Source organism: Vibrio sp. T20, assembly GCF_007858795.1.
Taxonomy (GTDB): Bacteria; Pseudomonadota; Gammaproteobacteria; order Enterobacterales; family Vibrionaceae; genus Vibrio; species Vibrio satsumensis.
On record NZ_VFEB01000058.1, the window covers coordinates 57,672 to 115,342 of the forward strand.

Annotated in this window: 49 protein-coding genes and 1 pseudogene (1 of these 50 only partly in view); 30 read left to right on the top strand and 20 right to left on the bottom strand. The window is 44.3% G+C overall.

Annotated features, from left to right (window positions below; genetic code table 11):
• Window positions 1-685: the 5' portion of a mannose-1-phosphate guanylyltransferase/mannose-6-phosphate isomerase gene (locus FTW16_RS03555; protein ID WP_146490203.1), read on the bottom strand. It extends 800 nt beyond the left edge of the window; the window shows 685 of its 1,485 coding nt (coding positions 1-685); it begins with the start codon at window positions 683-685; the stop codon falls past the left edge of the window.
• A 105-nt stretch (window positions 686-790) separates the two neighbouring features.
• On the bottom strand, window positions 791-1,906 hold the full coding sequence (locus FTW16_RS03560) for a mechanosensitive ion channel family protein (RefSeq protein WP_146490069.1): 1,116 nt from the start codon (window positions 1,904-1,906) through the stop codon (window positions 791-793).
• A 186-nt stretch (window positions 1,907-2,092) separates the two neighbouring features.
• Between FTW16_RS03560 and FTW16_RS03565 the strand changes: the two genes are divergently transcribed.
• On the top strand, window positions 2,093-2,749 hold the full coding sequence (locus FTW16_RS03565) for a potassium channel family protein (protein WP_146490070.1): 657 nt from the start codon (window positions 2,093-2,095) through the stop codon (window positions 2,747-2,749).
• Window positions 2,750-2,774: 25 nt separating this feature from the next.
• Window positions 2,775-4,142: a TrkH family potassium uptake protein gene (locus FTW16_RS03570; protein ID WP_146490071.1), complete on the top strand. Its 1,368-nt coding sequence runs from the start codon at window positions 2,775-2,777 to the stop codon at window positions 4,140-4,142.
• A 113-nt stretch (window positions 4,143-4,255) separates the two neighbouring features.
• Here the strand turns inward: FTW16_RS03570 and msrB are convergent, their stop codons facing one another.
• Window positions 4,256-5,398 (bottom strand): peptide-methionine (R)-S-oxide reductase MsrB, encoded by a 1,143-nt coding sequence (gene msrB, locus FTW16_RS03575; RefSeq protein ID WP_146490072.1) that lies wholly within the window; start codon window positions 5,396-5,398, stop codon window positions 4,256-4,258.
• 199 nt (window positions 5,399-5,597) lie between these two features.
• Between msrB and FTW16_RS03580 the strand changes: the two genes are divergently transcribed.
• The gene (locus tag FTW16_RS03580) at window positions 5,598-5,996 is read left to right on the top strand and encodes an OsmC family protein (RefSeq protein ID WP_017068628.1); all 399 of its coding nucleotides are present in this window, start codon (window positions 5,598-5,600) and stop codon (window positions 5,994-5,996) included.
• 109 nt (window positions 5,997-6,105) lie between these two features.
• Here the strand turns inward: FTW16_RS03580 and FTW16_RS03585 are convergent, their stop codons facing one another.
• The 4 genes from FTW16_RS03585 to phnW form a co-directional block, all read right to left on the bottom strand.
• Window positions 6,106-7,176 (bottom strand): OmpA family protein, encoded by a 1,071-nt coding sequence (locus tag FTW16_RS03585; RefSeq protein ID WP_146490073.1) that lies wholly within the window; start codon window positions 7,174-7,176, stop codon window positions 6,106-6,108.
• A gap of 343 nt (window positions 7,177-7,519) precedes the next feature.
• Window positions 7,520-8,338, bottom strand: coding sequence for a phosphonoacetaldehyde hydrolase (phnX, locus tag FTW16_RS03590; RefSeq protein ID WP_146490074.1), 819 nt, complete (start codon window positions 8,336-8,338; stop codon window positions 7,520-7,522).
• 97 nt (window positions 8,339-8,435) lie between these two features.
• Entirely contained in the window at window positions 8,436-9,857 is a 1,422-nt protein-coding gene (locus FTW16_RS03595) for an aspartate aminotransferase family protein (RefSeq protein ID WP_146490075.1), read from the bottom strand.
• Complete coding sequence (gene phnW, locus FTW16_RS03600) at window positions 9,857-10,960, bottom strand: 2-aminoethylphosphonate--pyruvate transaminase (protein WP_146490076.1); 1,104 nt, start codon at window positions 10,958-10,960, stop codon at window positions 9,857-9,859. Before phnW ends, FTW16_RS03595 begins: the two co-directional genes overlap by 1 nt.
• Before the next feature lie 326 nt (window positions 10,961-11,286).
• On the opposite strand from phnW, the gene FTW16_RS03605 reads away from it, so the two are divergent.
• The 12 genes from FTW16_RS03605 to gntR all read left to right on the top strand — a co-directional run bounded on the left by FTW16_RS03605 (window position 11,287) and on the right by gntR (window position 25,130).
• Entirely contained in the window at window positions 11,287-12,297 is a 1,011-nt protein-coding gene (locus tag FTW16_RS03605) for a putative 2-aminoethylphosphonate ABC transporter substrate-binding protein (protein WP_146490077.1), read from the top strand.
• A 120-nt stretch (window positions 12,298-12,417) separates the two neighbouring features.
• Window positions 12,418-13,839 (top strand): FAD-dependent oxidoreductase, encoded by a 1,422-nt coding sequence (locus FTW16_RS03610; RefSeq protein ID WP_146490078.1) that lies wholly within the window; start codon window positions 12,418-12,420, stop codon window positions 13,837-13,839.
• Window positions 13,840-14,055: 216 nt separating this feature from the next.
• Window positions 14,056-15,165, top strand: a complete 1,110-nt coding sequence (locus FTW16_RS03615; RefSeq protein WP_102307070.1) for a putative 2-aminoethylphosphonate ABC transporter ATP-binding protein — start codon at window positions 14,056-14,058, stop codon at window positions 15,163-15,165.
• A gap of 20 nt (window positions 15,166-15,185) precedes the next feature.
• Window positions 15,186-16,895 (top strand): putative 2-aminoethylphosphonate ABC transporter permease subunit, encoded by a 1,710-nt coding sequence (locus tag FTW16_RS03620; RefSeq protein WP_186728022.1) that lies wholly within the window; start codon window positions 15,186-15,188, stop codon window positions 16,893-16,895.
• A gap of 68 nt (window positions 16,896-16,963) precedes the next feature.
• Window positions 16,964-17,668: a phosphonate utilization transcriptional regulator PhnR gene (gene phnR / locus FTW16_RS03625; protein ID WP_146490080.1), complete on the top strand. Its 705-nt coding sequence runs from the start codon at window positions 16,964-16,966 to the stop codon at window positions 17,666-17,668.
• Window positions 17,669-17,803: 135 nt separating this feature from the next.
• A complete protein-coding gene (locus tag FTW16_RS03630) occupies window positions 17,804-18,706 on the top strand; it encodes an EamA family transporter (RefSeq protein ID WP_146490081.1) in 903 nt (300 codons plus the stop codon).
• Between the two features lie 200 nt (window positions 18,707-18,906).
• Window positions 18,907-19,923 carry a TRAP transporter substrate-binding protein gene (locus FTW16_RS03635; RefSeq protein WP_019820432.1) on the top strand — a complete coding sequence of 339 codons (1,017 nt, stop codon included), beginning with the start codon at window positions 18,907-18,909 and terminating at the stop codon, window positions 19,921-19,923.
• A 65-nt stretch (window positions 19,924-19,988) separates the two neighbouring features.
• On the top strand, window positions 19,989-20,546 hold the full coding sequence (locus FTW16_RS03640; protein WP_146490082.1) for a TRAP transporter small permease subunit: 558 nt from the start codon (window positions 19,989-19,991) through the stop codon (window positions 20,544-20,546).
• Window positions 20,539-21,861, top strand: a complete 1,323-nt coding sequence (locus tag FTW16_RS03645) for a TRAP transporter large permease subunit (protein ID WP_012600364.1) — start codon at window positions 20,539-20,541, stop codon at window positions 21,859-21,861. The genes FTW16_RS03640 and FTW16_RS03645 overlap by 8 nt, the downstream gene beginning before the upstream one ends.
• A gap of 118 nt (window positions 21,862-21,979) precedes the next feature.
• On the top strand, window positions 21,980-22,477 hold the full coding sequence (locus FTW16_RS03650; protein WP_146490083.1) for a gluconokinase: 498 nt from the start codon (window positions 21,980-21,982) through the stop codon (window positions 22,475-22,477).
• 3 nt (window positions 22,478-22,480) lie between these two features.
• Window positions 22,481-23,989, top strand: a complete 1,509-nt coding sequence (gndA, locus tag FTW16_RS03655) for an NADP-dependent phosphogluconate dehydrogenase (RefSeq protein WP_146490084.1) — start codon at window positions 22,481-22,483, stop codon at window positions 23,987-23,989.
• Window positions 23,990-24,128: 139 nt separating this feature from the next.
• The gene (gntR, locus tag FTW16_RS03660) at window positions 24,129-25,130 is read left to right on the top strand and encodes a gluconate operon transcriptional repressor GntR (RefSeq protein WP_146490085.1); all 1,002 of its coding nucleotides are present in this window, start codon (window positions 24,129-24,131) and stop codon (window positions 25,128-25,130) included.
• A 119-nt stretch (window positions 25,131-25,249) separates the two neighbouring features.
• Here gntR and FTW16_RS03665 read toward each other — a convergent pair whose 3' ends face one another.
• From FTW16_RS03665 to FTW16_RS03675, 3 genes are all read right to left on the bottom strand, one after another.
• Window positions 25,250-26,032, bottom strand: coding sequence for a siderophore-interacting protein (locus FTW16_RS03665; RefSeq protein WP_146490086.1), 783 nt, complete (start codon window positions 26,030-26,032; stop codon window positions 25,250-25,252).
• Between the two features lie 199 nt (window positions 26,033-26,231).
• Window positions 26,232-27,710: a peptide MFS transporter gene (locus tag FTW16_RS03670; protein WP_146490087.1), complete on the bottom strand. Its 1,479-nt coding sequence runs from the start codon at window positions 27,708-27,710 to the stop codon at window positions 26,232-26,234.
• Between the two features lie 415 nt (window positions 27,711-28,125).
• On the bottom strand, window positions 28,126-29,496 hold the full coding sequence (locus FTW16_RS03675; RefSeq protein ID WP_146490088.1) for an L-serine ammonia-lyase: 1,371 nt from the start codon (window positions 29,494-29,496) through the stop codon (window positions 28,126-28,128).
• 338 nt (window positions 29,497-29,834) lie between these two features.
• Between FTW16_RS03675 and FTW16_RS03680 the strand changes: the two genes are divergently transcribed.
• On the top strand, window positions 29,835-30,713 hold the full coding sequence (locus tag FTW16_RS03680; RefSeq protein WP_146490089.1) for a YdcF family protein: 879 nt from the start codon (window positions 29,835-29,837) through the stop codon (window positions 30,711-30,713).
• Between the two features lie 4 nt (window positions 30,714-30,717).
• On the opposite strand, the gene FTW16_RS03685 is transcribed toward FTW16_RS03680, so the two are convergent.
• On the bottom strand, window positions 30,718-31,395 hold the full coding sequence (locus FTW16_RS03685) for a hypothetical protein (RefSeq protein WP_146490090.1): 678 nt from the start codon (window positions 31,393-31,395) through the stop codon (window positions 30,718-30,720).
• A gap of 211 nt (window positions 31,396-31,606) precedes the next feature.
• Window positions 31,607-31,861 carry a DUF333 domain-containing protein gene (locus FTW16_RS03690; protein ID WP_146490091.1) on the bottom strand — a complete coding sequence of 85 codons (255 nt, stop codon included), beginning with the start codon at window positions 31,859-31,861 and terminating at the stop codon, window positions 31,607-31,609.
• A 302-nt stretch (window positions 31,862-32,163) separates the two neighbouring features.
• On the opposite strand from FTW16_RS03690, the gene FTW16_RS03695 reads away from it, so the two are divergent.
• From FTW16_RS03695 to FTW16_RS03715, 5 genes are all read left to right on the top strand, one after another.
• On the top strand, window positions 32,164-32,682 hold the full coding sequence (locus tag FTW16_RS03695; protein ID WP_060981568.1) for an NUDIX hydrolase: 519 nt from the start codon (window positions 32,164-32,166) through the stop codon (window positions 32,680-32,682).
• Between the two features lie 227 nt (window positions 32,683-32,909).
• A complete protein-coding gene (locus FTW16_RS03700; RefSeq protein WP_146490092.1) occupies window positions 32,910-34,673 on the top strand; it encodes an ABC transporter ATP-binding protein in 1,764 nt (587 codons plus the stop codon).
• Window positions 34,667-36,451: an ABC transporter ATP-binding protein gene (locus tag FTW16_RS03705; protein WP_146490093.1), complete on the top strand. Its 1,785-nt coding sequence runs from the start codon at window positions 34,667-34,669 to the stop codon at window positions 36,449-36,451. The genes FTW16_RS03700 and FTW16_RS03705 overlap by 7 nt, the downstream gene beginning before the upstream one ends.
• A gap of 220 nt (window positions 36,452-36,671) precedes the next feature.
• Window positions 36,672-36,938, top strand: coding sequence for a hypothetical protein (locus FTW16_RS03710; protein WP_061017461.1), 267 nt, complete (start codon window positions 36,672-36,674; stop codon window positions 36,936-36,938).
• 47 nt (window positions 36,939-36,985) lie between these two features.
• Entirely contained in the window at window positions 36,986-37,420 is a 435-nt protein-coding gene (locus FTW16_RS03715) for a hypothetical protein (protein ID WP_146490094.1), read from the top strand.
• A 139-nt stretch (window positions 37,421-37,559) separates the two neighbouring features.
• Here the strand turns inward: FTW16_RS03715 and FTW16_RS03720 are convergent, their stop codons facing one another.
• A complete protein-coding gene (locus FTW16_RS03720) occupies window positions 37,560-38,075 on the bottom strand; it encodes a cytochrome b (protein WP_146490095.1) in 516 nt (171 codons plus the stop codon).
• 277 nt (window positions 38,076-38,352) lie between these two features.
• Here FTW16_RS03720 and FTW16_RS03725 point away from each other — a divergent pair, with 277 nt between their 5' ends.
• A complete protein-coding gene (locus FTW16_RS03725; protein ID WP_146490096.1) occupies window positions 38,353-39,192 on the top strand; it encodes a tetratricopeptide repeat protein in 840 nt (279 codons plus the stop codon).
• A gap of 161 nt (window positions 39,193-39,353) precedes the next feature.
• The gene (locus FTW16_RS03730; protein WP_146490097.1) at window positions 39,354-40,610 is read left to right on the top strand and encodes a peptidoglycan DD-metalloendopeptidase family protein; all 1,257 of its coding nucleotides are present in this window, start codon (window positions 39,354-39,356) and stop codon (window positions 40,608-40,610) included.
• Between the two features lie 145 nt (window positions 40,611-40,755).
• On the opposite strand, the gene FTW16_RS03735 is transcribed toward FTW16_RS03730, so the two are convergent.
• From FTW16_RS03735 to FTW16_RS03745, 3 genes and pseudogenes are all read right to left on the bottom strand, one after another.
• The gene (locus tag FTW16_RS03735) at window positions 40,756-41,076 is read right to left on the bottom strand and encodes a heavy metal-binding domain-containing protein (RefSeq protein WP_146490098.1); all 321 of its coding nucleotides are present in this window, start codon (window positions 41,074-41,076) and stop codon (window positions 40,756-40,758) included.
• 36 nt (window positions 41,077-41,112) lie between these two features.
• Window positions 41,113-41,367 (bottom strand): annotated as a pseudogene (locus FTW16_RS03740) (LysR family transcriptional regulator); the annotation flags it as partial.
• A 19-nt stretch (window positions 41,368-41,386) separates the two neighbouring features.
• Window positions 41,387-44,410 (bottom strand): HD domain-containing phosphohydrolase, encoded by a 3,024-nt coding sequence (locus FTW16_RS03745; protein ID WP_146490099.1) that lies wholly within the window; start codon window positions 44,408-44,410, stop codon window positions 41,387-41,389.
• Window positions 44,411-44,716: 306 nt separating this feature from the next.
• Here FTW16_RS03745 and FTW16_RS03750 point away from each other — a divergent pair, with 306 nt between their 5' ends.
• The 4 genes from FTW16_RS03750 (at window position 44,717) to FTW16_RS03765 (ending at window position 48,325) form a co-directional block, all read left to right on the top strand.
• Complete coding sequence (locus tag FTW16_RS03750; protein ID WP_146490100.1) at window positions 44,717-45,463, top strand: phosphatase; 747 nt, start codon at window positions 44,717-44,719, stop codon at window positions 45,461-45,463.
• Window positions 45,464-45,619: 156 nt separating this feature from the next.
• Complete coding sequence (locus FTW16_RS03755; protein WP_146490101.1) at window positions 45,620-46,015, top strand: cytochrome b562; 396 nt, start codon at window positions 45,620-45,622, stop codon at window positions 46,013-46,015.
• Window positions 46,016-46,351: 336 nt separating this feature from the next.
• Window positions 46,352-46,702, top strand: coding sequence for a hypothetical protein (locus tag FTW16_RS03760; protein WP_146490102.1), 351 nt, complete (start codon window positions 46,352-46,354; stop codon window positions 46,700-46,702).
• A 111-nt stretch (window positions 46,703-46,813) separates the two neighbouring features.
• The gene (locus tag FTW16_RS03765) at window positions 46,814-48,325 is read left to right on the top strand and encodes a PepSY-associated TM helix domain-containing protein (protein WP_146490103.1); all 1,512 of its coding nucleotides are present in this window, start codon (window positions 46,814-46,816) and stop codon (window positions 48,323-48,325) included.
• Between the two features lie 83 nt (window positions 48,326-48,408).
• Here FTW16_RS03765 and FTW16_RS03770 read toward each other — a convergent pair whose 3' ends face one another.
• Window positions 48,409-49,341 (bottom strand): LysR family transcriptional regulator, encoded by a 933-nt coding sequence (locus FTW16_RS03770; RefSeq protein WP_146490104.1) that lies wholly within the window; start codon window positions 49,339-49,341, stop codon window positions 48,409-48,411.
• Between the two features lie 481 nt (window positions 49,342-49,822).
• Between FTW16_RS03770 and FTW16_RS03775 the strand changes: the two genes are divergently transcribed.
• The 3 genes from FTW16_RS03775 (at window position 49,823) to FTW16_RS03785 (ending at window position 53,210) form a co-directional block, all read left to right on the top strand.
• Window positions 49,823-51,016 (top strand): glycine C-acetyltransferase, encoded by a 1,194-nt coding sequence (locus FTW16_RS03775; RefSeq protein WP_060981554.1) that lies wholly within the window; start codon window positions 49,823-49,825, stop codon window positions 51,014-51,016.
• Between the two features lie 109 nt (window positions 51,017-51,125).
• Window positions 51,126-52,157, top strand: coding sequence for an L-threonine 3-dehydrogenase (gene tdh, locus FTW16_RS03780; RefSeq protein ID WP_123301518.1), 1,032 nt, complete (start codon window positions 51,126-51,128; stop codon window positions 52,155-52,157).
• Window positions 52,158-52,349: 192 nt separating this feature from the next.
• A complete protein-coding gene (locus tag FTW16_RS03785) occupies window positions 52,350-53,210 on the top strand; it encodes a transporter (RefSeq protein WP_146490105.1) in 861 nt (286 codons plus the stop codon).
• An 80-nt stretch (window positions 53,211-53,290) separates the two neighbouring features.
• On the opposite strand, the gene FTW16_RS03790 is transcribed toward FTW16_RS03785, so the two are convergent.
• From FTW16_RS03790 to FTW16_RS03800, 3 genes are all read right to left on the bottom strand, one after another.
• Window positions 53,291-54,514, bottom strand: a complete 1,224-nt coding sequence (locus FTW16_RS03790; protein WP_146490106.1) for a DUF819 domain-containing protein — start codon at window positions 54,512-54,514, stop codon at window positions 53,291-53,293.
• A 541-nt stretch (window positions 54,515-55,055) separates the two neighbouring features.
• Complete coding sequence (locus tag FTW16_RS03795) at window positions 55,056-56,981, bottom strand: monovalent cation:proton antiporter-2 (CPA2) family protein (RefSeq protein WP_146490107.1); 1,926 nt, start codon at window positions 56,979-56,981, stop codon at window positions 55,056-55,058.
• Window positions 56,981-57,598: an NAD(P)H-dependent oxidoreductase gene (locus tag FTW16_RS03800; protein ID WP_146490108.1), complete on the bottom strand. Its 618-nt coding sequence runs from the start codon at window positions 57,596-57,598 to the stop codon at window positions 56,981-56,983. Before FTW16_RS03800 ends, FTW16_RS03795 begins: the two co-directional genes overlap by 1 nt.
• Window positions 57,599-57,671 lie beyond the last annotated feature (73 nt).

Here is a 57,671-nt window from a genome sequence, read left to right on the forward strand (position 1 = left end):
AGATCTCTGGACGATGTTCAGCAAGTTCTTCAAGGTAGCGTGATGCTCTAAACATGAACATACCGCTGTTCCAGAGGTATTGCCCTGAATTAACGTATTGTTCTGCGGTTGCTAGATCTGGTTTTTCAACGAAACATTCAATGGCAAAAGCATGATGGGAGAGTGGTTCTCCTTGTTTTATATAACCATAGCCAGTTTCTGGTACGTTTGGAGTAATACCAAAAGTAACCAGTTTACCTTGTTTTGCGTATTCAACGCCTCTTGCCACCGTTTGCTGAAATGCAGCTGTTTTTGCGATGTGATGATCTGCAGCCAGCACTAATAATATTGGGTCAGATTTATGTTGTTGGCTGCTGTTCGAGTGACCTAAAGCCTGTAACGCAGCTAGTGCGATGGCTGGGGCTGTATTTCTACCTACAGGTTCTAACAATATTCCACTGTGTTGGATATTGGATGCTCGAGCTTGTTCTGCGGCAATGAAGCGATGCTCTTCATTACAGATGATGAGCGGGGCATCGCAGTTACTATCCGTTAAGTACTCATCAAGACCTTGCAGTCGTTGAAGTGTTTGCTGAAGCATGGACTGCTTGCCGGCAATATTGAGAAATTGCTTAGGGTAAAGCTCGCGAGATAGTGGCCAGAGACGACTTCCGGAGCCGCCAGCTAGAATGACAGGTACAATCATAGAGTGGTAATTGGGTGCATTGGAAGACTGGCACCATGTTACCACGCTTCACCTTTTTTGCTTATCGCTAAGAAATTTACTTAACGATAAGCAATATAGGTGTGCTTATTGATGCGCTTCTGGATTGGACATGATCATAGCTTGAGCTTCGCTAAAACCTTGAGGATCAATTTTGAGTGTTTGTGTTGGGAATGCGATATCCGCATTGTGTTTATGGATGATCGCTAGCACCTGTAACAGAACATCTTGCTTAACTTCATGGTATCTCACCCAGTTGACCGTTTTTGTAAAGGTGTAGATAAAGAAATTAAGCGTTGATGGCCCAAATTTATCAAAGTTAACGATCAGCGTCTGTTTGGCATCAATATCTGGGTGCGTTTCAAGCATGGCTTTTACGTCATCCACAATAACAGCCAACTTGCTTGCGTCTTCGTAACGAAGCCCGAAGGTTTCATTAATTCGGCGGTTTAGCATTCGCGATGGATTCTCCACCACAATGTTACTGAATACCGAGTTTGGTACGTACAAAGGGCGTTTATCGAAGGTGCGAATGATGGTCATACGCCAGCCTATACGTTCGACTGTACCTTCAATTTGGCGGTCAGGTGAGCGAATCCAGTCTCCGACTTTAAAAGGGCGGTCGAAGTAGATCATCATGCCACCAAAGAAGTTCGATAGTAGATCTTTTGCTGCCAAACCAACGATTAAACCACCCACACCACCAAAGGTGAGTAAGCCTGACAGGCTGAGCCCAAATGCCTGCATGATCGTCAGGCCGCCCATAACCATAAAGAACAGACGAGCTACTTTTGCAATTGCTTGTACTGTGGTTTCATCTCTGTTTTTCTGCTCTAAGATGTACGCTTCAGCATTGGTGATCATTCGTAAGGTGAACCAAACGAAGGTACATATGATCAATATGTGCTTGAGCGTTTTTAACCAGTTGATTTCGTTGCCAAACTGGCCTTGAAGGATCAACCCGATAGATACGGTCGCGGGCCAACACCAAAGTAACGTACTGACAGGGGTTTTCAGTGCCTCTAGTAGCAGGTCATCCCAGTGAAAGTGGGTTCTCTGTGCCAGAACTTCCAAGCGATTATGGATAATTCGCCAAGCTACCCAAGCGAGAAAACTTGCAATAGTGATGAATAGGACGCTGTTTGCCCAATCACTATGGCTCTGGTTGATGTAGGTTTGTACTTGGGTTATGAATTCATTCATTGTGTGTGCTGCCGCAGAAATTATGAATTGGAAATTAGCAGAAACTCGAGTTGTTCTCTACCTTTATAAATCAAGCGATTATGACAATAGTATAACCTTATTATTACAGAACTAACTTTTTTTGAGATAGAAACTAATGTAGGTTTGGCTATCCAGTGTAATTAAAATTTCTAAACAGGATTTCAAATGAGCGACAAACAATATGCAGTTATCGGTTTAGGGCGTTTTGGTCTGTCAGTTTGCAAAGAGCTGCAAGGTTCAGGGGCGCAGGTATTAGCCGTCGATATTGATGAAGAGCGAGTGAAAGAAGCAGCGGCTTTCGTTTCACAAGCTATTGTTGCGAACTGTACGAGCGAAGAGACGGTTACAGAGCTAAGGCTCGATGATTACGACATGGTCATGGTGTCGATTGGCTCTGATGTTAACTCCAGTATTCTAACCACTCTGGTGGTGAAAGAGTCAGGCGCAAAAGCCGTCTGGGTGAAGGCGAACGATAAATTCCACGGCAAGATCCTCTCTAAGATTGGGGCTGACCATATCATCATGCCAGAGCGCGATATGGGTATTCGTGTTGCACGTAAGATGTTAGACAGGCGCGTTCTGGAGTTTATTGACCTTGGCAGTGATTTGGCCATGACTGAAATTGTTATTGGTTCAAAACTCTTGGGTAAGCAACTTCGTGACTTGAAGCTTTGCAAAGAGGTAGGTGTCGAAGTTCTTGGATTTAAGCGCGGACCTAATCTCACTAAAGCACCTGAACTGGATATTAGTTTAGAAATCGGAGATGTGGTGATCATCGCTGGGCCTAAAGAGACCCTATCTAGAAAGCTACGTAATTGGTAATGGGAACTTGTAATAGGGTAACAGTATGAATTCGTTTCAGCGAAAAGGTACTTTCTACACACTCACAAGAGATGAAAAGCCGCGTAAAGGCTCTGAACCTAAGATAATCCTGACCAGCTTTTTGGCGGTTCTTATTCCCTCGGCCATCTTACTTACGATGCCCGTATTTTCTGTCACAGGGCTCAGTTTCACAGATGCATTGTTTACTGCGACTTCTGCAATCAGCGTAACAGGGTTAGGAGTCGTTGATACGGGCGAACACTTTACTTTGGCCGGGAAAATCTTGCTGATGTTCTTGATGCAAGTGGGCGGGTTAGGGCAGATGACCTTATCTGCGGTTCTTCTGTACATGTTCGGTGTTCGGTTAAGTTTAAAGCAACAAGCATTGGCGAAAGAAGCATTAGGGCAAGATCGTAAGATTAACCTGCGTAAGCTAGTAAAGAAGATCATCATCTTTGCGTTAGTGGCGGAATTTATCGGCTTTGTATTGCTTTGTTTCCGCTGGGTTCCTGAAATGGGATGGGCAACAGGCAGCTTCTACGCACTGTTTCATGCGATATCAGCATTCAATAACGCGGGTTTCGCTCTGTTCTCAGATAGTATGATGAGCTTTGTTGACGATCCACTGGTGATTCTTACCTTAGCAGGCTTGTTTATTTTCGGCGGGCTAGGCTTTACAGTGGTCGGCGATTTGTCGAGTAACTGGCGTAAAGGCTTTCGACATCTGCATCTACACACCAAGATTATGCTAACAGCGACACCGACTCTATTGTTGGTCGGCACGGTGATGTTTTGGCTTTTGGAGAGGAATAACTCAGCAACCATGGAGGGGTTATCGACTCAAGGGCAGTGGCTGGCAGCGTTTTTCCAGTCGGCGAGTGCTCGTACTGCTGGCTTTAATAGTGTGGATTTGTCTCAATACACTCAGCCTGCATTGCTGGTGATGATTGTTTTGATGTTGATTGGTGCAGGTTCTACCTCAACGGGTGGTGGTATTAAGGTTTCGACCTTTGCGGTTGCCTTTGTCGCGACGTGGACGTTTTTACGTCAGAAAAAACATGTAGTGATGTTTAAGCGCACTGTCACATGGCAAGCGGTAACAAAGTCATTGGCCATTATTGTGGTAAGTGGGGCGTTATTAACCACCGCGATGTTTCTGTTAATGCTTACTGAAAAGGCTGCGTTTGATCGAGTGATGTTTGAGGTGATTTCAGCCTTTGCAACGGTAGGACTGACGGCTGGATTAACTGCGAATCTGACTGAGCCAGGTAAATACATCATGATTGTTGTTATGGTGATCGGGCGTATCGGTCCTTTAACGTTAGCTTATATGTTAGCTCGGCCAGAACCTTCTTTGTTGAAATACCCAGAAGATACGGTGTTAACGGGTTAATAATGCTAAGAGGCTAGAGTTAATCCTTCTTGTTAGAGCGTTAGAAAAACGAAAGCCAGCGATATGCTGGCTTTGTTGTTTATGAATAGAATTCTGTGGAATTGAGTCTTTAGCTAGCCCTCAAACATCTCAACGTATTCTTCGTAGCCTTCTTCCGCTAATTTATCCGCTGGGATAAAGCGCATCGCAGCTGAGTTCATGCAGTAACGCAAACCTGTCGGTTTAGGACCATCTTTAAATACATGACCTAGATGAGAATCTCCAAATTTACTACGGACCTCTGTTCTTGGGTAAAGCAGTTTGTAGTCAGTAGTGGTTACTACATAAGCTTCGCTGATTGGCTGTGTGAAGCTCGGCCAGCCTGTACCTGATTTGTATTTGTCTTTTGACGAGAACAAAGGCTCACCGGTGACGATATCAACGTAAATACCTTCTTGCTTGTTATCCCAGTATTTGTTGTCAAACGGGCGCTCTGTTGCATCGTCTTGTGTTACATCGTACTGCAGTGAGGTTAGTTTCGCCTTAATCTCAGCATCAGACGGTTTAACGTAGGTCTTAGCGTTTGCTGTCGCATTTTTGCTGTCGATGATCTGGCGGATAGTTTGTGGGTTTTCCTTTCTATCATCACCGAAGATTTTATCTAAATATTGATCACGACCGGAAGCGTAACGGTAATAGTTATAACGAACCTTGCTCTTTTTGTAATAATCTTGGTGGTAACCTTCGGCAGGCCAGAACTTTTCAAACTTAATCAGTTCTGTTTTTAGTGGTTCACCGAAGATCTGAGCCTTGTCGATCTCCATCATGAAGTTTTGAGCGACGTCTTTTTGGTCTTGGTTATGATAGAAGATAGCAGGTCGATATTGTGGACCACGGTCTACAAAAGACCCTTTGTCATCGGTTGGATCGATATGTCGGAAGAATTGGTCAAGAACCTGTTCATAGCTAACCACATCAGGATTATAGGTCACGTTGATTACTTCTATGTGACCAGATTTGCCCGAAGAGACCTGTTTGTAGGTTGGGTTTTCCAGTTCACCACCAGAGTATCCAGAGATAACGTCGGTCACGCCTTTTAGTTTCTCTAGATCGGACTCCGTACACCAAAAACAACCACCAGCCAGTGTCGCGATTTCACTTTTACCTGAATTAGCCGTTTTATCCATTGTATTGGCAGTGCCAGTCTGGCTTACAAACAGCGAAATCAGTGGTAGCGCAACCACGAGTGATACCAATATTTTAGATAATTTATTCATAGATACCTCATCTTGACGTTCTTCTCATTCGATTTTGAATGTACGAATAGAGACAGGTTTTAGATGAAAAAAATTGCATCGTTCACAAAAAATATGTCGCCGAGAACATCTTGCTCATAAATGCCGCCAGTAGTAGGGTGTCAGTATTGATATCCAATAATAGATACTGATGGCGGTTATCGTACATCTAAGGAACAACATGCAAGCAGAAGTTAAATGGGTCGAAGGCTTTAAATTCCTAGGTCAATCTCAATCAGGTCACTCTGTCGTGATGGATGGAAGTGGCGGTGCTACTGCGCCAAGCCCGATGGAAATGGTGTTAATGGCTGCCGGTGGTTGTAGCTCTGTTGATGTGGTTGATGGTTTGAAATCTGCTGGCCAAAATATCACAGGCTGCAATGCAAAACTTGAAACCACACGTCGTGAAACCGCACCAAAAATCTTTACCGTGATTAACATTCATTTTGAAGTGTCTGGTGACAACCTAGATCCTGAGTTGGTGGCTAAAGTGTGTGCTGACTCTTTAGAAAAGTACTGCTCAGTGTGCTTAATGCTGGGTGCTGGCGTTGAAATGACGCACAGCTGGGAAATCGTTTAGTTTTCTGATTGTTGAGCTTGGCTCACAGCTTAGAGCAACAGCAGACAAAGAAAGGGGCGGAGCACTTTGAGTGCTCCGCCCTTATTATTTCGGCTAAGGTAGAGTGCTATTATTCAGTCGTTTCTACAATAACTTCTTCAATTTGAGCTTCTTCTTGGTATTCAAAGCTTGGGATCGTTGCGTCAACACGACGGTTTTGCGCACGGCCTTCAGCGGTAGCGTTTGATGCGATTGGGTTTTCTTCCCCTTCACCAGAAGCCGTAATACGCTCAGCTTCAATTCCTTGCTCTTCGATGTATGCAGCTACAGCGGCAGCACGTTTCTTAGAAATCATCATGTTGTATTCTGCCGCACCAGTTGAGTCAGTGTGGCCAACAATGTTAACGGTCGATTGAGGGTGCGCTTGTAAGACTTCAACAATTGGCTGTACAGCTGTTTTACCTTCTTCTGAAAGCTCTGTGCTGTTAGTCGCAAATGTACCTTGAGAGAAGCTCTCGGTTTGCGCTTTAGTAACAACTACCGCTGCTTCTTCTTCAATAACCACAGTTTCTGGCTCGGTGATTGGCTCAGAAGGTGCTTGAGTCACTGCCGCCGCAGAAGCTGCAGCCGCTGCTGATGCGGTTGTGTTACCTGTACCGAAGTTGTAGCTAAGGCCAACAGTCACAAGGTTGGAGTTAAGGTTTTGAATGATCTTATCATCAAAATCATCGAAGTATTGGTATTCAACTCTCAGCATCCAATCGTCTGAAAACTGTTTCTCAGCGCCGATACCTAAGGCTAATACAACGTCGTCTTCGTCGTCATGCATGATGTAAGCAGGACCTGCTTTGAAGAAGATATCAAACTCTTGTTTAATCGCTAGTCGATACATCGGGCTCAAAGAAATGGCTACGATAGAATCGCTATATGTTTTAGGCGTTCCGTTGTTGTTAAAGCTGGTATCATAATCACCTAAGTAATCTGCATTCAATTCAAGAGTAATGTTATCGGTAAAGTTGTAACCACCGTAAATACCACCCGCAACAGAATCATCTTCACACTTTTCACCGCTTACACAAGCGCTATCTAGCCAACCCATGCCAACTTTTGCGCCTACGTATGTCGTTGCGGCAATGGATGGAGCAGCAGCGAAACCTGAAGCTGCAATCACAGCACACATGATTTTTGAAAGTTTTTTCATAATCTTATCCTTGGATTAATTTTTATTGTTATCTGAACTGGCCATTAAATCGAAAACTTACCGTGTGGGACACTGCAACGGTAAGTAAATCAAGGCTTTAATTCAGTCAGGGCCTTTTCAGGAACTGTTAACACATTGTTAGTCTGATTGCTTATGAGAGTCAATGTGATTGTTGGGATTTATATTTTTCAAGGTGCCTATTTATAGCTTTTTTGTCGAAAAATTGTTGTCTCAAATGTTGGAAACGAAGAAACCTCGCATCATTTTTACGTGATACGAGGTTTCATTTTGCATGTGTGCGGATTATTGGGCTACAGACCCTGATTTGCAGAAGTGGCAGGAGTTATGGACGCTCACCTGCTAGTAAGCGCTTCTCGATATCAGCAATGATACCTGGCAGATCTGCAATAGTATCGATCAGGTAGTGTGGGTTTGATTTGTTTAGCTTCACGCTGGCTTTTTCACGTGCATCGGCGAGTGTTGCTTCATCTGCGTCTAAGTATTCTTGGTAGGTGAAGCCAGCTTCGTTGCCTGATAGTACAAGGCCTACTGTCCACATGCCTGCGTTGTGGCCTTCATCGATACCCGGCGCAGCGTCATCTACTTTCACACATGCAGCGACGTTTGTTACACCTAGATCTATCACGTTTTTAAGAGCCATAAATGGAGCTGGGCGGCCACCTTGAGGTAAGTCATCCGTTGCAACTACGTTGTCTGGTCGGTAACCGTAATCTGCCGCAGCAGGGATTAGCACATCCATCACTTCACGTGGGTAACCAGAACAAGAGCCAATTTTTACATTCTTTTCTTTTAGGTTATTTACAACTTCAATTGCGTTTAAAATTGGTGCTGCGTGGTCTGCTACTTTTGCTTTCTGAAGAGGCATGAATGCCGCGTAGATCGCATCAACGTCTTCACTTGTCATCGAGCGTCCGAACTGAGCCTTCCAACGAGCGTCAACAGCAGGAATTCGACCCACTGCTTGGATGTGGTCCCATTTGCCGATCCCCATAGGTTCACGCGCTTCTGCTAAGTCGATGTCAAAGTCGAAACCTTGTTTGAATGCTTCAACGAAGATGCTAGTCGGAGCAAACGATCCAAAATCAACGATAGTGCCAGCCCAGTCAAAGATAACCGCTTGGATAGGTGATGTTGTGTTCATAATAGTGTCCTATTTTTGTGTCACTCCCAGTTCAAAGTACTGGGAGAACAAATGATTGTTTGAGGTTATTGGTTTAAATGTTGATTTAGATAACGAATCAAAGGTATTCAAAGTCTTTGCAGACTTTTGCTATTGCGTTTTCGAAGACAGACATAGCGACTGCTAGTTCGCTGCGGCTGATGATCAATGGTGGGCTCAATTGAATCACGTTACCTTGTGATACCTTAAAGCTCAGACCATCGTTCAGACATTGGTAAAGTACTGCTTCTGCTTCATCGAACGCTCGGGTTTTGGTGATATGGTCGGTGACCAACTCCACGCCCCAGAGCAGGCCAATGCCGCGAATGTCACCAATGACTGGGTACTTCTCTTTCATTTGAAGTAGCTGTTCACGTACGAATGTGCTGTCTGCTTGTACTTTTTCAAGTAGGTTTTCTTGCTCAATCACTTCCATGGTGGCCAGTGCTGCCGCGCAGCCAATAGGGCTTTTCTCATGGGTGTAGTGACCCAGTGAAACTTGCGCTGCTGTGTTGTATTTGTCTTTGGTTACCATGGCTGCAATTGGAACCAAGCCGCCGCCAAAACCTTTACCAATACAGAGAATGTCAGGTTCGATATCAAACGCTTGGTGTGTGAACCATTCACCGCTACGACCCATGCCATTTGGGATGTCATCAATGATCAACATGACGTTGTGTTTGTCACAGATCTCACGGATGCGTTTCCAATAAGCCTTACTTGGGACTTGAACGTCAGTGTTACGCACTGCTTCTGCAATGAAGGCTCCAATACCTCCCTCTTTTTCAATGACATACTCTAAATAGTCGGCATAGTGAACGTCGCATGCAGTTTCGTTTGCATTGATTGCGCTATTCTCGTTAAGCGGGAAAGCACCACGATAAGAGACGGCTGGTGGGATACGTTCTACGCCAGCCATTAACGGGCCCATACCTTCGCGGAAACAAGCTTCACCACCCACTGAAATTGCATCCAGTGACGCGCCATGGAATGAGTCCCACAATGAAACGACTTTGAAGTTGTTGGTGACATGTCGAGCCAGTTTGAGTGCCATGCCGATAACAGAAGTACCACCTGGAGCAAACAACACGCGGTTCAATTCACCACCGCAGATCTGTGTCAGCTTTTCAGCACACTGAACGGCTGTTTCATTGGTAAAGCGACGCGGTGAAAACGGCAATGACGCCATTTGTTGAGTCACTTTATTAATGATGTGTGGGTGGCCATAACCTAGCTGATGAACATTGTTACCATGAAAGTCCATGTACTTCTTGCCAGTCGCATCTTGAATGTAGATGCCTTCTGCGGCTTCAAGTGTGTCTAGGCAAGGCGTTGACATCGCTTGATGAAGAAATACATCAGAGTCACGTTTTAACATCGCTTGAGTTGCATCATCGTTTAGCGACTCGTTCCATTTCTCACGCGCTAATGTGGTGTTCACATCGCCTTCGCTTCGAAAGTGTGTCGCCTTTAGAACTGGCTCTTGATTGGTCATAGTCATTATTTTATGTCCCAGTACATAGCGTTTTTCACAGCGCCAATGAGGGCTTCAATGTCAGAAGGGTAAACCTCACCGATGTTACCGATGCGGAAGCAGTCTGCGTTTGAAACTTTGCCCGGATAAATCACAAACCCTTGCTCTTTCAAACGGTCATAGAATTCCTTGAATTGGTAATCGCTATGAGCTGGAGAATAGAAAGAGGTGATGATCGGTGAATGAAGGTCATCATTTAACAGAGGTTCAAAACCAAGAGAGCGCATACCAGCAACCAATGTAGTTTGGTTGGTTCGGTAACGATTATGACGAGCTTCGATGCCGCCTTCCTGTTCCAGTTCAAGCAGAGCTTGGTAGAAAGCACGCACTGTGTGAGTCGGAGAGGTGAATCGCCATTTACCGTGATTGCTTTCCATGCAGTGCCATTGGTCAAACAGATCAAGGCTTAATGAGCGAGCTTGGCCTTTACACTTTTCAAGTTCCGATTGCTTGGCAATAACAAAGCCGAACCCCGGTACGCCTTGGATACATTTATTTGCCGAGCTGATCATGTAGTCGATGCCTAAGTCAGCAATATCCATCGGGATGCCACCAAAGCTCGACATTGCATCAAGAATGACGATTTTGTTGTGCTGCTTTGCCAATTTGGCAATGTCTTCAATTGGATTCAGCATGCCAGTCGTGGTTTCACAGTGCACAATCGCAACGTGAGTAATGTCTGAATCCATGGCCAATGCCGTTTCCATTTCGTTCAAGTCAGGCTGTGATGTTTCACCTGGGGAAACGACATGGCATGGAATGTTTAAATAGTCTGCGATTTGAGCAATACGAGCACCATACGCACCGTTATCAACAACCAGAAGCTTACCGCTGTTAGAGATAACACTGCCAATCGTAGCTTCAACTGAAGCGGTGCCGCTACCTTGCATTAATACGCTTGTGTATCCCGCTTGCTTAGTCGCCAAAGCCACTAGCTTGCTACGAATCACTTCAACAACGTCTTTGTTGTATTCATCATCCCAAGTACACCAGTCTTTTAGCATCGCTTGGCGAACGGTTTCAGAAGTAGATAGAGGACCTGGTGTCAGTAATAAGTATTCGTTTCTCATGTTCAATTCTCGTGATTTCTATTTTGGACTATACCAATTGTTGCGATTACTTTAACAACCAATTTAAACGGTCGTAAATAGCCCAAACGTTATTTTCACAAAAGCTTCATATTCAAATTTGTCACTTGTGTTGAGAAATTTTCCGATCTTTAAATTGCCATTTTTTGTTCATTTAATCGTCATAAAAGCCAATTAGCCTAACACTCGAAATCTGGTACATACCAATACGAAGGTGTGTGTTAACAACCTAACTGAATTTATGGATATAGAAGCATCTTGATGGGGCTTCTAACTTCTAACCTTGGCATCGGGCCTGACTGGAGAAAATGATGAAAAACCGTTTTATGAAAGGATCACTTGCAGCGTTAGTCACTCTACTCGCTGGTAATGCTTATGCAGCACAGGAAGTGACGGTTTACACCGCTTTTGAAACTGACATTTTAGCGAAATACAAAAACGCATTTGAAAGTGAAAACCCAGACATCAACATCAAATGGGTTCGTGATTCAACTGGGATCATGACGGCAAAATTATTGGCCGAGAAAAACAACCCTCGTGCAGAAGTAGTATGGGGTCTTGCGGGCTCTTCTATGGCTTTGCTTAAAGAAGAGGGCATTCTGAAACCTTATACGCCTCAAGGTGTAGAAGCATTACGCGCTAACCTTAACGACCCACAGTCTACTCAAGCTTGGTATGGCAATGACGCATTCTTTAATGCAGTTTGCTTTAACGAAGTGGTGGCTAAGCAATTGAATCTACCGGCACCTAAGTCTTGGGATGACCTAACGAAGCCTATCTACAAGGGCCATATTGCTATGCCAAACCCAGCGTCTTCTGGTACGGGCTACATGCAGGTTTCGGCTTGGCTACAAAACATGGGTGAAGACCAAGGTTGGAACTACATGCAGAAGCTAGACCAAAACATCGCTCACTACACGCACTCTGGTTCTAAGCCATGTGTTCAAGCGGGTATGGGTGAAGTCGCTATCGGTATTTCTATGGCGAGCCGTGGCGCTAAGCTGAAAACTCAAGGCGCGCCACTTTCTGTGATTACACCGGAAGGTATCGGTTGGGAATCTGAAGCGGTAGGTCTTGTTAAGCCTTCGGATGCTGCGCAGCGCGTTGTTGATTGGTCTATTTCTAAAGCGGCAAACGAGCTTTACATCGAAATGTACCCAGTTGTTGGTCACCAAGATGTGACAGGCAAAGCAGAGAACTTCCCTAATGTAGAAAATAACATGGCAAAAATGGACTTCGCTCGCATGGGTAGCGAACGTGCTGACGTTCTTAAAACATGGTCTGAGAAGTTTGACGCTAAATCAGAGCCAAAATCCTAATCTGCCGATCTATTCAGTTAATTAACTATTTAGTTCATTAGAAGTTAGAAATCAGTAAAGGAAGGCTTCGGTCTTCCTTTTTTAGTTTTACGCCTTTAGGTTTTTAGTAAGGTAAAACAAATGAAAAAGCACTACTCATATTGGTTCAAGCAAGCATTGGAACAGGAATTTGGCAGCATAGATGCAGGTTTAGAATCCGCGAAGCCACTTAAAAAAGATGTTAACTGCAACATCGCTATTGTTGGCGGCGGCTATACAGGTTTATGGACGGCGATTTTAATCAAACAACAGCAACCCGAAAAACATGTTGTCGTGATTGAAAAAGGCCTATGTGGTAGCGGCGCTTCTGGCGCAAACGGCGGCTGTATGCTGACGTGGTCGACTAAGTACCCAACGTTGAAAAAGCTCTATGGAAAAGAACAAGCGAAATGGTTGGTTAAGGAATCGGAAAAGGTTATATACGAGATCGAAGCCTTCTGTAACGAACACAACATTGACGCGCATCTATATCGCAGCGGAACTTACTACACGGCGACCAATGAAGATCAAAAGGGTGGAATGGAGCCTGTTGTTAATGAGCTGGTTAAGCAGGGTATCAATAGCTGGAAGAAGTGCGACAATTCTTTGGCTGATAAAGCGGGATCTGATCGCCATATTGAGGGTTACTACTCAGAAGCTGCTGGTAGCGTTCAGCCAGCGTTATTGGCGAGAGGCTTACGCCGCGTTGCGATCGAATTGGGTGTCGAAATTTACGAAAATACAGAGATGACTTCTCTTGATTACGGCTCGCCAGCTCGCGTCCAAACTAAGGGTGGGACGATAACTTCCGGTAAAGTGATCTTAGCGCTCAATGCATGGATGCTCGATCACTTTAAAGAGTTCAAACGCAGCATTGTGGTTGTCTCGTCTGACATGGTAGTGACTAAGCCTATTCCAGAAAAACTCAAGCAGTTTGGTCCCGAAAAAGGAGCGGCGGTAGTGGACTCACGTATCTTTGTTCATTACTACCGTGACACTGAGGATAGACGACTCATGTTAGGCAAAGGTGGCAATAAATTCTCGTTTGCGAATCAGGTTGAAAGCATGTTTAACCAAACGACTAACTACCTACCGATTCTCAATCAATCTTTCCAGAAATTGTTCCCTAAACTGGATCAGAATGAATTCGATTACAACTGGTCGGGCGGTTCTGACCGATCCGTCACAGGATTGCCATTTTTCGGTAATCTAAAAGGCCAAAACAACATCTATTATGGGCTCGGTTACTCAGGTAATGGTGTGGCTCAAACTCGCATGGGAGGCAAAATTTTGTCTTCAATGGTGTTAGGAGGTGATAACGAATGGACACGTAGTGGCTTAACTAGCGGTCCACGAGGCTATTTCCCACCAGAGCCATTTCGTTGGGTTGGGGCAATGATGGTTAGAGATGCTGTTCGAAGAAAAGAGAACGCGGAAGACTCTGGTAACACGCCATTGTGGTTGGATAAACAATTGGCAAAGCTCGCGGGTGCGGCAGGTAAAGCCGACAAGGTTGAATCGTAGATTAATCTAGCGTTTAAACTAGAAGTTTACATTTAGGCTCTCAGTGATTTATGGGCAAGTCACTGAGGGTTTTCAACGTTGAACTGACTTTTAATAGCAATCTTTAATGCTTATTATTTCTGCAATATAACTGTCATTTAGCTTCTATAAATTTGTCACTCAACTGCAATATTCAAAGTTTAAATTTGGTATATACCATTTAAAGAGTGCTGTAGTATGAGCAACCAAACTTATTTGAATATTGAAAACGTTGTAAAGCAATTTGGCCAATTTACAGCGTTAAAAGACATATCCCTATCGATCGAAAAAGGTGAGTTCGTCTGTTTCCTTGGCCCGTCTGGCTGCGGTAAAACGACACTACTACGTGCGATTGCAGGACTGGATTTACCGACCTCAGGCTCTATTGAGCAGAACGGTAATGATACGACGTTCCTACCTCCTGAGAAGCGCGATTTCGGCATCGTATTCCAATCTTATGCTCTATTTCCAAACCTGACTGTGGAAGAGAACATCGCAATTGGTTTGAAGAACCAAGGGATGTCGACCAAAGAAGCTTTGGAAGCGGTAGAATCTTGGTTAGAAACCATTGGTTTACCAACGTCTGGTCAGAAATACCCAAATCAGCTATCTGGTGGACAACAGCAGCGTGTTGCTCTGGCTCGCGCATTAGCGTTGTCTCCAGGCTTGTTGCTACTCGATGAACCGCTTTCTGCATTGGATGCGAAGGTAAGAACACACCTGCGTGATGAGATCTGTCAATTGCAGCGTAAGCTGGGCATTACCACCATCATGGTGACTCATGATCAAGATGAAGCCTTAACCATGGCCGATCGCATTGTGGTCATGAATCATGGTGTTATCGAGCAAGTGGGTGCTCCGCAAGAAATCTATCAAAACCCAGTCAGCCGCTTTGTCGCTGAATTCGTTGGTAGCATGAACTTCATTCAAGCTTCTGTTGCTGCGAAAGGCAAAATGCGCATTGCAGAGTCGATGTTAGCGTTGCCAGTTTTAGATAATTTGACACCAAAGCATGGCGATCGGTTTGATATCGCGGTGCGTCCAGAACAAATTCAGTTTGTTGATCGCTTTAACGAGTCTTTACCCGTCAGAATCATATCTAGCGAGTTCCTAGGGGCGTTCTATCGAGTTGAGTGTGAGCTGCAACATGACTCAACGGCTAAAGAGATCATCGTTGATGTGTCAGTCAAAGAGTTTAATCGATTGAAACTGCGTCGCAGCGATATTCGTTACGTAGCGTTTGATGAAGAAGGCCTTAGAGCTTACCCATCTGAAAGCCTGCAAGTGATGAAAGACGAGGCGGCGTAACAATCATGGAATCGACTCAAATGATGCAATCTAAGCTGCTAATTCAACGACGAGTAACGCCTTTTCTTGCTCGGTTAAGTAAAGACAACGTAATCCTATTCGGGCTTCTGGCTTTTTTGTCAGTGGTCATGACGCTATTCATTCTGATGCCACTGTGGGCAATGTTGAAAAAAAGTGTACAGAACGCAGACGGTGAATTTGTAGGATTACAGAATTTCGCAACGTATTTTGCTTCTCAAAGCCTGTGGCAGTCGGTAGGTAACACGTTTACGCTTGGGCTGTTAGTAACGATTGTCGTGGGTGTATTAGCGTTTGGTTATGCCTATGCGTTGACTCGTTCATGTATGCCTTTCAAGGGGCTTTTTCAGGTGTTGGGTTCAGCGCCGATTCTAGCTCCATCGTTGCTTCCTGCGATCAGTTTGATCTTCTTATTTGGTAACCAAGGTATCGCCAAAGAAGTCTTAGGGGGAAATTCGGTATACGGTTTGATTGGTATATCACTAGGCTTAATATTTTGGACTTTTCCACACGCCTTGATGATTCTGACTACCTCGTTAAGAACTTCTGATGCTCGTCTGTATGAGGCGGCACGTGCACTCAATACTTCATCATTCAAAACCTTTTTCATGGTGACGCTACCTGCGGCAAAGTATGGTTTGATCAGCACTCTGATCGTTGTATTTACGCTAGTGGTTTGTGACTTTGGTGTGCCAAAGGTGATTGGTGGCAGTTATAACGTTCTATCGACTGACATCTTTAAACAAGTGGTAGGGCAACAGAATTTCTCTATGGGTGCAGTAACCAGTATTTTATTGCTATTGCCGGCACTGCTTGCGTTTACAGTGGATCGCTGGGTTCAAAAGAAACAGAAGAGCTTGTTTGATACTCGCTCCGTCGCTTACCAACCTGAACCAAATACTCTACGTGATGGCGTGTGTTTGCTCTATTGCACCATCATCTCTGCTGCTGTTGTTATCGTGCTAGGCATGGCGATATACGGTTCTATGGTCACGTTCTGGCCTTGGAACAAAGCACTCACCTTGAATAACTATAACTTCGCAGAAATGAGTACTTATGGTTGGACGCCGTTCTTCAACTCTTTAACGCTGGGCGCATGGACTGCTATTATCGGTACCGTGTTGATTTTCCTTGGTGCATATTGCATTGAGAAAGGCAGAGCATTTGGTCCTGTTCGTCAGGCAATGCAGATGCTTAGTGTTGTGCCAATGGCGGTTCCGGGCATGGTGTTGGGTTTGGGCTATATCTTCTACTTCAATGATTTGAGCAATCCATTCAACTTCTTGTATGGCACGATGGCGTTCTTGGTGATAAACACCGTGGTTCACTACTACACAGTCGGGCACATGACAGCGTTAACTGCATTAAAACAGCTGCCTGAAGAAATAGAAGCGACAGCGGCTTCGGTTAACTTACCGCAATACAAGCTGTTCTTTAAGGTGACGGTACCCGTTTGTCTGCCGGCGATTTTAGATATTGCGACATACCTGTTTATTAATGCACTTACCACGACATCTGCGGTAGTATTCTTGTATTCTACCAATACGATCCCAGCATCAGTTTCAGTATTGAATATGGATGATGCGGGGCAAACGGGTGCAGCAGCTGCTATGGCGGTGATGATCATGATATCGGCAGCGAGCGCGAAGTTGATTCATATGTTAATCAACAAGTTATTCGAGAAGCGAACCCAAGCTTGGCGTAAACGCTAGCGAACCATTTTATATTGCAGTTGGCCAAGGAGTGGCTGACGACAAGAACAAGAATAAAAGGAAATGAAGTGCAGTACGTAAAAATCAAAGATGTCATCGTAGAGCAGATAGAGTCGGGGATGTTAACACCACGACAGAAGTTGCCTGCGGAGCGCAAACTGGCTGAATCGTTTGATACGACTCGAGTTACCTTACGTGAAGCCTTGTCTTCACTTGAAGCGGAAGGGCGTATTTATCGAGAAGACCGACGTGGTTGGTTTATCTCTCCCGAGCCGCTTCGTTATGACCCAACACAAACACTAAACTTCACCAATATGGCTCTGTCGCAGAACCGTAAGCCGAAAACAGAGTTGGTGGCAGCGAAAGGGATGTTGGCAACCAAGGAGGCGACTAAGCTTCTTGAGTTACAACCGTTCTCAGATGTTTATCGAGTCGACAGAGTTCGCTACCTTGAAGACAGGCCTGTTGTGTATGTGACTAACTACATTCGACCAGAGCTGTTTCCTAACTTGCTCGATTATGATCTGTCTAAATCACTGACGGACATCTACCGCGAGCACTTTGGCATGGTGTATCAGAAGATCCGTTATCGTGTGAGCACAACGTCTTTGCTTGGCGAAACCGCGCAAGCACTGCGTGCAACTTCTGGCTCTCCTGCAATGGTGGTTGAGCGTGTTAACTACAATCAAAACGGCGATTTGATTGATTGCGATATTGAGTATTGGCGTCATGACGCGATCAGTATTGAGTCGATAGCGCAGTTAGAGCGTTAGTCGTACGTTAGAACGCTGGCACATCTCACTTTAGGGATTTGCCCAACTGGAATGATCAAAGGTCTCTTATCTGGAGGCCTTTTTTATCCCCTGTTTTCAGCGACCGCTTTTATCAGTCAATAAGTTAGGAATGAAATGGAATTCTCTGCCATCATCATCGTGATTATTTCGGCTCTGCTGCATGCGGGTTGGAATGTCCTAGGTAAATCAAATCAAGGATCGGGCTCGTCTTTCTTCTTAGCCTCTGGGGTTGCTGCCGCAGCGATATTGACGCCATATTTGATTTGGTATGTTCACAGTGTAGGGCTATCAAATATCTCACTTCCATTTTGGCAGTTGGTTTTCTTGAGTGGGATTTGCCAAATCGTCTATTTGATTGGGTTGGGTGCTGCCTATAAACAAGCTGATATCGGTGTGATCTATCCAATGGCACGAGCACTACCTGTGTTAATGGTTGGCTTGGGTACAGTGTTGATTGGTTATGAGCTGTCACCTAATCAATGGATGGGATTTGCACTGATTACATTGGGTTGTTTGTTTGTACCACTTAAGCAATTCTCTGAGTTGAGGCTCAAGGCTTACCTTAATCTTGGTGTGTTGTGGGCGTTAATCGCCGCCATTGGAACGACGGGTTACTCCATTATTGATAAAGAGGCGCTTCTATTATTAGAGCCTCTAAGTACACCCACCATTACTAACAAGCACACAGCAGTTTTTTACCTGGGTATTCAATTTTGGGCGATCGTGATTCCGCTTAGTATTTGGTTATTCGCAACCAACCAAAGAATCGAGTTTACTAATGCATGGATATTGCGCAGAAAAGCAACCATTGCTGGCATCATGATGGCATCGACCTATGGTCTGGTGTTGTTTGCAATGACCATGACAGAGAACGTCAGCTTGGTTGTGGCACTTAGGCAAGTAAGCATCATCTTCGGCGTAGTGATGGGGATCTACTTTTTGAAGGAAAAGTGGCACATGACTCGCGGTGTAGGCGTCGTTTTTATTATTGCTGGTTTAGTTATCTCATTGACTTAAAACTAAATTAATCTACACCTCCGACCTATAATGTGACTTTTCAGTCACATTTCTCTTATTGATAGCAAACGTTTTACTAATGTTAAAGATGTGATCCTTCTCATAGACAAGGCTGTAAGGTTACCGGTAACATCTGCCTCAACGTTACCGGTAACATATAACAACAAACCGGACTCTGTGAAACTCATAAGGATACCCAAATGAAAGCTCTGACTAAAACGCTGATTGCTGCTTCCCTCACTGGCCTATTTGCTACATCAGCAATGGCTGCAGACTTTAAACTTAAGATTCAATCTTCAGATCCATCTGGTGATTTGAACTTCAAGGTTCAGCAGAAGTGGGCTGAGCGTGTAGAGACGATGTCTAACGGACGTATCGACATCGACCTTCTGCCTGTAGGCGCTGTGGTTAAACACACTGAAACGCTGGGCGCGATCAAGATGGGCATTCTTGATGGTCATATCACAGCAACAGGTTACTTCTCTGGTAAAGATCCAGCATTTGGTCTTATCGGTAATATGGTTGGTGCATGGTCAGACACAACACAACTGCTTCAGTACATGAACTACGGTGGCGGTAACGAGCTAATGACTGAGCTTTACAAGCCTTACGGTGTTCAGTTCGTTGGTGCCTCAACAACAGGTGTTGAGTCTTTCATCTCTAAAAAGCCAATTGACGGTGTCGCGGATCTTAAAGGTCTTAAATTGCGTGCGCCTGAAGGCCTAGTACAACAAGTGTTTGCAGCAGCGGGTGCGACTCCAGTAAACCTTCCGGGTTCTGAAGTATTTACCGGTCTAAGCAAGGGCGTAATTGATGCTGCGGACTACACAGTGTTCTCTACTAACCAAAAAGCGGGCATGAACGATATTGCGACGCATCCAGTTCAACCGGGCTTCCACTCACTGCCGCTTATCGATATCTCAGTATCTCAGAAGAAATGGGACAAGATGCCTGCTGATCTACAAACAATCTTACAAACATCCGTGCGTGACTTCTCTTACGACATGACGACTCAGTTAAAAATGGCTGACCAAGCAGCAGTTAAAGAAGCACAAGCGAACCCAGAAATTACGATTCATGATTGGTCTCAAGAAGAGCGTAAGAAGTTCCGTGAGATCGCAAAAGGTCAATGGAAAGTATTTGCAGAGCGCTCTGATAACGCACAGAAAGTTTACACCTCAGTTACCGTGTTCCTAGAAGAAAACGGCTTACTGTAACTTAAACTTAGCTTACTGACGTGGGAGGGCATTGCTCTCCCGTATTTTCCCAGGAAATTTGGCCCATGACAGACAAAATCCCCCACGCCCCAGCTGAAAACGACGAACAACCAAGAAACACACTTGACCGTCTTATTATAAAGTTCAGTAACCTCGTTAGCTGGTTGTTTATTTTTACAGTATTGATTTCATTTTACGAAGTTGTGATGCGTTATGCATTTGATGCCCCGACCACATGGGTACATGAAACGGCTTCTTTCATCGGTGGTTCTTTATTCATTATTGGTGGCATCTACGCTTTTGCTGCGAATAAGCACGTACGTGTGGTTCTTATCTACGATTCAGTCTCTAACCAAGCACGTAAATATCTTAATCTTGTTCACCATATTGTTGGTTTAGCCTTTGCTGGCATGCTTGCTTACGCGGCTTATTTCACCGCAGAAGAAGCGTGGTTTGCACCATGGGGTGAATTCCGCCTTGAAACATCAGGCTCAGTGTTAAACGCGCCTTATCCAGCGCTGCTGAAAGGCCTGATTTTTGTCGTTTTGTGTGTTCTTGTTGTCCAGTTTGTATTGCACCTAATCCAAGAGTTGATGGGTCTAAGGAAGAATGACGATGTTTGATTTATCTTCTATTGGTATTGCATGGGGCAGTTTGCTCATGCTGGTTATGATGATTGGCTTGCTACTAACGGGTATGCAGCTTGCGTTCGTAACAGGCTTCGTCGCGATCTTCTTCACTCTATGCTGGTTTGGCCCAGATGCATTACCTTTGATTGCAAGTCGTACTTACAGCTTTGCTTCTGGTTATGTGTTCCTAGCAGTACCCATGTTTGTATTGATGGCTGCTTTACTAGACCGTTCGGGCATTGCTCGTGATTTGTTTGATGCAATGAAATCTGTTGGCCGTAAGGTTCGCGGTGGTGTTGCGGTACAAACATTATTAGTTGCGGTTCTATTGGCTTCAATGTCGGGCGTTATCGGCGGCGAAACCGTTCTTCTTGGTATTCTTGCTCTGCCACAGATGCTTCGCTTAGGGTATGACCGTAAGCTTGCGATCGGTACAACCTGTGCGGGTGGTGCTCTCGGCACTATGCTTCCACCAAGTATCGTACTGATCATCTATGGTATGACAGCCAGCGTATCAATCGGTGACTTGTTCAAAGCTTCTTTCTTACCAGCGTTTATCCTCGCAGGCTGTTACATCGGCTACGTATTGATTCGTTGTAAGTTGAACCCTTCTCTTGCGCCTATTCCTAGTGATGATGAAACAGAGGAAGACATCGCGAATCAGCCTAGCTACTTCAAGGCCCTGTTTTTCCCACTGCTATCAGTCGCAACGGTTCTAGGCAGTATCTACACGGGTATCGCATCAGTAACAGAAGCGTCTGCTTTAGGTGTGGTTGGTATCATGATCAGTGCACTAATCCGTGGCGAGTTGAACTACAACATGTTGAAAGAGAGTGCCATCGCAACAATGCGTACCTGCGGCATGATCATGTGGATCGGTATCGGTGCGAGTGCTCTGGTTGGTATCTACAACCTGATGGGTGGTATTGATTTTGTTGAAGAAACCATCCTTGCACTCAGTGGCGGCAACGCAACAGTAACACTGCTAATCATGATGGCTATCTTGCTGGTTCTAGGTATGTTCCTTGACTGGGTAGGAGTGGCACTTCTAACAATGCCAATCTTTGTTCCAATCATCACTGGCCTTGGTTTCGACCCAGTTTGGTTTGGTGTTGTGTTCTGTCTAAACATGCAGGTGTCTTTCTTGTCACCTCCATTTGGTCCGGCGGCGTTCTACTTAAAATCAGTAGCACCGAAAGACATCAGCTTAGGTGAGATTTTCTCTTCACTACTGCCGTTCATTGCACTTCAAGTATTGGTTCTAGCACTGGTTATTATCTTCCCTCAGCTCGCGCTTTGGTGGCAATAACAATGAAGGTTCCCGAGCAAACTTAACGTTCAGTAACCGACCAGCAGTAACACAAGTTTAACTATTAGATTCGATTGTCAGCTCCAGTATTAGTTGGAGCTTAGGGAAGGCTTGCCTTATGAAAAGTAAAAAAATACTCGTGATGGGCGTATCTGGATGCGGAAAAAGCCTGATTGGTAGCCGTATCGCACTGGCTTTAGATCTTCAATTCTTTGATGGGGATGACTTCCATCCGCAAAGCAATGTAGAAAAAATGCGCCAAGGTATTCCGCTGACTGACGAAGATCGTCAAGGATGGCTAGAAACACTTAATAAGCAATATATCGAACAACCAAGCGCTGTGATCGCTTGCTCGGCACTAAAGCCGCAATACCGCGATATTCTGCGCAACAACAATGAAGATTTGGTGATTGTATACCTACAGGGCAGTTTCGATACGATTTGGAATCGTCATAAAGCTCGTGAAAATCATTATTTTAACGGTCAAGAGATGTTGAAAAGCCAGTTTGAAACCTTGGTTGAACCTGAGCTAGGTGAAGCGTTATTTGTCGATATCTCGCAAGATGTTGAGCAAGTCGTAGAAAGTGCACTTAAACAAATTAAGCAGATAGGCTAAACCATGACTCAGATAAAAAATGACATCGCGATGATTGGTTTAGGTGTAATGGGCAAAAGCTTAGCGCTTAACCTACTCGACAATGGGTTCAATGTTTCGGGTTTTGATTTAAACGCTGACAACATTGAACGTGCAAACTCAGAAGCGAAGCAGCTTAATGAATCCTTTGACGGCAAAGGTCAGTTCATTAAAGGCACTAGCCTTGAACATGTATTACAGAGCTTAGCAAAACCACGTGTTATAGCGTTATCGGTTCCTGCAGGAAAACCTGTCGATATCGTCGTGAATAATCTACTTGATGCAGGTTTGGAGAGCGACGATATTGTTATCGATACGGGTAACAGTTTATGGACTGATACCGAGGCGCGTGAACAGGATTACAAAGGTAAACTTCGTTTCTTCAGTACCGCAGTGTCTGGTGGTGAAGAGGGAGCGCGTGTTGGCCCTGCGCTGATGGCGAGTGGTGACCAGTCTGCTTGGCAATATGTGAAGCCAATGTGGGAAGCGATTGCTGCAAAAGTGGATGCGAACGGTTTACCTGTTGCTCAATTTGAAGCGGGTGAGGCGTGCGCTGCGTATGTTGGCCCTTCTGGCACAGGTCATTACGTTAAGATGGTGCACAACGGCATTGAATACGCCGATATGCAGCTCATCTGCGAAGTGTACCATTTCATGCGTGATGTTCTGGAAATGCCAGCTCAAGAGATTGGTCAAGTCTTTGAACAATGGAATAACGGTGTTCTAAATAGTTACCTGATGGAAATCAGCGCGGATATTCTTCAGCAAGACGACATTGTTACTGGGAAGCCTTTTGTTGATGTCGTGTTGGATAAAGCCGGGCAGAAAGGCACTGGGTTGTGGACTGCGGTGAATAGTCTACAAGAGGGTTGTCCAACGCCAACCATTGCACAGGCGGTCTATGCACGTGCGATGAGCGGTCAAAAATCACAACGTATTCAAGGTCGCCAGCTTCTAAAAGGCAATATTGCGGATGCCAGCCAATTGGACAAAGCGGAGGTTGTCTCTGAGCTTCATGACGCTCTCTACTGCGCCAAGCTATCTGTTTATGCTCAAGGCTTTGACTTGTTGAAAACAGCGTCAGACAAAGAAGGTTGGAACCTAGATTTCACCCAAATCGCTAAGATTTGGCGAGCAGGTTGTATTATCCGTGCTGCTTTTTTGCAAAATATCACTTCGGCTTACCAGCAAAATAGTGAGCTAGCGAACCTGTTGTTTGATGAGGCTTTCATCAAACAAGTGGAAGAACGTGAATTGGCTTGGCGTATCGTCGTGGCTAATTCTGCTTTATATGGTGTGCCGATGCCGGGCATCAGCTCTGCATTAAGTTACTTTGATTCTTTGCGCTGTGAAGTGTTGCCAGCGAATTTACTGCAGGCACAACGGGATTACTTCGGTTCTCACACTTATTCGCGAGTCGATAAAGATGAGGCTGAAAAGTTTCACGTGACTTGGAGTCAGTCTCCAAGAACGGAAGTTAAAGTTAACGCTTAATCAATGTATAACGCCCTCGCTATGAGGGCGTTTGTAATTGTGATGCTATATCAACCTTTTAGTAAATTAGACTTCAAATTCCAAGTCAGTTGGATACACTGTTACCAGTAACATAACTCAAAAATAATAATTATTAATTATGTCGAATAAGAAAAAACGTCCTACATTACAAGATGTTGCCAATTTAGTTGGTGTCACCAAGATGACCGTGAGTCGCTGTCTGAGAGATTCATCTCAAGTATCAGAAGCGCTACGAGACAAGATCAACGCCGCAGTCGATGAACTGGGCTACATCCCTAACCGCGCACCAGATATTCTTTCCAATGCAAAGAGCAACGCGATAGGCGTGCTGGTTCCCTCGCTAACCAACCAAGTTTTTGCTGAAGTGATCCGAGGTATCGAGCAAGTCACCGCGCCAGCAGGCTATCAAACCATGATTGCCCACTACGGCTATAGCGCAGAACTGGAAGAACAGAGTATTGCTTCGCTGCTCTCATACAATGTGGATGCGATCATTCTGTCTGAGAATGTGCATACCGATAGAGCGCGTAAGATGCTGCAGACCGCTTCTATCCCAGTCATTGAGATTATGGACTCGGTATCACCAAGAATTGAACAAGCTGTCGGCTTTGATAACTTCGAGGCGGCTAGAGCGATGACCAAAACCATGCTCGACAGAGGACGCACCAATATCGCTTACTTAGCAGCACGTATGGATGAACGAACTCGCTTAAAAATGGCCGGCTATGAACATGCGATGCAGGAAGCTGACAAAACGCCTGTAACACTGCAAACGGAAGACGCTTCCTCATTTACTCTCGGCGCTAAACTGATTGGTGAGTTACTTGAGAAGCACCCTGAAGTGAATGGCATTTTCTGCACGAACGATGACTTGGCAATCGGTGCTTTCTATGAATGTGTACGCCGTGGTATTCAAGTACCAGAACAGATGGCGATTGCAGGTTTCCACGGGCACGACATCACAGTGGCGATGACACCTCGATTAGCCACTGTGGTTACACCTAGGGAGCAAATTGGTAAAGTCGCTGCAGAGCAAGTTGTGGCGCGTTTAAAAGGGAACAAAGAGTGGGTTGCCAAGCTTGATCTTGGTTACGAGATTGAAGTGGGTGAGAGTATTTAATCTGACAGGTCGGTTTTGCTTTTCATTGGATTCATACCAAAACGCCCTGAACTTCGTTAAGGGCGTTTTCAATTTGTCTTTCTCTGCTTTTAGTATCAAGGCTTGTCTAACAACGATCTTTAGCTCGCTAAGGCCTGAGCATCCTGCTGTTTCAACACTTTGTGACCATCTTCAGTGACGCCACGCTTCCAATAACTGCTGATGTAGATGTTCTCTTTCGCGACTTCTTTTTCGTTTCGGAAGTATTGTCTCAGCTCGCGCATGCTTTCAAACTCACACGCTGTCCAAATTGAAACCTGACCGTCTAACCATTCTGAATTGCGAACTGTTTGTGAAAGGGATTCTGAGGTTTCATCTTCAATTAACCAAGTGATTTTGATGCCTTGAGGCGCTTCAAGTGTTTGCTTATCTGCTGCTGAATTGATCTGAATAACAGCGTGACCTGTTGCGTGCTCTGGAAGTGTTTTTACTTTTGCAGAAAGCGCAGGCAGTGACGTCATATCTGCGACTAAGAAGAACCAATTAGACTCCAGATTCAGCCCTTGAATCAAACCAGGTCCCGCCACTGAAATTGTGTCACCCACTTCTGCGTTCATTGCCCATCGTGCAGCGAAGCCGCATTGTAGATCTGTGGTGATGTGGCGAACGAAATCAACCTCAATCCAGTTTTCTACAGGGTTGTACTGACGAATGGTGTAAGTGCGCATGGTTGGGCGCTCACCGTCATTCAGTTGGCTTAAATCGGTTATGCCCAATGGCGAGAATAAAAGCTTGATGTAGCCGCCGGCACATTCAGTTGGGTATTTACTTAACCCTTCACCGCTCAGCGTTATACGCTGCATGTTTGGTGTGATAGTTGAGGTTTGAGTAACAGTTAATGTGATAGGGCTAGGCTTGCTCATATAAGGCTCTCTTAGATTTTGATTTCCATATCATAATCCTGAACAAGAAAACACTCAATAATAATAATTATCATTTACTTTTATTTGCACATGTACAGTCTAACTGATGAGATAGATTCTATTAAGAAGCAGAACCTACGAAAAAGAGCCCTTTAGAAAACTAAAGGGCTCTAGGATAGGTTTGACTCAATGAGCAGAGTTAGCCGTTTGCTTGCTCTAGTTCAATCGTTTCGTCAGCGGCTTTTGCAGCTTCTAGCATCTTACGAATAATGAACGATGCAGCCATTGCGATACCAACCATCACGACAGCTAAAACGGTCAGCATTTGGAAGTAGTCACCGTAAACCGTTTGCACGATTTCTTGTGTGATTTCTTGACCTTTCTCTAGTGCAATAGACGTTGAGAATACGGCACCAACAATGCCTGATAGTGCGATAGCAACAGAGAACAAACTTACAGAGAAGTTCTCGATGTGCTTAGGTGCAACAGACAGGATGAAGGCTACAACCATTGAACCTACAATCACTTCACCAAACGCTAGGAAGAAGTGGATCGCTAGGAAGACTTCTGGGCGGATCAGAACATCATCACCAACTGTCGTTACTGCCATCGTAAGGATACCGAAAGCGATAGCCGTAAGGATGAACGAGAAACCTACTTTGGTTGCAGTAGAGAAGTTAATGTTTTTCTTTTCTAGGTTAGAGAAGATACCCGCAATGATTGGGCCTGCAACCATACACCATAATGGGTTCATTGCCATCGAAGCTTCAGGTGCGACAGGGATGAAGCCGAATAGGTCACCACGCATTGTGTTGATCGCTACCATTGTCATCGATGTCATCATCTGGCCGTAGTACACGAAGAAACATGTCGTCAGGAATGTGATGATTAAGATTGTGCCCATTTTAAGCATGTCTGATTTCTTCGCTTTCATCATCAAAGAAACAAAATAGATGATCGCTGCACCGCCAATTGCGTATACGATGTTTTGGCCAATATCCATGTTAGAGAACATGAAGAATACCAAGCCAATCATAGCGGCAGAAAGACCAAGGAAGGCTGCCCAGTTTTTCGTACTTACTGGTTGTTGATCGATTTCTGCACTTGCTTCAACAAGGCCTTTGCGAACAAAGATCATCATCAGAAGCGCCGCACCCGCTAGAACAGCAGAAAGAAGGAAACCACCGTGGAAACCAACAACAAGCACTAGCATTGGGAATAAGTATTGACCTAGCAGAGCACCAATATTGTTTACTGAGTAGTTGATTGGGTAGCAGTTCTCAAAGTCTTCTTGAGTTTTGAACGTGCGTTTGTAAAGACTTGGGTAAGAAGGGGACATCAAACCACGTGCATAACTTGCTAACGCAATACCACACAATGCCATAGGCACATTGGTTGCTGCAGCGCCTAGTACTAGTAAAACGTAACCACTCGCGAATCCCAGAAAAGCGATGGTTAAAGAACGATAAGCACCTAAGAATTTGTCGGCGATAAAGCCACCTGCGATAGCAAATAGCGGTCCGATTGCAGAGAAAGCACCAACAACCATCATGGTGTCGGCTTCATTGTAGTTCAGATCTTCAAGAAAGAAACGAGTCAAGATCACCATGACGCCATAGAACGAAAGTCCGAACATCATTTGGCAGTACATCATTGATTTGTTTAATCTATTCCACATTATTTTATTCTCACATTTGTATTAATATGTAGTGTAATTACCCAATTATAATATCATTGGTAGTAATACATAAACTGAAACATCTATCCCAAACCGAACTTTACTCGATATATCTTTTCTTATGAGTGCATTCATATTTCTCATGAATGAAATTTGCAACGTTAGATTTTGCTAGTGGATGCATAGCGGTTTGAAATTTAGCCGCCATCATTTGCGGCTAAGTAATGAACTAATAAAGGGAAAGTTAGAGGCATCTATCTGGTAAAGTGTTTTGAGTGAGTAGTACTTTCAATTGGCTGCTGGGCTTTAGCCAATAAAAAAGCCAGCTTAGTGGCTGGCTTTGTTGAGATATTGAAACCTAAGTTTACAAGAATGCCGTCTCTATAGAGGCTTTCTCCAATCGTGTTCTTGTCTGTTATTCACACGGTGGTGCCATGTGGATCACGGCTAGGCCTCCTAGAGAAGTTTCACGGTACTTCTTGTTCATGTCTTTACCTGTTTGATACATGGTTTCGATAACCTTGTCTAACGAGATAAGACACTTGCTGGTACGTTTCAGTGCCATGCGTGATGCATTGATCGCTTTCATTGCACCCATTGCGTTACGTTCGATGCATGGTACTTGTACAAGACCGCCGATAGGGTCACATGTCATGCCCAGTGAGTGTTCCATCGCGATCTCAGCTGCAATACAAATTTGTTCGTTGCTACCGCCACGCAGGGCAGTTAGGCCTGCAGCGGCCATTGATGAAGATACGCCGACTTCACCCTGACAACCTACCTCTGCGCCAGAAATTGAAGCATTGGTTTTGTAAAGGATGCCGATAGCGCCAGAGACTGCCAAGAAGTCTTTAAGCTGCTTAGTGTCTAGCTCTTTGATGAAACGGTGGTAGTACATCAATACCGCAGGGATTACGCCGGCAGCACCATTGGTTGGTGATGTCACGACCTGACCACCTGCTGCATTTTCTTCACTCACGGCAAAGGCAAACAGGTTAATCCAATCCATGATCTCCATTGGATCGTTTTCAATCGAGGCATTCGCTTCCAGCTTTTTCAAAAGCGCAGGAGCTCGACGCGTTACTTCTAGGCCGCCATCAAGAATGCCTTCAGTGTCAAAGCCACGTTGCATACACAGAGACATCACCTTCCAGATTTGGTCGGCTTTCTGGTCAATTACATCCATATCTTGGAATGAAACTTCGTTGCGCAGGATTAAACCACCAAGGCTAAGCCCTTGTTGCTCCGATAGTTCAAGTAACTGATCAGCTGAAGAGAAAGGGAACTCAACTTGTGTTTCTGCTTCTTGCTTGCCGTTTTGTAGCTCATCAGCGGTTGCGATAAAGCCACCACCAATTGAGTAGTACGTTTCCATATCCAGAAGGCTGCCGCTTGCGTCAAAGGCAGAGATAGTCATGCCATTTTCATGCAATGGAAGGTTGGCTTTGTGGAAGAGTAGGTCGCTTTCTACATCGAAATGAATTTCATGGTTACCGCTAACCAATAGAGATTTGTCTTCAATCGCTTTACGCATTGCTTGGTTAGCACTGGTAATTTTAATGGTGTCAGGGCGGTTACCTAGCAAACCTAATAAGGTCGCTCTGTCTGTGTGGTGACCAATACCCGTCAATGATAACGAGCCGTATAAGTCGATTTGAATACGCTTCACTTGCTTAAGTTGAGCATCAATTTTTTTGGTAAAATTAAACCCAGCGATCATTGGTCCATTTGTGTGGGAGCTGGACGGCCCAACTCCAATTTTGTAGATATCAAAAATAGACAGCATAGTAACTTCCTGTGAAGACGGTTCGATGAACGAACTCTGTGTAAAATTTATATTTAGTTAGTTCCACTTCTTTGAGTGAACCTATTCGTGATTGAGCCTAATCATTGATTGAAACGGCTCTTTTATCGACTCATGCTAACAAGCATAGAGCGATGAAATACAAGAGCGTGCTATGTTTGCTTTAAAGCGACACGTCTATTCTTGTATGACCTAAAGTGTTGCTATCAATAGTGAGCGTTATTGCGAGCAACATATAAGAATTTCAAAATACTTTTGTTAACAAGTATTGTATACATAATTCACTTCATCTAATCCCCAAAACGAGACTTGAACATAAAATGAGCATTAATCACCTCCTTATTGTGCTGGGTAAGCGACTTAATGAGAATAAATTGACTGATGAAGGAATCAGTCGAGTTGATGCTTTAGTTAAGTATCTGGTGGAGCCTTTGGTCGAAGAGTCGAATCAGCAAACTGCCGTTGCATTCTGTGGTGGGATCACAAAAGGGCAAACCCTCTCTGAAGCCGATGCGATGCACCAGTATTTTAGAAAGCTTGAAAATCAGCGTGCACATCCGTTCCCGTTAGGGGCGATTTTGCTTGAGCAGCATTCGACCAACACTGTCGAGAACATTCAGAACTTGGCCTCAGAGATGGTTGCAAGCGGGCTGTTTACTTGCGGGCAGAGTGTGAAGGTGACATTCGTTTCTAATGACTACCACTTACAGCGTATATTCGAGATTCAATCGCTCATGGATGAGCAAGGTTTGCTTAAAGTTCTCGTTGAGAAGTGTTCCGCACTTGGGGTAGAGCTGCAAATAGATCGCAAGTTGGATGCTCATGTTGCGGTGCCATACCCACATCAAAGTGCTCAAGGGCAATTGTTTCTGTTGATGGATGTAGTGACGACCTATCGAGTCTATCTTGAAGGTGTCTATGCGGGCGTATTTAAGCGAGATTTGGAGTTGGTTAGACGAGAGCCCGAAAGGCTGTCTTTGGAAGCACTGATAACTGCCAAGGAGCTCGTCGGACGTTCATCTCACTTTGAAATTGTAGACAGTTTAATCCCAGTATTGGAGAGCTGTATCCAGCAGACGTCAGTGGGTACAGACATAAAAAAAGTCAGGGGATACCTAGCTCTACTAGATACTAACCTGACTTTATTGAATCGTTATTTAGATCCGGAATCGGATCGCACGCATCGCTGGTGGCGATAGGTGATTATTTCTTTCTCGTGATGCCAATAACGGTTTTTAAACTCGCAAACGCAATCAGACAGTACGCTAGAAGCTCTGTGCCTTCTTCTGCGATGTTTTTAACCGCTCGAACGTAATCATCGCCCATAACATTGTGCCAGAAGCTACCCATGCCAAATAGGCGGGAGAATACCAACAGTAGCATCACGCCAGTCACTAGCAAATTCATGTGTGGGGATGCAAGAATAAGTGCAAGCTGATCAATGGTTCGTTTACCATTTTTAATCGCATAGAAAATTGCGCTACCAGCAACCAAGAGGGCAGGGACAACCCAAGCGCCATGTACAATCTTGTCGAACCAAAAATCCATTTCACGAATAAACATCACACTGAAGAATGCACAGATGAGCATAGCTGCGTGCTTAACTTCACGGGTCTCTCTTGCTAGATAAGCAAAAGACCCAGACGCGATAATAAGCAGTAACTGTTGCAGCATCTCGGTCACCGAGATCTCACCAACATTGCCATTCAACAATACGAAATCAATTCGAAGCGCAAGGTTTGCGACAATACCAATCGCTAAAACAACGAGAGCGGTTTGGCAGCGTTTGAAGATCACTTGAGATGTCGACTGGGAAAGGGTGAACTCTGGTAGTTCAAATGACATTTGAGTTTGTTCTTTCGTTTTTGATTGGCTTTTCATAATAATTCTATGTGTAAAATTTTGTAACAGGCGGGCATTCTATCGGCCTAGGTTAGGCTAATGTCAGAGCTATGTCAGGAATAAAACACTGTTCAATTGGTGTGTGTGTACGGTAAACCGCTGCCTTATGGCAGGCAGTTTACGTAACTTAATTGAATTTTTAGGGGTAGGGTTTTAAAGCTTTGAGATTGGAAACTTGTAAGATAAGTGATTACTTTTCAGTTTCTTGCTCATGGTTATTGCGGTAGTACTCCCATTGTTCAATACGCTCACCGTCATCGAATACACAGTAAGTTGTACGTTGATTGTTTTCAGTCACCGTGTCTAATTCACCGTCCTGTTGAACACAATAAACCGCTGCTGGGTTAGCGACTGAAACACGTTGGCCTTCGCCATATTCTGCATAGTCGTTTGCACAACCGCCCAATACAACGGCACATACAGCCATCAAACCAATTTTTTTCATGTTTATCTCCTACGTGATAACTCTATAATCGAATGCGTTAAGTTCTACAGAACCCAATGAGAAGCTCTATGAAATGAGTATATTTTAGATTTCAGAAAAGGTTGTCCTAATTTGGTCAAGATATTGAAATAGGTTGATATTTCTCCATCTTTAACTACTTTTTGAGTGTTGGATCAAGCTAAGTGGATTTAAGTTAGCGTTGGAATATCTCCGTCCGATAAGTTCTTGTTGACGATTGTGAACCTCGAATCTATTGATGATTATGATATGATGCCGCCAAATTCAGTAGAGCAGTCACAATCATGAGACACCTAAAAACAACCATCCACCCTGATATCGACCATCTAGATAATAAAACGGTCTATAAGCGCAACGCTGCCCGTGCCATTGTGTTAGATGGTGAAGACATTCTGATGCTCTATACAGAGCGTTATCACGACTACACCATTCCTGGTGGTGGTTTGGATGAAGGGGAAGATGTGATTGCTGGTATGGTCCGTGAACTCGAAGAAGAGACAGGCGCGAAGAATATCCATAGCATCAAGCCGTTCGGTATTTTTGAAGAGTTTCGTCCTTGGTATAAAGACGATGCGGATCTGATGCACATGATCTCTTACTGTTACTCATGCAAGATTGATCGCGAGCTTGGTGAAACAGCTTACGAAGACTACGAAGTGAAAAATGGGATGAAGCCAGTGTGGATGAATATCCATGAAGCGATCGCACACAACGAAAAGACGATGGCCGAGAGCCCTAAGAAGGGGATGAGTATTGAACGTGAAACCTTTTTGCTGCATTTGATTGCCAAAGAGATGCTTTAGCTTTTATCAATACAAGCCTGTTAAGCTATTTATTTGCCGCCATTTTTGGCGGCAAAGTTGTTTCTAGCAATGCTAAAATGTAATAACGGTAACCAATTACTGAATGTGGTTGATATTGTCAACTAGGTGTTTTTGATGTATCTTTACTCAGCGATGGCCCTATTTAGTTTAACTGCCCGGTCATATCGCTAAATCTCGCTGTGAGCCTGCCCCAAACAAAGAATACTATGAATAAAAGACAGTTTATTGCCTATTATCTGCGCATGAATCGCACCTCGTACTTGTTGGCGATTGTGTTCATCTTTCTCGTCAACTGGTTACAAGTAGAGATCCCTCGTTATATCCAATTGGCGATAGATTTGATTGATGATGCCTCTTCAACTGGCCACCAACAGCTTCAAACCTATGTTTGGATTGTGGTCGGTATGTCGGTTGCCATGGTTGTGGTGAGAATTTTGTCTCGTATTTATGCGCTTAATCCGGGGCGAATTACAGAGGCTGCACTTAAAAGTACCCTTTTACAAAAGCTGAACCGCTTACCAAGTAGCTTTCACGAACACTTTGCTTCTGGTCGCTTGATCTCAATCATCAACAATGACCTGAGCGGTATTCGTTTAATGTTTGGTGTCGGCTTCCTGCAGTTCTTTAATGCGTTGTTAGCTCTGTCGCTGACGCCTCTGTACATGTGGCGTATTTCACCAGAATTAACGCTTTATTCGATTATTCCTATCTCAATCGCTTTTGTGATTTTCCGTGTGGGCTTCAAGCGTATGAAAACGCTGCATTTAGAGCACATGAAGCGACTGCAAAATCTATCTGCTCAGTTGATGAGTTACCTATCAGGGATTGATCTGATTAAGAGCCAACAGATGTCACCTTGGGTGAAGGCGGAAACTGAAAAGCTCAATCAACTGTTGCTTGAATGTCGTCTTAAGATCACTCGTATTCAAGTCTTCTTCATGCCGGTGCTCGATTACGCCAATGATCTGATGAAAATCATCATTCTTGGTCTGGGTGGTTTCATGTTGATGAGACAGGAACTCACACTTGGTGAGATAACCGCTTTCTTAACTTACTCGGTTTTGCTCGCTATGCCATTGATGCAGCTTGGCAGAATCGCGACCATTTATCAGCGTGGTATGGTAGGCATTCAAAGTGCACAAACCATTCTTAACGCCAAAGTCCCAGAGTTGGATGAAGATAGGCTCACTGAGTTAGATGTTGAATCGCTAAAAGGAAAAACGTTTTCCGTTCGCAATCTCAGCTTTAGTTATTCAGGTGAAGAGCGTCTGATTCTCGATGACATCAGCTTTGATATCCCAGTAGGCAAGAAAGTCGGTGTACTTGGTGGAATAGGGGCGGGTAAAACGACATTAGTGAACTGCTTGAACCATCATTTGGACGTTCCAGAAGCGGCGATTTTCCTTGGGGAAAAGGACATCACTAGCTTCTCACGCAGTGACTTGCGCCGTTATATTAAAACCGTGACTCAAGACCCTTACCTGTTTTCAGCAACCGTCGAAGACAATATCCGTTTTGGTAGCTTAGATACTGATTTGGCAAAGAGTCAGGTTGATGAAGTGCTAAAGCTCAGCCAGTTGGCCAGTGACGTGACGCGTTTTGAGCATGGCGATCAAACCTTAGTTGGTGAGAAAGGGATCATGTTGTCAGGTGGTCAGAAGCAGCGCCTGAGTATTGCTCGGGCTTTACTACAACCCACCGATTTGATCATCATGGATAATGTTCTGTCTGCGGTCGATTATGAAACCGAAAGAAAGATCTTAGAAGGCTTGTTTAAACGATTGGAAAATCAGTCGGTTCTTGTGGTTTCACACCGCGTTAATGCCCTTGAATATATGGATGAAATCATCGTGTTGAATGAAGGTAAAGTGATCGCGAAGGGCGACCACGCCACGTTATTGAAAACGTGCGATTACTATTACGATACATGGCAACTACAGCAGAATGAAACGGAGGCAGCAGCATGTTAAAAGGTGTTGATCTCAAGTACCTCAAGCACTTTTTTAAGTTTGCTAAGAAATACAAAGGCTCTGCGATTCTGGGCATCGCTATGCTTCCTCTTTCTGTCATCACGAGTTTGTTGTTCCCTTGGCTGATCATTCAAGTGATCGATGTTCACCTGAGCCACGGTGATATGGATGGTTTGCTCGAATACGTCTTCTATCTCGTTGCCGTGTTGGTAGCGAGCTATGTTGTGGATACCACCTATTCGTACAACCTGCGTAAAACCGGACAATACACGATAACTGACATGCGATCAGTGCTGTTCGATCGCGTGCTTAAACTGCCACGTAGCTATTTTGATAACACACCGATTGGCGTAACGCTTTCGCGACTAACCAGTGACTTGGAAACCATCGGCGAGACGTTTGTTCAATCGGTTGTAGGGCTAGTTAAAGACAGCATTAATACCATTGCTCTGTTGGTGATGATGTTCTTTATTGACTGGCAGTTAACTATGATTGTGTTGATAATCATGCCGCCGGTGATGTACTTGACGGTGTATGTGAGAAACCGACTTCGTGCTTTATATAAGGTGACCCGTTCTTCGCTCGCTCGCGGTATTGGCTTCCTACAAGAAGTCTTATTTGGCATGAAAACCGTTCAGATGTACCGAGCAGAAGAGCAAGTAGAACAACGCTACCAAGGCTATACTGATGAGTTTCTAAGAGCGCAGAAGAAGATCAATAAATACGATGCGATTTTATTCTCGTTTATCTCTGGCATTACCTCGATCACCATCGCGATTATGATCTGGTATGGCTCTGAGCAAGTGATAGAAGGGGCGCTTACTTTGGGGGTGCTGATTGCGTTCATCAACACCTTAGAAAAAGTGTTCGTGCCGATCCGCGATTTTACTTCTCAAATTGCATCAATTCAGAGCTCATTTGCAGCGTTCGATCATATTGAAGAGCTGTTTGTTGAGCCAACGGAAGAGGAAGGACGCAACCTTTTGCCGTCTAACGAGTTAGAGAAACAGCTTGAACAGTTTGTGAGCCTTGAGTTTAAGAAAGTGAGCTTCCGTTACAAAGATGACTCTCCCTATGTTCTAAAGAATGTTTCGTTTGTATTGGAGAAAGGACATCAAATCGCGCTTGTGGGGTCGACGGGGTCGGGTAAGTCGACGATTCTGCGTTTGATCTCTAAAACCTACCAAGACTATGAAGGTAGCATTTTGTTGAATGGAATAGAGTTGTCGCAGATCTCAAGCGAAGACTCTGCTCATTTGTTCTCAATGATGATGCAAGACGTACACTTATTTGAAGAAACAATTCAGTTCAATATTGCACTGGGTAAAACACATTTATCTAGAACAGAGGTTGAACAGGCGGCGCGCTATGTTTATGCCGATAGGTTTATTGAACAACTCCCTAAAGGTTATGATTTCCATCTGGAAAAGAATGGCTCCAATTTGTCTGTGGGGCAAACGCAGCTTATTTCGTTCGCACGAGCGGTTGCACAGGGGGGGCAATTGATGATGCTTGATGAGGCGACCAGTTCGGTAGATTCAATCACCGAAGACCTTATCCAAAAAGCGATGCAGCGTCTGTTTAAGGAAAAAACCGTGATTGCGATTGCACACCGCTTGAGCACCGTTCGCCACTCGGACACCATTCTCGTGTTGGAAAAGGGTGAAATTGTTGAGCAAGGTAGTCATCAACAGTTAGTGGTTCACAATGGAGTTTATGCTGGGTTGTTGAAGGAATCGATTGTAGAAATGAGTGATTCTCACGTTACAGTAGCCTGATGGCTCTAATTTAGGTTCTGATTTTTCGATAGGTGGTATGTTGCGCTAATGTCTATTGCTTGCCAATACCTCTTGGGTCAAAGGAAAATAAAACATAATTTACGATCATTAATATGTTATGATCTCTCTACTACTAAAGGGGTGTCTTCGGGCATCGGGGTGTATGCGAGCAAACAGGCGTGCTTGTGTCAGTCACTTTCTGGCGAATATGGAATCGAAAATGTTGTTGGAAGAAGTTGTAGAAATTATTGAATTAACCGATTCAGACCATTTATCTCAAGCAATGGAACTGTTTAACGAGCATGGCTTTGTTGACGCAGAGCACTTACCTTTTATGACGGTTGTTTTTGAAACAGCACCAGAGCACCTTGCGAAAAAGTTGTCGCAAATAGGCTTTAAAGGTTTAGTACAAGTAGAGAAGAGCGAAGACGCAACTGGCTTTATGATTGTTGATGCTGAACGAATCCAGCTTAGCAAAAGCGCGTAACTGGAATTGCTCCGTAACATCCATTATGACTATTTGAGGTTAACACAGTGACAACAGCTACCGTTTCATCAACAGAGCAACACGTATCCAATGAACATGCACTTTTGGGGGCGTCGTTATTAGCATCACAAAAAGTAGAACTGGCGCTGTTTACTGTGATCTTTAAATTAGCTAAAGCCTTATCAAAAGAGCAGCAACAGTCATTAGGTTTGGATCTGGATACCTTTTTAAGGGAGAAGCCAAGTGAACAAGCCTCTACGTTGAGCCTATACGAACAGACGTTTGGTGAGCAGCTTCCTTTGACGAAAAATGAACTCAACGATTTTATTTATCATCGAAACTTGGTAACTCGTTGCTTTTGGCGAGTGACTGGCGCCGATGTTAAAGGCGGCGAGAAGCTTGCTAACCCAGAACTTTATTTAAAAGAGTTCTTGGCAAAATGTGAATACTGGCAAGTGATGCTTGATACCCAAGCCAAGTAAGCGAATTGAAATAAGAAAGCCATAGCGAACATGTTATGGCTTTTTTGTTTGTGCAAACAACATTAAGTTTCTTAATGTTATATGGTCGCCTCGAATACTTTGGACAACACTTTTAGTGCTTAAAGCTCGCCCCCAATTCCTAAAGCATCATCTTCAAAACATAGTTCTTAGAGACAAAGTGGTGTTTAAGTGCAGCGCTGACATGCAGCACAATTAAACAGGCTAGGGCAATACAACTGGCACGATGTAAATAAAAAAAGAAGCCATTGATTGCAGAGTCAGTAATTAGATTATTTACGCTCACTAGCCAAAATAAAGAGTACGGTTCTTTTAGCATTAAGTAACCAGTACTGAAGACCATAAACATCGTAAGGTACATCAAAGAGTGTGCAAGCTTCGCTACACATTTTTGCCCTTCAGGCACAGAAGTTGGCATGGTTGGCGATGACCGGAAGTGACTCCAGACATAACGAACCACGAACAATGGTGTTGCCACTGTCGCCAATGACATATTGAGTACCGACAGAAAAGAAAACAGCTCTGGATGACTGGTAACATAGTGCATCACATACCCTGCAATTGTTGCATAGATGATTACAGAAGCCATTACCCAGTGCAGTACACGGCTTACTAAATCGTATCGTGGATTATTCAAATTAACCTCGTTCTGATCGTTATTAATATAAAATTCATCTCGATGCAATAAATCAACTCTTGGTATATTCGCATCGCGAATTAATTATATAGAACAGTATTACGCTGTATTTTTATAATTTAGAAATTAATGATGTTGCTTCAGGTGTTTTATAATTATCAATGATGTTTTAGAGTGTTAATTCCAATGCGGACAAGCCAAGTTTGTCGACTTCCTGGCTTGTATACCTATTACAAGATACAGTTAGCTTAAAGATGAAACATATAAGGAATGTATAATGCTTCGAATCTTATTGGTTGTGGTTATCTCGGTGTTCAGCTCGATGAGTTTTGCAAGCGAAGAGGATAAATACTCTGAACAGGAATATTTGGATAGACCGCTGATGGAACGCTATATCTTGGATGAGTTGAAGCAACTACGAATGGAACAGCAGGATCTTGAAAGGCGTCTCACCATTCAGATGACAGATCGTGAATTGGCAGTAGCGGATAAATCGTTGAACTATGCCAATGTGACCGTGACGTATTTCTTCTACATTATTGCTGGTGTAGCTTCTCTTATTGCATTGGTGGGTTGGCAATCACTCAAAGAATTGAAACACACCACCAAAGAGATGGCTGACCGACGACTCAACGACATTGCCCAAGATTATGAGAAGAAGTTTAACGTTCTTGAAAGGGATCTGAAGCGTAAGACTCGAATCATCTCTGAGAACAACCGAGAAATCGAAATCATCAATGAAATTCATAATTTATGGTTGAGGGCTCAGAATGCTCAAACTGCCGAGCAAAAAATTGAAATCTACGATGAGATCTTAAAAGTTCGCCCGGGTGATTTGGAAGCACTAACTTACAAAGCCGATGCCGCAATGGACATGCAGGAATACCACTGGGCGATGAGCTTATGTAATCGCGTGTTGGAAGTGGACGATCAAAACGCTCACGCCTTGTATCAACGTGCTTGTGCTTACGCAAGGTTAGGTGCTGAAGGTCAAGCGATCGATGACTTAGAGCGCTCAGTTGAAGCAAGTGGCTCAATGAGAGAGCTATTGGCTGATGAACCTGACTTTGAAATGCTGCGCGGCTTAGAACGCTTCGAAGCACTTCGTGAAGAGTAATGTGAGGTAAAGATCCGTGTTAACTAAGGTGGTGGGCTTTGCACGCTCACCATACTTTCACACCTATCGCGCTATGGTTTCTTACATTCCATTTATTTTCTTGATTGAATTGTTATGTTATAACACTTTTTAAGTTCCTCGTTATAACCGCTAAGTATTTTATGAAGTTCCTCCGTATTGGCCTGATCGTTATTGCTATCAGTGCATTTTTCCTTGCTTCTTTGCTCTCTTTTCACTCCGAACCAGAACCAGAAATCTCTATCAAAATCACACCTTATCAAGGCTCTCAACCGAATGATGAGGGAGGTGTCGATTTGCAACCGACTCCCAACTCTTTGGTCAAAGTTCATTATTTTGTGAAAGTTGGTGACACGCTAAGCAATATATTTTTGTCATGGAAACTGCCTTATGGAACGGTTCAAAAGGTAATGGAGGCGGATCTGGAGTCTTTGAAACTCGACACAATAAAGCCTGGTGATCATCTAGAGTTGCTGTTGGATAGTGACTCTAAACAACTCGTTGAGCTGATTTTCCATGAAAGCCTCGTAGAGCAAGCTGTCTTTACGAAAAATGATGATGGAAGCTTTAACTACCAATTCCATGAAATGCCTGGTGAATGGAAGGAAAAGCTTTATAAGGGCAGCGTTCATGGCAGCTTTTCAACGTCAGCCTATAAAGCGGGGTTAACTACTAACCAGATAGCCAATATCACCCGCACACTAAAAGACAAAGTCAACTTCGCTAGAGAGCTCAGAGCCGGTGATAGCTTTAATGTGCTGGTTAATGAGCAGTACACAGACGATCACCTTACAGGAAAAACGGAAGTTCAAGGGATCTCCATTAAGTTGAGAAACCGAGAAGTGGCGGCTTTTCTAGCACCTGATGGGCGCTTCTACGACAGAGAGGGAAATAGTCTAGAGCAAGCCTTTGATCGATACCCGGTCGACAGAAAATTCCGAAGAATCACTTCTTCGTTCAATCCGACACGAAGACACCCCGTAACTGGGCGAATCTCACCGCACAATGGTACCGATTTTGCGACCCCTGTGGGCTCACCTATCTATTCAACAGGTGATGGTCGTGTGGTGGCACTTCGTGACCACCCGTATGCTGGTAAATATTTGGTGATTGAACACAACAGCGTATATACGACCCGTTATCTTCACTTGAGCCGCTTCTTAGTTAAGAAAGGGCAGCAGATTAAGCGTGGCCAGAAAATAGCGCTCTCTGGCGCAACAGGCCGTATAACAGGGCCTCACTTACACTTTGAAGTGTTGGTGCGTGGTAGGGCGGTCGATGCGATGAAGGCTAAACTTCCAATGGCGAGTTCTATTCTTCCTCAAAATAAGAAAGAGTTCCTTACCCGAATTGCTGCATTTGATGGTTTGATTACAGATCAACAGAGCAGTGCAAGCTGATTTATGGTGGCCATTACACATATAGCCGATAGCTAATGACCGTTGATTTTCCCTTCCCGCTTAATGGGAAGGGAATAGCAGACAAGTTATTTACTCGACTGTTTTAGCAGCTTGGCTTTTGGCTATTTGTCTTTTTATTACTTAGTTAAGCGACGACAACCGCTGTGCCGCTTGCGGATACCATCAACATGCCATTACCTGTTCCTAAAACTTCGTAATCGATGTCGACACCGACCACCGCGTTAGCACCTGCTTCAATCGCTTTCTGTTCTAACTCTTTGAATGCGTAGTTACGTGCTTTTTCCAATTCCTTCTCGTAAGTGCCAGAACGTCCACCCACAAAGTCACGAATCCCCGAAAACATATCTTTGAAAACGTTAACCCCTAGGATAGCTTCTCCAGCAATAACCCCTTTGTAATCGACAATGCGCTTGCCTTCGATTGATTGTGTGGTGGTAATAATCATAATGGCCTCTTGTAAGCTTGCTGAGTTGTTACTCGCTTATTGATTGATAGTTCGGTCTTGTTCTTGAATGTCATTGCTCCGTGTTGTCTCTGAGCGCGTGAATTCATGCCTCAACCATGTTCTCAGTTTTAGCACACTTTCTTGTTTTAATTTGTTTTTTGGGCAAACAAAGTAGAAATCTTGGTGTGGGTTAGCGACTGGCTCGCCAAGCTCAACCAGCATGCCATGACTGATGTCATCTTTCACAAACAAGTGGGGGCTGATTAATACCCCAAGTGAGTGAATCGTAGCTAAAAGCGAGATCTTAAGATTAAAATAATGAGCGTATGTGCTCTTTTACTCGGTCGATGTGTTGGTTTGGTTCAATCTCACAACGCTGCTTAGTCTCTAGGAATCGCTCAGCGTATTTGTCGTAGATTTTGTTTTCTAAGAACAGCAAATACAGCTTGGGATCGATATGACCGCTGGTGGCCATGTCGGTCATGATGTTGAGTGATTCGCTTAGGAGTTTGCCTTTCTTATACGGGCGATCACTAGAGGTGAGCGCTTCGAATACATCGGCAATGGCCATCGCTCTGGACGGCAGAGGTAACTGGTCTTCGTTTAAGCCTCTCGGGTAACCCTTACCATCGATACGTTCGTGGTGTCCGCTAGCAATATCCGGAATATTCTGGAGGTAAGGCGGATAAGGCAGCTTGTTAAGCATGGTGAAGGTTTGAATAATATGATCGTTGATCATGAAACGTTCTTCATCGTTTAACGTGCCACGACGAACTTTCAAGTTGTGCAGTTCACCTTGGTTGTATTTGACCTCTCCTGGCTTAAGCACAAACGCTTCTTGCCATACATCAGCAGGGCTAAAGCCATTGTCCCACGGTATTTTATGCTCAGGCTTATCGGCAAGTAGCGGTTCCATCACCGGTAGTATTTTGTCTTTTCTTGCTGGCTCAGCTCCACTCTCCTCTGTCGTGTCTTGTTGTTCATTGAATCTCTCTTTTTCAGACCAAGATAACCCTAGCTGATCGTCGAGTGTTCGTTTCCATTGGCGCTTGGCTATTCGGTCTAAGCGTTCTAGTTGTTCGTCCGTCATCGACTCTCCACCAAGGTTGCACTCAGCAACGAAGGCAAATTCTTCATCCAATTCTGACAAGCTTTGTTCGAGGGTCTTAAGCTGATCCTCTTGAAGCGCTCCGTTCGCTATGGCTTTCCAATAGTCGGTTTCAGCCTGTTGTTTTAACAGTTCGAAACGCATTCGCACTTCGTGGATTCGGTCGTAAATGGTTTCAAGTTTTGTAGCTTTGTCTACGACATACTCAGGTGTGGTTACCTTGCCGCAGTCATGAAGCCAAGCGGCGAGCATTAACTCTTCCCACTGTTTACTATCCAATGAGAATTTCGGGTAATAACGGTCATCATCAATGGTTGCTTGAGTCAGCCATTTGGTCAGTTCAGGCACTCGTTGGCAGTGCCCGCCCGTGTAAGGTGATTTGGTATCAATCGCTGATGCAATCAACTCGATAAAGGCATTCAGCATGTCTTTCTGTTGCTGCATTTGGTCAATGTTATCTTTGGCTATTTCCGCAAAGCTGAGCAGTTCTCGTAAGAAGGCGTGCTTGTCTGCCTGCATCTTGGTAATCGGTCTTTCATAACCAATTGCGACGATACCCACCAACAACTTCTCACGGTTTAATAGTGGAAACAGGTACAGATCTGAATTGAAGATCGAATCTTGGTAATAGTTGAGAACATTGTCTTCTCGGTTTAAGTGGATGGTTTCCCCAGATTTAAGTTGGCACAACAACCAAGGGGTATGTTTGATGAAGTCATTAATGTCGGCTTTAAAGGGAATAATGGCGAGGTTAGCCGCAGTATCAAACACGTCTTTCTCTTTTGATTGGGTGAAAAGGACGATGGTTTCTGCTTTGGTAATTAAATAGCTTTGGTGAGCAATATTCTTGGCTAAGATCGAAAATTCCTGATTACCTGCAGTGTCTCGAAGTAGTGTTATCAGATCATGAAGCGTGTGTTCCATCAGCTCAATCGAATGGGCGAGGTTAGCCACTTCTTGAATCATGCTTTTGGGATAATGAGTACGCCTGAAGTCAAATCGAGCGATGTTGTCGGTGAGTTGCATCAGCGTATTAAGCGGCTGAGACAGTCGATTAGCAACAAACCATACGATAGCGAAGCAGATGAACAACATCCCAATCGCGACCGCAACTTGCTTGTCTCGCATTGAGATAAGATCAGCGAGCAGCTCATTGTGTGGCGTCGCTTCTGCCAAGTATAAGGTGACGTTTTGAGTGAGTTGAACCGGCGTTAGCGTTAATGCCCAAGTGTTTAAGTTATATTCAACGTTTTTTAGGTTGAGGTTAAACTTCTCTTCATCAGAGATAAGCGGCGCTATGACGGAAGCTTTCAATGCTTCCATCTGTTCACGTTTGGGCACATTAAAGAAGCTTAGGTCTTGCTCACTACCAGAGAGTTTTCCCGTCGCTTGGTTATTCGTTTTCTCAATTTCACTTGTGTCATTAGGCTGGGAGGTAAGCTTGGGAATTGATAGATCAAGTTGATGCTGACCGAGAAGATTAAAATGTTGGTCGAACAAGGCGAGTCGAGTTTGCGGAGAGTAGGCCAATTCACTGATCTGGGAAGAGAGAGATTTCAACGTGAAGTCGGCACCAACGACATGCTTGCCATCCAAAGAACGTCTAGAAAGCGTAATGCCATTGGTTTGCAGGAAATAGAACAGGTAGGGCTCAGAAAGTTGTATTGAGCCGTCAGGCTTTGCATTACGAAACCAAGGTCGAGTCGTAGGGTTGAACTTACTCTCGTCTTGTCGGGTACTGATCACTTGGTGTGCGCCATCGAGAAAGCTAATAAAGTTTTCACCATCTAGGTTGGTGCTGCTGACCATCATTGTCGCTTTGGCGGGAGCGTTGTTGTCGGCTCTCTGTTTAATGGAACTCAGAGGCCGAAAGATTCTAAAATTACCATCTTCAGAGCCATAGAACAGAGCGACTAAATTGGTATTTTGTTTGAAGATGATATCGACCGAAGCAAGCCAAGATTCTTTTTCGACGGAGGAGGTTTGATGAGTAACAAACGGGCTTACTGCCATCACGTTTAAGGTTGTGATGACTGGGGCAATAGCTTGTTTAAATACCGATTCCAGCTTATCGCGATGTTCATTACTGACTTCGCGCACGGTGCCTAAAAGCAGTTCTTGAGAGTGCCGATAACTTATCGAAATCAGTACGGTACCGACAAGAGTGGTCAAAATTAAGAAAAGGCTAGTGATGTGGATACTCAGCGGATATCGTCTTCTTCTCATCTAACACTCCAACTTGTGAACTGGTTTAAGTATTGACGAACTTGGGTAGGTTGCAAAAAATTGGCGTAATTACTGAGTTCATTGCGGATAAGTTCGGGCTCTCCGCGTTATTTTGAGTTGTCTAAAGGAATGAATAATAAACCTTTATGTTTGGGTGCTAATTGTCACTTTCAGCTGATAAACTGGTCGCATTGCTGCCATTAGGTATTTCTTTTCAGAAAAAGATGCAGACACTCCTTTCCAGAAAGAAGTTCAGAGTCACTTTCTGAAAAACGTTTTTTGACCAAGCGAAGAGGGCATTGATTCATGGAACTCAAAGTAGATACTCACACTCATACATACGCAAGTGGTCATGCTTACAGCACATTGATCGAAAATGCCAAGTCGGCAAAGCAAAATGGTTTAGCCATGTTTTGTACCACCGACCATTCAGAATCAATGCCTGGTGCTCCACACTATTGGTTCTTCAGCAACCAACGTGTCCTTCCTCGTTTTATCGAAGAGGTTGCCATCATCCGTGGTGTTGAGTCGAATATCATGAACACTCAAGGAGAAATCGATATCCATCCGAGTGTAGATAAGAACTTGGATTGGGTGATTGCTAGCTTCCACGAGCCAGTATTTCGTCCATCGGATGTCGCAACTCATACAGAGGCATTGTTGAATGTGATTAAGGGCGGTCGAATCGATGCACTTGGCCACTTAGGGAACCCAAATTTTGATTTCGATTTTGAAGCTGTGATTGAATGCGCAGTTCAATATAACGTAGCAATCGAGATTAATAACACCACACTCAAAGGTAATAGCCGAGTTGGCAGCGTTGACCGCTGTTATGAGATTGCAAGAATAGCGAAAGCGAAGGGTGCGTTTATTACTACAGGCAGCGACGCGCATTTCTGTTTAGATGTCGGTGGCTTGGACTTAGTCGCTGCATTGTTAGATGAAGTGGGTGTAGATTCGAGTAAAGTGATCACTCATTCACCACAGCAATTCTTAGAATTTTTAGCTATACGTGGGCGTGAATCTATCGTTGAGTTTTCGGGGTTTGAGTGATTGATCGTCTGTTATTAGTTAGCTAGTTTGCATTTCGACACAATCAATTTTTGTGCGTGACGGATTTTTGTATACACTAGCCGGAAAATAATAAAGTCGAAGTGCCACAGTAATGATGGCTCTAACTTCAAAGAGACCGCTTCACTTGGAGAAACAATGAAAACTCGCTCAATCCTTTTATCTGGTTTAATCGCTGCTTCAGTATTGTCTGGCAACGCATTTGCTAATGTAGACCTTAAGAAAAACATGCAAGAAATGAAGCTTGCGTTCAAACAAGCGGCAGAAGCTCAAAGCATTGAAGAGATGCAAAAGCCTATTGTTCGTTTAGATACGTTAGTGGCAGAGCTGAAAACGGGTGTTTACCCAATAGAGAAAGAAGATAACTTCATGGAAGGCTTCAAAAAGATCAGTGCATCATTGGATAGCATTGAGCAGAAGCTAGACCAAGGGGACTTCGAGTCGGCACAGCAAGAACTTCGTACTATTGACGGCCTTCGTGAAGAGTACCATGAGAAGCGTAACCCAAGTATTTGGAGCAAAATCTTCGGTTAATTTGCTAATCAATTGAGTTTGCTTATCTATCACTGCCGATAGCTATCTTGTTCGCTAGAGTTACCAAAACAAGTTAGTAGATAACAAAATTCAACTTCTAAAACGCCGCTTATATTTCCTTTTTCAGGGAAAATATAAGCGGCGTTTTTAATTGTCTTTTTTCCAATCAGTTTGATGCACTGAGGTGTGTAATATTTTATTAGTGTTTCTGTTGTAACCAGTTTTTAACTAAATAGAGTGTGCGTTAGCTTCAATTTTTTAACCTGATGCTAATCTTTACGTTTACCTATATAACAAGTGCCTCATAATAAGGGAAATTTATAAAGATTAGGAATAATGCGCCGAACTTCGTTCAATTTCTCCATGTTACTTGCTACAGCATTAAGCTGGGTGCTAGTGACATTAATGCCTGTTATCAATGCTCATGGTAATAGTGCGGGAGTATGGGCGTCGTTATGTACGGTCAACGGTTTTGAACTGGTTCAAATTGAGGAAGGCGAACCAAACACACACAAAGGAAAACCGTGTCCGTTTAGCCATTTTTCCACGTTTCACCAAGATGAACTTCCAACTACACTACTGACAACTCGACTGAGTTCTATTGTCTCCGACAGCTACGCTTTTTTGGCTCTAAGCGAACGCTACACGAGGCAAGTTCCACGCGGCCCTCCCTTTGATATTGCTTAAACCTAACCCATTAAAACAATTAAAAAATATAGTATTAAGTAAAGTTAAACATGCTCCGATTACTTTCTGATTTTTCAGAAGGTATGTTTGCGCGTGTCAAAGGAAATAATAATGTTGAGAAATGAATCTCAAGCCTCTGCGAAAGCACAAACTAATTCGCAGTCAGCAAGCAGTGTAAAAACGAAAGACCGCAATAAATTCCTCTACTTCCTCACATGGCGCTGGCACTTCTATGCTGGGCTATTCGTTATCCCATTCATGTTAATGCTGAGCATTACTGGTTTGGTGATGTTGTTTGATGATGAAATTGAATTGGCTTTCCATCGCGATGCGATTGAAGTTGCTGCATCGGGTAAACCCGTCAAGGCTTCACTGCAGTTAGCCGCAGTGCAGGAGCAATACCCACAAGGCTCGGTGACGCAGTTTGTTCCAAGCAAAGCACCTAATCTCGCTAACCGTTTTTCAGTATCACTTGAAGACGGAACGTCCGTTTTCGCCACCGTGAATCAATACACTGGCGAAGTGGTCGGAGAGATTCCGCGCAGCGATAGCCTTTATCAACTCATGAATGATATTCATGGCACCTTACTAATCGGTGATTGGGGCGATTACCTTATTGAAGTGGCGATTAGCTTATCGATTCTGCTTCTTATCAGCGGTATCTACTTATGGCTACCGAGAGACAACGCTAGCCGTGCTGGTTTTCTTAAGCTAAGAGTGTCATCAGGGTCACGTGTACTGATGCGTGACCTGCATGCGAATATTGGCGGCACGTTATCTCTTATCCTGCTGTTGTTTATTCTTTCAGGATTGGCGTGGACGGGCTTCTGGGGCGGCAAGTTAGTCCAAGCATGGAGCACTTTCCCTGCTCAAATGTGGGATGATATACCGCTGTCTGATAAGACGCACGCATCGCTTAACCACGGTTCAGAAGAAGAACTGCCGTGGAACTTAGAACAAACACCACTGCCGTTGTCTCAAGATAAGCCTGCAGAGCATGTACACCACGTGGAAGAGGCATCTGAACCTCATGATCACTCTAAGATGGGGGAAGACCACTCTCAACATGTGATTGCAGCAGGCAGCTTTGGTATTGATGATGTCATCGAAAAAGCACGATCTCTCGGTTTCACGCAATACAAGGTGAACTTCCCACGCTCAGAAACGGGTGTTTACACAGTGACAGCGAATACTATGGGCGGTGACATCATCGATCCAACTCAGGATCGCACCACGCATCTAGACCGATACTCAGGTCGTATCCTTGGTGAAGTGATCTGGCAAGATTACAACTTCATCGCCAAGACGTTAGCGGTTGGTATTTCATTGCACCAAGGTGACATCAGTATCATCAATAAGCTTCTAAATGCTTTGTTTTGCTTGGCGTTCATTGTTGTGTCAGTGACTGGCGGTGTAATGTGGTGGATGCGCAGGCCTTCAGGTCAAAGAAAGCTTGGCACGCCACCGAAGTTTGGTGACGAAGGCCTATGGAAAGTAGGCTTAGTAACTGTCGTTGTTATTTCAGTGCTGTTTCCACTCGCGGGTGTGACTATCGTGACAGCAATGCTATCGGATTGGTTGTTGTTTTCACGCGTTGAGAAACTGAAGATGGCGTTAAGCTAATCAATATCTATACAGATCCTCTCAGTTTGAGAGGATCTGTATCATTCACACAATGCTTGCAGCGTTATGTATTTCTTTCAGTATCAGTTTATTTCTCCTGCCAGCTTGTCACCCAAGTGTTCCATCGCGTAATCAATGAATACACGCAATCGGGCTGGCATGTACTTGGTTTGAGCAAACTGCATTGCGATAGCACCATGGTAATTACTCTTGATAGTCCAATCTTCCAATACCTGTACAACAGAGCCTTCAGCCAATGCATCTTGAATCACGAAGTCATGGAAAATACCGACACCTAGACCTTCTTTCACACCTTTTAGTCGCATCTGCGAGTGGTTAACTGCGTAACGGCCACTGACGGATACAGTGTGAAACTCATCGTCTTTCAAGAAGTCCCAAATGTGGTCTTTGTCTGTCTCTGCAAGGTATAAACAGTCATGTTCAGAAAGGTCTGTTGGGTGGCTTGGAACTCCTTTGGCTTTCAGATAGTAGGGGCTCGCACATAACACGAGGTTTGTCTTTCCAAGCTCTTTCAAAACCAAGCTTTCATCGGGCTTATCGGTAAGGCGAAACGCAATGTCGATACCTTGGCGCAATATGTCGATGTCGCCGTCAGCCGCTCTTAACTTGAGCTGGATCTCTGGATATTGACTTAAGAATGGAACAACAAAAGGCTGTAGCACTGAGTTTAAGAACGCCTCAGGCGCCGCTACCGTTATAGAGCCCGCAGGTTCAGTATGGTCGGAGGTTGAAAGCTCAACGGCTTGTTGCGCCGCGTTGATCATCACCACGCTCTGATCGTATACCAATTGGCCTGCTTGGGTGATGATAAGGGTACGAGTGGTTCGTTCAAACAGTTTCACCGACAGTGCTTTTTCCAAGCGAGTGATGAGCTTACTCAAGGCTGAAGGTGTCACCCCTAACTGTTTTGCTGCCGCAGTAAAGCTCCCTTCATTTACCACTAAAATGAATGAGGCTAGATCTGGAAGTAGGGCGATGAGTTTAGGGTTGACCATAAGTATCCACGAGTTTCGGCGATGAGCGTAAAGTGATTGTGAGCGATTTACTTTGATTTGTGAATCAATTTCATTAATTGCTTAGTGTGATTGCTCTGATAGATTGATGTGTTTGAAGCTTATCTGTATAGCGGCGTTGCTGGTGCTCATTATGAGATAAGCCGGTTTTGATCACTATATCGTTTTGATATTAAAAATTGAGATTTGATATGAAAGCGAAATTATAGGGAAATTAGAGGAGATTTGGCGTTTAAAAGAGAAAGCTAAGGGCGTTAATGTGCCCTGTGTCACTGGGATGAATAATGATTAATGCCTGTGATTCATTAATGTTTTTCCAACTAAAGGGATAATCGGATCCGGCATGTTCAACTAGAATATAGGCATAAGTTTTACAGTGTAAATGATCGTGTTGAGATCGTTTATATCCCTACATAATGCGGCGCGCGATGCTGCTGAATAATAACTAGGAAGGAATGAGACAATGTCTTCTGCATTTTACCAACAGATTCAAACTCAAATCGAAGAAGTTAAAGAAGAAGGTCTTTACAAGTCTGAGCGCATTATTACTTCTGCACAAAAAGCAGCGGTTTCTATCTCGACTGGTGAAGAAGTACTAAACTTCTGTGCAAACAACTACTTAGGTCTTGCTAACCACCCGGCTCTTATCGAAGCGGCTAAAGATGGCATGGATCAGCACGGTTTTGGTATGGCTTCAGTACGTTTCATCTGTGGTACTCAAGATTCTCACAAAGAACTAGAGCAAAAGCTTTCTACGTTCCTAGGTAAAGAAGACACTATCCTTTACACATCTTGTTTTGATGCAAACGCTGGTTTGTTCGAAACGATTCTAGGTAAAGAAGACGCAATCATTTCTGATGCTCTAAACCACGCATCTATCATTGATGGTGTTCGTCTATGTAAAGCAATGCGCTTCCGTTACTCGAACAACAACATGGAAGAGCTAGAGCAGCAACTTATCGCAGCTAAAGAAGCTGGCGCTCGTCACACGCTTATCGTAACTGACGGCGTGTTCTCAATGGACGGCGTAGTCGCTAACCTTCCTGCTATCTGCGACCTTGCAGACAAGTACGATGCACTAGTTATGGTTGATGATTCTCACGCTGTGGGCTTCATGGGCGAAAACGGCGCGGGTACTCACGAGTTCCACAACGTTGTAGACCGTATCGACATCATCACTGGTACACTTGGTAAAGCAATGGGCGGCGCTTCAGGCGGTTACACTTCAGGTAAGAAAGAAGTGATCGACTGGCTACGTCAGCGTTCTCGTCCATACCTATTCTCTAACTCTGTTGCACCTGCAATCGTATCTGCGTCTATTCGCGTTCTAGACCTTCTTGCGGAATCTGGCGACCTACGCACTCAACTATGGGATAACTCTGCTCACTTCCGTACTCGCATGGAAGAAGCGGGTTTCACTATGGGCGGTGCTGATCACGCAATCATCCCAATCATGCTTGGTGATGCAAAAGTTGCGGCTGAATTCGCAGAGCGCGCACTAGAGAAAGGCATCTACGTTGTAGGTTTCTCTTTCCCTGTAGTACCAAAAGGCCAAGCTCGTATCCGTACGCAAATGTCTGCTGCACACTCTCGTGAGCAGCTAGACCGCGCAATTGATGCGTTCATCCAAGTTGGTAAAGACATGGGCATCATCTAATTTTAAAGGGGTGCCACGGCATCCTTTAATTAGGTAGAGCAACACCCAATAGAACATATAGATTTTTGATTCTCGCCTTACAGTTAGGCGAGATGAACTAGGTAACATTATGAAAATTAAAGCACTTTCTAAGCTTAAGCCTGAAGAAGGCATCTGGATGACCGAGGTTGAAAAACCTGAAATGGGTCATAATGATCTTCTTATCCGTATTAAGAAAACCGCAATTTGTGGTACAGACGTACATATCTACAACTGGGATGAGTGGTCACAAAACACAATCCCAGTACCTATGGTAGTAGGTCACGAATACGTGGGTGAAGTTGTTGGCATCGGTCAAGAAGTTCGTGGTTTTGAAATTGGCGATCGTGTATCTGGTGAAGGTCACATCACATGTGGTCACTGTCGTAACTGTCGTGGCGGCCGTACTCACCTTTGTCGTAACACAACAGGTGTTGGTGTTAACCGCACTGGTGCATTCTCTGAATACCTTGTGATCCCTGCGTTCAACGCATTTAAGATCCCTGCAGAAATCTCTGACGATCTAGCATCAATCTTTGACCCGTTTGGTAACGCAGTACACACAGCGCTTTCTTTCGACCTAGTAGGCGAAGACGTGCTAATTACCGGTGCTGGTCCAATCGGTATCATGGCTGCTGCTGTTGCTAAGCACGTTGGTGCTCGTCACGTTGTAATCACTGACGTAAACGAATACCGCCTAGATCTTGCTAAGAAAATGGGTGTGACTCGCGCAGTAAACGTGATGGAAGAGAAGCTAGAAGACGTAATGTCTGATCTTGGCATGACTGAAGGCTTCGATGTAGGCCTAGAAATGTCTGGTAACCCATCTGCGTTCAACAGCATGCTGACTAACATGAACCATGGCGGTAAGATCTCTCTACTAGGTATTCCACCATCAGACATGGCAGTAGACTGGAACCAAGTAATCTTCAAAGGCTTGGTTATCAAAGGTATCTACGGTCGTGAGATGTTCGAAACTTGGTACAAGATGGCTTCACTAATCCAATCTGGCTTAGATCTAACACCAATCATTACTCACCACTACAAAGTGGACGACTTCCAGAAAGGCTTCGACATGATGCGCTCTGGTATGTCTGGTAAAGTAATCCTTGATTGGGAATAAGCTGATAGGGGAAACCCTGAGTTAATTCCAAAATCTAAATGCCTCAAAGAAATTTGAGGCATTTTTGTATCTAAATTCTACTTACGATCAACTCACCTCTCTGTCACTTAATGGCCATTTTGCTGCGCAGTAATCTCTAAAATACTTAATAAGCAGTTTCACCTTATTGTTTTACTATTGAAGAGAGGACTCATGGCTTGTAAACCACTTGCACTGATAATAACTGGAATATTATTAACGCCGAATTTTGCTAGCGCTAAGGTCGACATTTCGAAATCCGAAAACGATCAAGCAGCAGAGCAGGCAGCAAAGGAACTTGCAAACCCAAACACAGCTTACGCTAGCCTCAATTTAAAACTCCAGTATTCAGGTGGATACGATGGTGGAGGAGATACTTTCGCAACCGTATTGCAGCCGACACTGCCTTTTCCTATGGATAATGGAGATAAAGTAATCTTCCGTCCGGCTATCTCTTATGTTCAGAATGATTTCCATGTAGATACACCAGCAAGCTCGCAGCGTATGGATCAGTCTGGCGTTACCGACATCTCATTTGATTTAGCTTATGCACCTAAAATGGAGGGCGGTACTATTGTCGCTTTCGGTCTCTTTGCTTCGTTGCCTACGGGCAGCGGTGACTTAACGGCGGATCAATTTGCTATCGGGCCTGAGTTCATGTTCGGGAAGGCGAGTAGTGAGCGAGTTGTAGGCATATTCCCAAACCACTTATATGGCGTGTCTGGAGACGGAGCCGATCATTCTGATACTCGAATCAACAGGACGTCGACACAAGTGTTTTGGGTGGAGATCTTAGGAGGCGGTTGGACGGTAGGCTCTGCGCCGACATTCTCGTATGACTGGAATAAGGATCAGGCGGAAATTCCGTTAAATATCAGCGTTAGTAAAACTGCTGTCCTGAACGGACGCCCTTGGAAGTTGGGCATTGAAGCGAATTACTATATCGAGAAAGATGAAAAGACGCGTCCAGACTTTATGTTGAGCTTTAATATTAGCCCTGTGGTGGAAAATAAACTGGCGTCTTTACTTGATTAATTTAAGTGTGAAAGAGTAGAAATGAAAAAGGCAGAACGATCATCGTTCTGCCTTTGTGTTATTGGGTTAGTGAGCTTCAATTAACCCGCAGCAGCCTGCATGATGAGGCCACAGATGTAAGCACCGTATGTACCAAGTGCGTAACCCAGTACCGCCATCAAGATACCTACCGGAGCTAATGCAGGGTGGAATGCAGCTGCAACCACAGGAGCTGATGCTGCGCCACCTACGTTAGCTTGGCTACCTACAGCCATGAAGAACAATGGTGCACGAATTAGCTTCGCCATCATAATCATCAGAAGGGCATGGATAGTTAACCATGTGATACCAATGAAGAAGTAACCAGGGTTGTCAAAGATGGCTGTAACATCCATTTGCATGCCAATGGTAGCAACTAGGATATAGATGAACGCTGAACCAATTTTCGATGCGCCACTGTGCTCAAGGCTACGTGTCGATTTGAAGCACGAAGCGATCAACGCGAACGTTGTTACCATAACGATTAGCCAGAAGAAGCCAGATGTAAGGCTGTATTTCGCAAGTTCTGGAGCATTCGTTGAGATCCATGGTGCGATTAGGTCACTGAAGAAGTGAGCAAGGCCTGTTAGACCAAAGGCAATTGCAGCGATCTTCATTAGATCGGTAGTAGTTGTTGGTCGAGCGTTCTCTTCTTGGTATTTAGAAACCGTCTCTTTTAGCTCTTCGATAGCTGATGTGTCTGCTTTTAGCCATGCATCAATCTTCTTCTGACGACCTGCCATGACAAGTAATACGGCCATCCAAATGTTTGCACAGATAACATCAACTGTAATCATTGCAGAGAAGAGTTGGTCATCAACCTCGAACACTTCTTTCATGGCGGCTTGGTTTGCACCGCCGCCGATCCAAGAGCCAGCTACTGTTGTAAGGCCACGCCATACATCGCCAGATACAAGGTCAGGGTTGACTTGGTCGATAATCAGAATCGCCAAAGGCCCACCAATGATGATGCCGACAGTACCCGTTAGGAACATGATGACGGCTTTAGAGCCAAGACCAAAAATTTTGCGTAGGTCTGCTGATATGATCAGAAGAACTAGTGCACTTGGTAATAGGTAACGACTCGCAACGAAGTATAGCTTAGAGTTTGATGCGTCGATGATGCCTAAACTGTTCAATAGAGAAGGAACAAAGTAACAGAGCAATAGACCCGGAACGAACGAGTAGAATTTTTTCAGTGCGCTATTTTGGCTACTTTCCGTGATAAATACACCGCCAAGAATAACAGCTAACATGCCCATTATTACAGCATCGTTAGTAATCATTATTATATCTCCTTTAAGGTGAGCGCAAAGGTCTCACTTTTTGAATTGCAGGACTATACCGATAACTGCTAATCGTTACAAATTGTAACGATAGACATACTTTGAAATATTTGTGTTAATTTTAATGGTTTAAGTGTGTGAATTCAGTGGGTTATTTATTTGTCTTGTGAATGGTTTTATTGGATCTTTTGCGACGTATTTAGATATATGCAATGTAATTCAAGCCTTAGAGAGTGGTCGCTATGAATTGGGTGGATGCTTGAATGGCAGGAATGAGTGCATATATAGCCATGTTTATGGTGTGGTTTATGCAGGGTTGGAATGTTTCAATAATGTAAAAATTGAATCCACTTTTGCTATGTGGTCAGAAATTAAAAATTTTAGCTAGATCACACAAATCTCTCGGATTACGAGTTTCAGCAGCTGATACTTATGCTCATTTGACGTTTTGTAGGGGGGAGATGAAAGAAAAAGCGGCCTAAATAGCCGCTTTTGATGGTTGCCTAGTATGGTTATCTAGCGCCGTTATTTAGAGTTCTGCTTAGGACTCTTCTTCCTCAAAGCCATCTGCATAACCTTTCGGTGGCGGTGTCCAACCTCGTTCAGATCGAGAGTGCTTGTCTGAACGGTCTTTTTTCATATCTTCTTTCATTGCTTCTTCAAGGTGAATGAAGATTTGTCGATAGTTGTTGTCGTAGCGCGGGTTCTCTTCCGCTTCAGACCAAGCTTGGTAAAGCTTTTCAGACTTACGGCTCTCAACACGTTGATACGTCGATTTTTGCTGCTCGACGAAGAATGGGTGGTGCCCTAAAGAGCGCAAGGCTTCTGCTCCCATTTCAAGTGCAGAGTGGTAAGTTTCGGACACTACAGAATCTGCACCTGCTTCTCGTAAGCGATAACTATGACCACGGTCGAATGCGCGGGCTAAGATTTTCACTTTAGGGTAGGTGTGTTTAACGTACTTCACTAATTCAACACTTGAGTCTTGGTTATCGATCGCTACTACTAGCATTGCGGCTTCTTCGATTCCGGCGGTATGCAATAAGTCGTGACGAGTCGCATCACCAAAGTAAGATTTGATATTGATGGAGCGTAACAAATCTACTTGGTTCGCTTGGTGATCCAGAACCACAGTATTGACATCATTCGACACCAATAAGCGGTTAACGATTTGGCCGAAGCGACCAATGCCCGCAATGATAACGGTGCCTTTCTCTTCAATAGTATCTTCTTCGCGGTCGTTCGATTTTTGTTCGTAACGCGGCAGAATCACTTTATCAAATAGAATGAACAGCCCTGGTGTTAGGAACATTGAAAGTGCCACAACCAGCGACAATGTTTGGACAATGTCAGCAGGTAGTACGTGGTTTTGAGCAGAGAAGCTCAGTAGTACAAAACCAAACTCACCGGCTTGCGCCAAGCTCAATGTAAACAGCCAACGGTCACTGTTTTTGATTTTGAAGATCAACGCCAACGTAAATAGTACTAAGGCTTTAAGAAGCATAACGCCAAGGGTGAGGCCAATGATCAAACCAAAGTCGTTGAATAGAACATCAAAGTTGATGCCAGCACCTACGGTAATGAAGAACAAGCCAAGAAGCAGCCCTTTAAACGGGTCGATATTAGACTCAAGTTCGTGGCGGAATTCACTGTTGGCCAATACCACACCAGCAAGGAAAGTACCTAAAGCCGGTGATAGGCCGACTAGGCTCATTAATGCAGCAATACCAATCACCAACATTAGTGCGGTTGCAGTAAAGATTTCACGCAGGCCTGAGCTTGCCACAAAGCGGAACAGTGGACGACTCAAAAAGTGCCCGCCGACAACAACTATCGCGATAGATGCCGTGATCACAAGGCCATAAGCCCAGCCGGGTAGGCCAGCAACAAGGCTTAACTCTTCATGGTGATCAGAAGCCGAAGCAACCGCGCTTTGTGCTGCTTCGATTAACTTTGGCAACGCCAATAGAGGGATAAACGCCAACATAGGGATGACGGCAATATCTTGGAACAGTAGAACTGAGAAAGCGTTCTTGCCGCCTTCTGTCTTAGATAGCCCTTTTTCATTGAACGTTTGTAGAACAATCGCGGTTGATGACAGTGCGAAGATCAAACCGATGGTGAGTGCAATCGTCCAAGGTTGCCCGAAGAATAGGGCAATACCCATAACAATCGCGGTAGTGCCGCCAACTTGCAGGCCACCCAGTCCCATAAGACGGTTTCTCATCGCCCAAAGCATCTTAGGCTCAAGTTCAAGGCCGACTAAGAACAGCATCATGACCACCCCGAACTCGGCAAAGTGTTGAATGGTTGTGGTCTCTTCACCCACTAGGCCAATGATCGGACCAATCACAACACCAGCAATGAGATAACCTAATACAGAGCCAAGGCCAAGCCTTTTGGCAATAGGTACGGCAATGACAGCTGCTACTAAGTAGATAAACGCTTGTAGAAAATATCCCGTCATTATTTAACCTCTGCCATTAGTTCTTCTACGTAGTGGTTTAGCTTTTCTGCATTGCTGGCTTTTTTGATATTAATGTCGCCGGCAACCAGCGCCTCTAACAGCACTTTATAGCTATCGACATGCTCTTGAATGCGGTTTTCTTCCAAAGCGGTACGTGAACCAAACAGAGCAAATGGTGCGAGGTAGGTTATCCCACACAAAGACGCCGTTTGTTCAATTGGGTGAAGCAGTTCACGGATGGTGAAGTGGTTATAACCGTCAGTTTGATAAGCCTCTTTTTTGCCGCCAGCGGTGATACTACATAACAAGCTTTTGCCTTGCAGTTCATTACCGTCGGTGCCGTAAGCAAATCCGTATTCTAGGACGAGGTCTTGCCATTCTTTAAGAATCGCGGGTGTTGAGTACCAATATAGTGGGAACTGAAAAATGATGATGTCATGGTCCAACAGGCGTTTCTGCTCACGATCGATATTGATCTTGAAGGTTGGGTATTCAGCATAAAGGTCGACACAGGTGACGCCTTCAATACGCTTGGCTTGCTCAAATAAGGGTTTGTTAGCTTCAGAGCGATGCTGAGAAGGGTGGGCGAATAGCACCAAGACTCGATTTTTCGACATATAGCCCTCTTTGTCCATTAACGAATAATATTTATTGGAATTATAGATATACAATAATAGAAGAATGGTTGAA

What these genes read in the sequence shown, in the direction of transcription:
- FTW16_RS03755 (WP_146490101.1), top strand. Translation starts at nt 45,620, where the DNA reads ATGAAAACTCGCTCAATCCTTTTATCTGGTTTAATCGCTGCTTCAGTA.
- phnX (WP_146490074.1), bottom strand. Translation starts at nt 8,338, where the DNA reads ATGAACACAACATCACCTATCCAAGCGGTTATCTTTGACTGGGCTGGC.
- FTW16_RS03675 (WP_146490088.1), bottom strand. Translation starts at nt 29,496, where the DNA reads ATGCTGTCTATTTTTGATATCTACAAAATTGGAGTTGGGCCGTCCAGC.
- FTW16_RS03795 (WP_146490107.1), bottom strand. Translation starts at nt 56,981, where the DNA reads ATGACGGGATATTTTCTACAAGCGTTTATCTACTTAGTAGCAGCTGTC.
- FTW16_RS03585 (WP_146490073.1), bottom strand. Translation starts at nt 7,176, where the DNA reads ATGAAAAAACTTTCAAAAATCATGTGTGCTGTGATTGCAGCTTCAGGT.
- FTW16_RS03615 (WP_102307070.1), top strand. Translation starts at nt 14,056, where the DNA reads ATGAGCAACCAAACTTATTTGAATATTGAAAACGTTGTAAAGCAATTT.
- FTW16_RS03710 (WP_061017461.1), top strand. Translation starts at nt 36,672, where the DNA reads ATGTTGTTGGAAGAAGTTGTAGAAATTATTGAATTAACCGATTCAGAC.
- FTW16_RS03730 (WP_146490097.1), top strand. Translation starts at nt 39,354, where the DNA reads ATGAAGTTCCTCCGTATTGGCCTGATCGTTATTGCTATCAGTGCATTT.
- FTW16_RS03690 (WP_146490091.1), bottom strand. Translation starts at nt 31,861, where the DNA reads ATGAAAAAAATTGGTTTGATGGCTGTATGTGCCGTTGTATTGGGCGGT.
- tdh (WP_123301518.1), top strand. Translation starts at nt 51,126, where the DNA reads ATGAAAATTAAAGCACTTTCTAAGCTTAAGCCTGAAGAAGGCATCTGG.
- FTW16_RS03775 (WP_060981554.1), top strand. Translation starts at nt 49,823, where the DNA reads ATGTCTTCTGCATTTTACCAACAGATTCAAACTCAAATCGAAGAAGTT.
- FTW16_RS03580 (WP_017068628.1), top strand. Translation starts at nt 5,598, where the DNA reads ATGCAAGCAGAAGTTAAATGGGTCGAAGGCTTTAAATTCCTAGGTCAA.
- FTW16_RS03695 (WP_060981568.1), top strand. Translation starts at nt 32,164, where the DNA reads ATGAGACACCTAAAAACAACCATCCACCCTGATATCGACCATCTAGAT.
- FTW16_RS03635 (WP_019820432.1), top strand. Translation starts at nt 18,907, where the DNA reads ATGAAAGCTCTGACTAAAACGCTGATTGCTGCTTCCCTCACTGGCCTA.
- gntR (WP_146490085.1), top strand. Translation starts at nt 24,129, where the DNA reads ATGTCGAATAAGAAAAAACGTCCTACATTACAAGATGTTGCCAATTTA.
- FTW16_RS03765 (WP_146490103.1), top strand. Translation starts at nt 46,814, where the DNA reads ATGTTGAGAAATGAATCTCAAGCCTCTGCGAAAGCACAAACTAATTCG.
- FTW16_RS03595 (WP_146490075.1), bottom strand. Translation starts at nt 9,857, where the DNA reads ATGACTATGACCAATCAAGAGCCAGTTCTAAAGGCGACACACTTTCGA.
- FTW16_RS03650 (WP_146490083.1), top strand. Translation starts at nt 21,980, where the DNA reads ATGAAAAGTAAAAAAATACTCGTGATGGGCGTATCTGGATGCGGAAAA.
- FTW16_RS03605 (WP_146490077.1), top strand. Translation starts at nt 11,287, where the DNA reads ATGATGAAAAACCGTTTTATGAAAGGATCACTTGCAGCGTTAGTCACT.
- FTW16_RS03735 (WP_146490098.1), bottom strand. Translation starts at nt 41,076, where the DNA reads ATGATTATTACCACCACACAATCAATCGAAGGCAAGCGCATTGTCGAT.
- FTW16_RS03665 (WP_146490086.1), bottom strand. Translation starts at nt 26,032, where the DNA reads ATGAGCAAGCCTAGCCCTATCACATTAACTGTTACTCAAACCTCAACT.
- FTW16_RS03670 (WP_146490087.1), bottom strand. Translation starts at nt 27,710, where the DNA reads ATGTGGAATAGATTAAACAAATCAATGATGTACTGCCAAATGATGTTC.
- FTW16_RS03785 (WP_146490105.1), top strand. Translation starts at nt 52,350, where the DNA reads ATGGCTTGTAAACCACTTGCACTGATAATAACTGGAATATTATTAACG.
- FTW16_RS03685 (WP_146490090.1), bottom strand. Translation starts at nt 31,395, where the DNA reads ATGAAAAGCCAATCAAAAACGAAAGAACAAACTCAAATGTCATTTGAA.
- FTW16_RS03640 (WP_146490082.1), top strand. Translation starts at nt 19,989, where the DNA reads ATGACAGACAAAATCCCCCACGCCCCAGCTGAAAACGACGAACAACCA.
- FTW16_RS03620 (WP_186728022.1), top strand. Translation starts at nt 15,186, where the DNA reads ATGATGCAATCTAAGCTGCTAATTCAACGACGAGTAACGCCTTTTCTT.
- FTW16_RS03760 (WP_146490102.1), top strand. Translation starts at nt 46,352, where the DNA reads ATGCGCCGAACTTCGTTCAATTTCTCCATGTTACTTGCTACAGCATTA.
- gndA (WP_146490084.1), top strand. Translation starts at nt 22,481, where the DNA reads ATGACTCAGATAAAAAATGACATCGCGATGATTGGTTTAGGTGTAATG.
- FTW16_RS03610 (WP_146490078.1), top strand. Translation starts at nt 12,418, where the DNA reads ATGAAAAAGCACTACTCATATTGGTTCAAGCAAGCATTGGAACAGGAA.
- FTW16_RS03750 (WP_146490100.1), top strand. Translation starts at nt 44,717, where the DNA reads ATGGAACTCAAAGTAGATACTCACACTCATACATACGCAAGTGGTCAT.
- msrB (WP_146490072.1), bottom strand. Translation starts at nt 5,398, where the DNA reads ATGAATAAATTATCTAAAATATTGGTATCACTCGTGGTTGCGCTACCA.
- FTW16_RS03630 (WP_146490081.1), top strand. Translation starts at nt 17,804, where the DNA reads ATGGAATTCTCTGCCATCATCATCGTGATTATTTCGGCTCTGCTGCAT.
- phnW (WP_146490076.1), bottom strand. Translation starts at nt 10,960, where the DNA reads ATGAGAAACGAATACTTATTACTGACACCAGGTCCTCTATCTACTTCT.
- FTW16_RS03800 (WP_146490108.1), bottom strand. Translation starts at nt 57,598, where the DNA reads ATGTCGAAAAATCGAGTCTTGGTGCTATTCGCCCACCCTTCTCAGCAT.
- FTW16_RS03725 (WP_146490096.1), top strand. Translation starts at nt 38,353, where the DNA reads ATGCTTCGAATCTTATTGGTTGTGGTTATCTCGGTGTTCAGCTCGATG.
- FTW16_RS03770 (WP_146490104.1), bottom strand. Translation starts at nt 49,341, where the DNA reads ATGGTCAACCCTAAACTCATCGCCCTACTTCCAGATCTAGCCTCATTC.
- FTW16_RS03645 (WP_012600364.1), top strand. Translation starts at nt 20,539, where the DNA reads ATGTTTGATTTATCTTCTATTGGTATTGCATGGGGCAGTTTGCTCATG.
- FTW16_RS03745 (WP_146490099.1), bottom strand. Translation starts at nt 44,410, where the DNA reads ATGAGAAGAAGACGATATCCGCTGAGTATCCACATCACTAGCCTTTTC.
- FTW16_RS03565 (WP_146490070.1), top strand. Translation starts at nt 2,093, where the DNA reads ATGAGCGACAAACAATATGCAGTTATCGGTTTAGGGCGTTTTGGTCTG.
- FTW16_RS03680 (WP_146490089.1), top strand. Translation starts at nt 29,835, where the DNA reads ATGAGCATTAATCACCTCCTTATTGTGCTGGGTAAGCGACTTAATGAG.
- FTW16_RS03700 (WP_146490092.1), top strand. Translation starts at nt 32,910, where the DNA reads ATGAATAAAAGACAGTTTATTGCCTATTATCTGCGCATGAATCGCACC.
- FTW16_RS03705 (WP_146490093.1), top strand. Translation starts at nt 34,667, where the DNA reads ATGTTAAAAGGTGTTGATCTCAAGTACCTCAAGCACTTTTTTAAGTTT.
- FTW16_RS03570 (WP_146490071.1), top strand. Translation starts at nt 2,775, where the DNA reads ATGAATTCGTTTCAGCGAAAAGGTACTTTCTACACACTCACAAGAGAT.
- FTW16_RS03560 (WP_146490069.1), bottom strand. Translation starts at nt 1,906, where the DNA reads ATGAATGAATTCATAACCCAAGTACAAACCTACATCAACCAGAGCCAT.
- FTW16_RS03790 (WP_146490106.1), bottom strand. Translation starts at nt 54,514, where the DNA reads ATGATTACTAACGATGCTGTAATAATGGGCATGTTAGCTGTTATTCTT.